This is a genomic window from Motilimonas cestriensis (assembly GCF_021295315.1).
GTDB classification, from domain to species: Bacteria; Pseudomonadota; Gammaproteobacteria; order Enterobacterales; family CBDFNC01; genus Motilimonas; species Motilimonas cestriensis.
In genome coordinates this window covers 57,672-115,342 of the sequence record NZ_JAIMJA010000011.1, presented here as the reverse complement: position 1 = coordinate 115,342, position 57,671 = coordinate 57,672, and the positions used below count along the sequence as shown (strand labels likewise).

61 protein-coding genes (2 of these 61 cut by a window edge) are annotated in these 57,671 nt (G+C 42.5%); 40 read left to right on the top strand and 21 right to left on the bottom strand.

Annotated elements, in window-relative coordinates; genetic code table 11:
• From K6Y31_RS12210 to K6Y31_RS12120, 19 genes are all read right to left on the bottom strand, one after another.
• Positions 1–278, bottom strand: the 5' portion of a protein-coding gene (locus K6Y31_RS12210; RefSeq protein ID WP_233053090.1) for an adenylyl-sulfate kinase. Its footprint begins 238 nt before the window's first position; only the first 278 of its 516 coding nucleotides appear in the window; the start codon lies at positions 276–278; its stop codon lies beyond the left edge, outside the window.
• A 5-nt stretch (positions 279–283) separates the two neighbouring features.
• Positions 284–1,228, bottom strand: a complete 945-nt coding sequence (locus K6Y31_RS12205; RefSeq protein ID WP_233053089.1) for a hypothetical protein — start codon at positions 1,226–1,228, stop codon at positions 284–286.
• A 3-nt stretch (positions 1,229–1,231) separates the two neighbouring features.
• Entirely contained in the window at positions 1,232–3,037 is a 1,806-nt protein-coding gene (locus K6Y31_RS12200; protein WP_233053088.1) for a hypothetical protein, read from the bottom strand.
• Between the two features lie 52 nt (positions 3,038–3,089).
• Complete coding sequence (locus K6Y31_RS12195; protein ID WP_233053087.1) at positions 3,090–4,160, bottom strand: class I SAM-dependent methyltransferase; 1,071 nt, start codon at positions 4,158–4,160, stop codon at positions 3,090–3,092.
• Between the two features lie 23 nt (positions 4,161–4,183).
• Complete coding sequence (locus K6Y31_RS12190) at positions 4,184–4,951, bottom strand: cephalosporin hydroxylase family protein (protein ID WP_233053086.1); 768 nt, start codon at positions 4,949–4,951, stop codon at positions 4,184–4,186.
• A gap of 1 nt (position 4,952) precedes the next feature.
• Complete coding sequence (locus K6Y31_RS12185) at positions 4,953–5,786, bottom strand: NAD-dependent epimerase/dehydratase family protein (RefSeq protein WP_233053085.1); 834 nt, start codon at positions 5,784–5,786, stop codon at positions 4,953–4,955.
• Complete coding sequence (locus tag K6Y31_RS12180; RefSeq protein WP_233053084.1) at positions 5,779–7,005, bottom strand: methyltransferase domain-containing protein; 1,227 nt, start codon at positions 7,003–7,005, stop codon at positions 5,779–5,781. The genes K6Y31_RS12185 and K6Y31_RS12180 overlap by 8 nt, the downstream gene beginning before the upstream one ends.
• On the bottom strand, positions 7,002–7,562 hold the full coding sequence (rfbC, locus tag K6Y31_RS12175; RefSeq protein ID WP_233053083.1) for a dTDP-4-dehydrorhamnose 3,5-epimerase: 561 nt from the start codon (positions 7,560–7,562) through the stop codon (positions 7,002–7,004). Before rfbC ends, K6Y31_RS12180 begins: the two co-directional genes overlap by 4 nt.
• Positions 7,559–8,656, bottom strand: coding sequence for a CDP-glucose 4,6-dehydratase (gene rfbG, locus K6Y31_RS12170; protein ID WP_233053082.1), 1,098 nt, complete (start codon positions 8,654–8,656; stop codon positions 7,559–7,561). The genes rfbC and rfbG overlap by 4 nt, the downstream gene beginning before the upstream one ends.
• The gene (gene rfbF / locus K6Y31_RS12165) at positions 8,617–9,390 is read right to left on the bottom strand and encodes a glucose-1-phosphate cytidylyltransferase (RefSeq protein ID WP_233053081.1); all 774 of its coding nucleotides are present in this window, start codon (positions 9,388–9,390) and stop codon (positions 8,617–8,619) included. The genes rfbG and rfbF overlap by 40 nt, the downstream gene beginning before the upstream one ends.
• Positions 9,387–10,667: a glycosyltransferase family 2 protein gene (locus K6Y31_RS12160; RefSeq protein ID WP_233053080.1), complete on the bottom strand. Its 1,281-nt coding sequence runs from the start codon at positions 10,665–10,667 to the stop codon at positions 9,387–9,389. The genes rfbF and K6Y31_RS12160 overlap by 4 nt, the downstream gene beginning before the upstream one ends.
• Positions 10,664–11,818, bottom strand: a complete 1,155-nt coding sequence (locus K6Y31_RS12155; protein WP_233053079.1) for a glycosyltransferase family 2 protein — start codon at positions 11,816–11,818, stop codon at positions 10,664–10,666. The genes K6Y31_RS12160 and K6Y31_RS12155 overlap by 4 nt, the downstream gene beginning before the upstream one ends.
• An 8-nt stretch (positions 11,819–11,826) precedes the next feature.
• Entirely contained in the window at positions 11,827–12,249 is a 423-nt protein-coding gene (gene tagD, locus K6Y31_RS12150) for a glycerol-3-phosphate cytidylyltransferase (RefSeq protein WP_233053078.1), read from the bottom strand.
• Complete coding sequence (locus K6Y31_RS12145; RefSeq protein WP_233053077.1) at positions 12,243–13,676, bottom strand: CDP-glycerol glycerophosphotransferase family protein; 1,434 nt, start codon at positions 13,674–13,676, stop codon at positions 12,243–12,245. Before K6Y31_RS12145 ends, tagD begins: the two co-directional genes overlap by 7 nt.
• 52 nt (positions 13,677–13,728) lie before the next feature.
• Complete coding sequence (pseF, locus tag K6Y31_RS12140) at positions 13,729–14,424, bottom strand: pseudaminic acid cytidylyltransferase (RefSeq protein WP_233053141.1); 696 nt, start codon at positions 14,422–14,424, stop codon at positions 13,729–13,731.
• Positions 14,420–15,568, bottom strand: a complete 1,149-nt coding sequence (gene pseC, locus K6Y31_RS12135) for a UDP-4-amino-4,6-dideoxy-N-acetyl-beta-L-altrosamine transaminase (RefSeq protein WP_233053076.1) — start codon at positions 15,566–15,568, stop codon at positions 14,420–14,422. Before pseC ends, pseF begins: the two co-directional genes overlap by 5 nt.
• Positions 15,562–16,557: a UDP-N-acetylglucosamine 4,6-dehydratase (inverting) gene (pseB, locus tag K6Y31_RS12130; RefSeq protein ID WP_233053075.1), complete on the bottom strand. Its 996-nt coding sequence runs from the start codon at positions 16,555–16,557 to the stop codon at positions 15,562–15,564. Before pseB ends, pseC begins: the two co-directional genes overlap by 7 nt.
• A gap of 94 nt (positions 16,558–16,651) precedes the next feature.
• Positions 16,652–16,888, bottom strand: coding sequence for a hypothetical protein (locus K6Y31_RS12125; RefSeq protein ID WP_233053074.1), 237 nt, complete (start codon positions 16,886–16,888; stop codon positions 16,652–16,654).
• On the bottom strand, positions 16,885–18,192 hold the full coding sequence (locus tag K6Y31_RS12120) for a motility associated factor glycosyltransferase family protein (RefSeq protein WP_233053073.1): 1,308 nt from the start codon (positions 18,190–18,192) through the stop codon (positions 16,885–16,887). Before K6Y31_RS12120 ends, K6Y31_RS12125 begins: the two co-directional genes overlap by 4 nt.
• Before the next feature lie 204 nt (positions 18,193–18,396).
• On the opposite strand from K6Y31_RS12120, the gene K6Y31_RS12115 reads away from it, so the two are divergent.
• From K6Y31_RS12115 to K6Y31_RS11960, 32 genes are all read left to right on the top strand, one after another.
• Positions 18,397–19,878, top strand: coding sequence for a sigma-54 dependent transcriptional regulator (locus K6Y31_RS12115; RefSeq protein WP_233053072.1), 1,482 nt, complete (start codon positions 18,397–18,399; stop codon positions 19,876–19,878).
• Between the two features lie 162 nt (positions 19,879–20,040).
• Complete coding sequence (locus K6Y31_RS12110; protein WP_233053140.1) at positions 20,041–21,063, top strand: sensor histidine kinase; 1,023 nt, start codon at positions 20,041–20,043, stop codon at positions 21,061–21,063.
• A gap of 4 nt (positions 21,064–21,067) precedes the next feature.
• On the top strand, positions 21,068–22,453 hold the full coding sequence (locus tag K6Y31_RS12105; RefSeq protein ID WP_233053071.1) for a sigma-54-dependent transcriptional regulator: 1,386 nt from the start codon (positions 21,068–21,070) through the stop codon (positions 22,451–22,453).
• Between the two features lie 143 nt (positions 22,454–22,596).
• Complete coding sequence (fliE, locus tag K6Y31_RS12100; RefSeq protein WP_233053070.1) at positions 22,597–22,920, top strand: flagellar hook-basal body complex protein FliE; 324 nt, start codon at positions 22,597–22,599, stop codon at positions 22,918–22,920.
• A 110-nt stretch (positions 22,921–23,030) separates the two neighbouring features.
• Entirely contained in the window at positions 23,031–24,746 is a 1,716-nt protein-coding gene (fliF, locus tag K6Y31_RS12095) for a flagellar basal-body MS-ring/collar protein FliF (RefSeq protein ID WP_233053069.1), read from the top strand.
• Positions 24,739–25,773, top strand: a complete 1,035-nt coding sequence (gene fliG / locus K6Y31_RS12090) for a flagellar motor switch protein FliG (RefSeq protein ID WP_233053068.1) — start codon at positions 24,739–24,741, stop codon at positions 25,771–25,773. Before fliF ends, fliG begins: the two co-directional genes overlap by 8 nt.
• Positions 25,773–26,744, top strand: a complete 972-nt coding sequence (fliH, locus tag K6Y31_RS12085) for a flagellar assembly protein FliH (RefSeq protein WP_233053067.1) — start codon at positions 25,773–25,775, stop codon at positions 26,742–26,744. Before fliG ends, fliH begins: the two co-directional genes overlap by 1 nt.
• Entirely contained in the window at positions 26,728–28,071 is a 1,344-nt protein-coding gene (fliI, locus tag K6Y31_RS12080) for a flagellar protein export ATPase FliI (protein ID WP_233053066.1), read from the top strand. The genes fliH and fliI overlap by 17 nt, the downstream gene beginning before the upstream one ends.
• Before the next feature lie 58 nt (positions 28,072–28,129).
• Complete coding sequence (gene fliJ, locus K6Y31_RS12075; protein WP_233053065.1) at positions 28,130–28,576, top strand: flagellar export protein FliJ; 447 nt, start codon at positions 28,130–28,132, stop codon at positions 28,574–28,576.
• A gap of 97 nt (positions 28,577–28,673) precedes the next feature.
• Entirely contained in the window at positions 28,674–31,139 is a 2,466-nt protein-coding gene (locus tag K6Y31_RS12070) for a flagellar hook-length control protein FliK (RefSeq protein ID WP_233053064.1), read from the top strand.
• A 67-nt stretch (positions 31,140–31,206) separates the two neighbouring features.
• Positions 31,207–31,728, top strand: a complete 522-nt coding sequence (gene fliL, locus K6Y31_RS12065; protein ID WP_233053063.1) for a flagellar basal body-associated protein FliL — start codon at positions 31,207–31,209, stop codon at positions 31,726–31,728.
• Between the two features lie 25 nt (positions 31,729–31,753).
• Positions 31,754–32,818, top strand: a complete 1,065-nt coding sequence (gene fliM / locus K6Y31_RS12060) for a flagellar motor switch protein FliM (protein ID WP_232800393.1) — start codon at positions 31,754–31,756, stop codon at positions 32,816–32,818.
• Positions 32,811–33,197 (top strand): flagellar motor switch protein FliN, encoded by a 387-nt coding sequence (gene fliN / locus K6Y31_RS12055; protein WP_233053062.1) that lies wholly within the window; start codon positions 32,811–32,813, stop codon positions 33,195–33,197. The genes fliM and fliN overlap by 8 nt, the downstream gene beginning before the upstream one ends.
• Complete coding sequence (gene fliO / locus K6Y31_RS12050; RefSeq protein ID WP_233053061.1) at positions 33,197–33,577, top strand: flagellar biosynthetic protein FliO; 381 nt, start codon at positions 33,197–33,199, stop codon at positions 33,575–33,577. The genes fliN and fliO overlap by 1 nt, the downstream gene beginning before the upstream one ends.
• Positions 33,574–34,320, top strand: coding sequence for a flagellar type III secretion system pore protein FliP (fliP, locus tag K6Y31_RS12045; RefSeq protein WP_233053059.1), 747 nt, complete (start codon positions 33,574–33,576; stop codon positions 34,318–34,320). The genes fliO and fliP overlap by 4 nt, the downstream gene beginning before the upstream one ends.
• A gap of 20 nt (positions 34,321–34,340) precedes the next feature.
• Positions 34,341–34,610 carry a flagellar biosynthesis protein FliQ gene (gene fliQ / locus K6Y31_RS12040; RefSeq protein ID WP_233053050.1) on the top strand — a complete coding sequence of 90 codons (270 nt, stop codon included), beginning with the start codon at positions 34,341–34,343 and terminating at the stop codon, positions 34,608–34,610.
• Positions 34,610–35,395, top strand: a complete 786-nt coding sequence (gene fliR / locus K6Y31_RS12035; protein WP_233053047.1) for a flagellar biosynthetic protein FliR — start codon at positions 34,610–34,612, stop codon at positions 35,393–35,395. Before fliQ ends, fliR begins: the two co-directional genes overlap by 1 nt.
• Positions 35,396–35,463: 68 nt before the next feature.
• Positions 35,464–36,594, top strand: a complete 1,131-nt coding sequence (gene flhB / locus K6Y31_RS12030; protein ID WP_233053040.1) for a flagellar biosynthesis protein FlhB — start codon at positions 35,464–35,466, stop codon at positions 36,592–36,594.
• A gap of 118 nt (positions 36,595–36,712) precedes the next feature.
• Positions 36,713–38,815 carry a flagellar biosynthesis protein FlhA gene (flhA, locus tag K6Y31_RS12025; RefSeq protein ID WP_282560169.1) on the top strand — a complete coding sequence of 701 codons (2,103 nt, stop codon included), beginning with the start codon at positions 36,713–36,715 and terminating at the stop codon, positions 38,813–38,815.
• Positions 38,816–38,833: 18 nt separating this feature from the next.
• Entirely contained in the window at positions 38,834–40,252 is a 1,419-nt protein-coding gene (gene flhF, locus K6Y31_RS12020; protein ID WP_233053033.1) for a flagellar biosynthesis GTPase FlhF, read from the top strand.
• Between the two features lie 4 nt (positions 40,253–40,256).
• A complete protein-coding gene (locus tag K6Y31_RS12015) occupies positions 40,257–41,129 on the top strand; it encodes a MinD/ParA family ATP-binding protein (RefSeq protein ID WP_282560171.1) in 873 nt (290 codons plus the stop codon).
• Complete coding sequence (locus tag K6Y31_RS12010; RefSeq protein ID WP_233053032.1) at positions 41,122–41,838, top strand: RNA polymerase sigma factor FliA; 717 nt, start codon at positions 41,122–41,124, stop codon at positions 41,836–41,838. Before K6Y31_RS12015 ends, K6Y31_RS12010 begins: the two co-directional genes overlap by 8 nt.
• A 105-nt stretch (positions 41,839–41,943) precedes the next feature.
• A complete protein-coding gene (gene cheY / locus K6Y31_RS12005) occupies positions 41,944–42,327 on the top strand; it encodes a chemotaxis response regulator CheY (protein WP_232800403.1) in 384 nt (127 codons plus the stop codon).
• 9 nt (positions 42,328–42,336) lie between these two features.
• The gene (locus tag K6Y31_RS12000; protein ID WP_233053029.1) at positions 42,337–43,089 is read left to right on the top strand and encodes a protein phosphatase CheZ; all 753 of its coding nucleotides are present in this window, start codon (positions 42,337–42,339) and stop codon (positions 43,087–43,089) included.
• A gap of 9 nt (positions 43,090–43,098) precedes the next feature.
• Positions 43,099–45,183 carry a chemotaxis protein CheA gene (locus K6Y31_RS11995; RefSeq protein ID WP_233053027.1) on the top strand — a complete coding sequence of 695 codons (2,085 nt, stop codon included), beginning with the start codon at positions 43,099–43,101 and terminating at the stop codon, positions 45,181–45,183.
• A gap of 22 nt (positions 45,184–45,205) precedes the next feature.
• On the top strand, positions 45,206–46,351 hold the full coding sequence (locus K6Y31_RS11990; RefSeq protein ID WP_233053015.1) for a protein-glutamate methylesterase/protein-glutamine glutaminase: 1,146 nt from the start codon (positions 45,206–45,208) through the stop codon (positions 46,349–46,351).
• Positions 46,351–47,103, top strand: a complete 753-nt coding sequence (locus K6Y31_RS11985; protein WP_233053013.1) for a flagellar motor protein — start codon at positions 46,351–46,353, stop codon at positions 47,101–47,103. The genes K6Y31_RS11990 and K6Y31_RS11985 overlap by 1 nt, the downstream gene beginning before the upstream one ends.
• 2 nt (positions 47,104–47,105) lie before the next feature.
• A complete protein-coding gene (locus K6Y31_RS11980; RefSeq protein ID WP_233053007.1) occupies positions 47,106–48,071 on the top strand; it encodes a flagellar motor protein MotB in 966 nt (321 codons plus the stop codon).
• Between the two features lie 4 nt (positions 48,072–48,075).
• Positions 48,076–48,861, top strand: a complete 786-nt coding sequence (locus K6Y31_RS11975) for a ParA family protein (protein WP_233053006.1) — start codon at positions 48,076–48,078, stop codon at positions 48,859–48,861.
• Between the two features lie 54 nt (positions 48,862–48,915).
• A complete protein-coding gene (locus K6Y31_RS11970; RefSeq protein WP_233053005.1) occupies positions 48,916–49,785 on the top strand; it encodes a chemotaxis protein CheW in 870 nt (289 codons plus the stop codon).
• Positions 49,786–49,896: 111 nt separating this feature from the next.
• Positions 49,897–50,385 (top strand): chemotaxis protein CheW, encoded by a 489-nt coding sequence (locus K6Y31_RS11965; RefSeq protein ID WP_232800411.1) that lies wholly within the window; start codon positions 49,897–49,899, stop codon positions 50,383–50,385.
• A gap of 3 nt (positions 50,386–50,388) precedes the next feature.
• Positions 50,389–50,799 (top strand): DUF2802 domain-containing protein, encoded by a 411-nt coding sequence (locus tag K6Y31_RS11960; RefSeq protein WP_233053004.1) that lies wholly within the window; start codon positions 50,389–50,391, stop codon positions 50,797–50,799.
• Between the two features lie 34 nt (positions 50,800–50,833).
• On the opposite strand, the gene K6Y31_RS11955 is transcribed toward K6Y31_RS11960, so the two are convergent.
• Entirely contained in the window at positions 50,834–51,127 is a 294-nt protein-coding gene (locus K6Y31_RS11955; RefSeq protein ID WP_233053003.1) for an EscU/YscU/HrcU family type III secretion system export apparatus switch protein, read from the bottom strand.
• 21 nt (positions 51,128–51,148) lie between these two features.
• On the bottom strand, positions 51,149–51,979 hold the full coding sequence (locus tag K6Y31_RS11950) for a hypothetical protein (protein ID WP_233053002.1): 831 nt from the start codon (positions 51,977–51,979) through the stop codon (positions 51,149–51,151).
• Positions 51,980–52,093: 114 nt separating this feature from the next.
• Between K6Y31_RS11950 and ccmA the strand changes: the two genes are divergently transcribed.
• The 8 genes from ccmA to K6Y31_RS11910 all read left to right on the top strand — a co-directional run.
• On the top strand, positions 52,094–52,747 hold the full coding sequence (ccmA, locus tag K6Y31_RS11945) for a cytochrome c biogenesis heme-transporting ATPase CcmA (RefSeq protein ID WP_233053001.1): 654 nt from the start codon (positions 52,094–52,096) through the stop codon (positions 52,745–52,747).
• Positions 52,747–53,415: a heme exporter protein CcmB gene (gene ccmB, locus K6Y31_RS11940; protein ID WP_233053000.1), complete on the top strand. Its 669-nt coding sequence runs from the start codon at positions 52,747–52,749 to the stop codon at positions 53,413–53,415. Before ccmA ends, ccmB begins: the two co-directional genes overlap by 1 nt.
• Positions 53,416–53,560: 145 nt before the next feature.
• Entirely contained in the window at positions 53,561–54,301 is a 741-nt protein-coding gene (locus K6Y31_RS11935; protein WP_233052999.1) for a heme ABC transporter permease, read from the top strand.
• On the top strand, positions 54,301–54,507 hold the full coding sequence (ccmD, locus tag K6Y31_RS11930; RefSeq protein ID WP_232800418.1) for a heme exporter protein CcmD: 207 nt from the start codon (positions 54,301–54,303) through the stop codon (positions 54,505–54,507). Before K6Y31_RS11935 ends, ccmD begins: the two co-directional genes overlap by 1 nt.
• On the top strand, positions 54,504–54,998 hold the full coding sequence (ccmE, locus tag K6Y31_RS11925) for a cytochrome c maturation protein CcmE (protein WP_233052998.1): 495 nt from the start codon (positions 54,504–54,506) through the stop codon (positions 54,996–54,998). Before ccmD ends, ccmE begins: the two co-directional genes overlap by 4 nt.
• Entirely contained in the window at positions 54,995–56,950 is a 1,956-nt protein-coding gene (locus K6Y31_RS11920) for a heme lyase CcmF/NrfE family subunit (protein WP_233052997.1), read from the top strand. The genes ccmE and K6Y31_RS11920 overlap by 4 nt, the downstream gene beginning before the upstream one ends.
• The gene (locus K6Y31_RS11915) at positions 56,940–57,476 is read left to right on the top strand and encodes a DsbE family thiol:disulfide interchange protein (RefSeq protein WP_233052996.1); all 537 of its coding nucleotides are present in this window, start codon (positions 56,940–56,942) and stop codon (positions 57,474–57,476) included. The genes K6Y31_RS11920 and K6Y31_RS11915 overlap by 11 nt, the downstream gene beginning before the upstream one ends.
• On the top strand, positions 57,476–57,671 hold the 5' portion of the coding sequence (locus tag K6Y31_RS11910; RefSeq protein ID WP_233052995.1) for a cytochrome c-type biogenesis protein. Its footprint extends 263 nt past the window's final position; 196 of the gene's 459 nt are visible here — the first part of the coding sequence; it begins with the start codon at positions 57,476–57,478; the stop codon falls past the right edge of the window. Before K6Y31_RS11915 ends, K6Y31_RS11910 begins: the two co-directional genes overlap by 1 nt.

Here is a 57,671-nt window from a genome sequence, read left to right as displayed (position 1 = left end):
TTTAATTCATTAATGTCTTGGAACATGGATATAGCACAGCAAATAACATGCATGCCTTCTTTATCCAACCAATGGCAAAGCGCCTGTAGCCGCTGTGCACTTTTTCTTCTTCCAGCTAAGCTGTAGTCGCTGGCTTGATTGTCATGCTGAAAAACAGAGCGGATCTTATCGCCATCTAACATGATAGTATGTTTATGTTCGGGTTTTAGCGCATCGTAAAGAGCTTGTCCAATGGTGGATTTTCCTGAGCCAGAAAGCCCGACTAACCAGATAATCATAATTCTTACTCCAATCTATCTAGTACGTCAGATAAAGAAGACCAGTGCCAATAGTCATCTGAAAGTTCATGGACCAATGCAGAGTTCACATCAGGCATTTCATTCAGACAGGTGTGCAATGCGTTTTGGCTTTTAATAAATGTATCGGCTAAAGCTGGGGTTGTACAAAAACCCTCAAAATAAAACTGACCTTTATCATTAACCTTATGATTACCACGGATCCAGATATCTCTGCCCTGTTTTAAAATTTTCTGATAGCAATCGTCAAAATCTTCCTTACTTATATATCGCACACCCAAACCGGTACCAATTTGAGTATCTAACTCTTCATTCAAACTGATTGAGTAGTCAAAAAGGGTGATTTCACCTTTGGCCATGAATTCAAACAGTTGCTCAGCTGTTCTGATTGCATAGAGTAAAGTAATTCCCTTTGCGAATGCACAGCCGAGACTATCGGGGAGCTCGTTGGCCTTAGAGCTGGTTTGGATTTGGTAATCGCCATGCATCTTAGTCGCAAAGAAGTTGAAAAATTCAGATATATCAAAGCCATACCATGCTATTTCTTTGAGGTTGACATTTTTAGGAAAGTAAAAGCCAATATGGCGGCTTATTTGCTGACAAAGCACCATTGCATCGATACAACCGAATAACGTTTGTCCAAGTTCGTAATAGCTATTTTGAGTTAAAGATAGTGCTATCAATTTATTAAAATTAAAAACAATGTCATCTCTATGGTGTACCTGTTGATAGGTTTCGAGTGCTTTAAAGATATCATTTAGACTATAATGCTGGGACATTAGATGATAAGTATATATGTCATTAGAATAGCGACTGTGCATTAACCAATCATAAGCTTGTTGATGAGTACGAGAGTCATAAACCTTACGTGTTTTTGTTGCTTCATTATACGAACCAAATTCAAGGAAGCTGTGAGAGTTACTTTCATTCATATTTTATTCGCCGTTTAATATCTGACCGTATTTTAGAGTGAGGTTAACCAGTAACACAGAAATATCATCGGGAGCGATTGCATAAATATTTAGTGCAGAATCCCCTTTAAGCTGATGATATATTTCTTCAACGTAGGCATGAGAAGTGATAATGACATCTTGATTCATTTCTTTTTTTCTCAAAGATTCAAATGATGAAATTTTTATCCCTTCAATATTCTGCTCGAATTTACTAGGGTTGCTATCACTAATACCTAAAATGCTAGATTTAATTGCTTTAGGTGCATGCGTTAAGTATTGCTTACAGGTTACGCCTGAGCCATACATAATGATGGGTTTTTCTGGCTTTGAAAAAATTAACTTTTTTATATTGAATAATTTTTCTTTTGTGGGCTGATTTGTTGGCTTTTTAGGAGCTGGCGTGAAACTTGAAGATAACCAACGGATACTTTCAGGTAATTCCGTGGTTGTTTTAGCGCTTTCTTTTAGTACATAAGCTAATACTGACTTTCCTTTATCTTGCCACCAGATATCGATAGCAGCTTGGATGTCATAATCTAAATTATAGTCACTTGTTATCAGTTTATAAAAAATATCAAGACAGATTTTGTAATAATAATCGTGTAAAGAAACAGCTCGGCTGTAACTGTCTGCTGCGAGTAAATAGCCAAGAGGCCAGTTTGGAAACTTGGCGCAAAGCGCTTGAAAAGCCATATTGGCTGTACGAGCAGATAAAATATTTAAACAGAGAAAAGGGATTAAAGGTTCCTTTTCGGTGTTTAATGAATAACTAGTCCATTCTAGAGGGGGGCGATTTTGGATGATATGTTCAAGGTGGTTTACAAGGTATTTAATGCTTTCACCTGGATTATGGATGCCCTCACTTCGACAATTTTCGATTATCTTTTGTCGTGAAAAAGGCTGGTTTTTTCCAATAATTTTTTTAATTTCTGAAGTTAAGTTTTCTATAGAAGAATCAGAAAATTGTGCCGGGTTGATTGATAAGGTTTCTGTTAGGTCATCAGGTTTACAAATGATAGACATATTGCCTGTAGCATAGCCAAATAAATGCTGGCTATATGCTCGATGGCAAACCATTACTTCTCCCCTAGAATAATCCTCTATATATGAATCTGCGATACTATAGATAAAGTTAACATACTCCCTTGCTTCAGTGACGATGTCATTAAGCAATTTTGACTCTCTATCTAAGTGATGAGGGCGAAAAATAATGTCGTGTTCAGGAAAACTCTTCAATAAGGAGAATAGTGTTGGTTTTATGAGAGAAGCAACCCAATCTTGTTCTATTTCTAGATATGATAGGTGATAAATTATAGCCTTTTTTTTATCTTGGTTAGCTTCAACAGTATCTATAAACGCGTCTAGTTTAGGCTGACCAAAAGGAATTTCCACTATGCTATTGTGTTGATGACTTCTCAATTGAAGGGGAAAGTCATTGTAATAAGTTTTCGTTGGTTGTTTGATTTGCTCAACAGCACTTAAAATGTAGTCAAAATCAAACCCTCCACCATAGGTTTTTATTGTTTTTTCTAATGGGATGTCAAGACCATGTGGGAGGCCTATTTTTATTGATTCGGGTGGTATAAAGTTGAAGTTTATATAATTTGATTCCTGGATTAAGTATATATCACATTCTAGTTTAGGCTCGAAATCTAATGTGCTTATGGACTGCTGGTTTATGTATATTATATGTGGTTCTATATTTCTTTTATCTCTAATTGAGTTGAATATGGCAGTTATATGATTTTTCGATATTGTAGAAGAAGGTATTATTCCAAGTTTAATCATATTGCCGCCTTTATGATGTTTTTATCTATTAATATGGTTTTATATATATATGTTATATTTTTTCAATATATATAGAGTGGATAGTGCCTTCCTTAATACTGTTGGTTATTTCTTCTAAGTAGTTTGGATTCATAACTAGTACGGTATCGTTGTGTTTACAGTTTTGATAAAAATATTCAGGAGAATTAATCATTAATAATGTCGAAGGTGTATATTTGTTTTGTTTGCTTGGATTGCTATCAATGACTCCAACAATATTGCTAAAGGTTGAAGGTGATAATTCGGATAAATGTTTTAAAAAGAGTACTCCCTTTGTTGCAGCCCCCCAAATCCAGATTCTATCTTCATCTTTTATTTTTTTTATGCTCTCTTTAAATGATGAAGTAAACTGAGACATAAAATAAGGTTTCCATCTATCTTCTTTGTGGAAGTCACACCATTCTCTATCATTTATAGAATTAAGGTTAGCTAGACAATATTGATATTGTCCACCAAAAAAGCTCCCATGAGAGATAGTGTTAGTAAATAATGAAAGTAAAGATTTCTTCGAGAAATAATTAACATGCTCATAAGTAAAATCAAATAGTACTTTATTATCTTCTATCCAGTCAAAAAGTGGCACTTCAATGAATATTAGTGCTGATGAATTAAAAACATTCTTTAGTAATAACAAAAACGAATAAGGAGATTCTATGTGCTCAAGAGTGTGCCTCAGTACAATTATGTCAGCATAAAATCGATCTTTAGATGTGAGGTAACGCTTTTCAATATTTGGGTCGCTTCCTTCATATGAAGCATCAACACCATGATAAATAAAATAGTTATCCTGCTTAACTATTTCTAAAAAAGTCCCTTTCCCACAACCGACTTCAAAAAGTATACTGCCTTCTGGTCTAGCACTTTTAATTATGTTGTAAACTTCATGCATGTGTTGTTGGAAAAATATTGAGCTGCTCTGATCGTTTTGATAATTTTCTTCATAAGAAATGAGTGTTTTATCGAATAATGAATTTCTAACAAAACCAAATGAACCAAAAGATTTAAGCAAAAACTCTCCCTCCTGCCTTATCTGTTGATCTAACTCAGGAGAATTTGGGTTTAGAGGCAAATTTATCTTTTTCATATGAAAGAAACTCTTTTTCAAGGTTATTTTATTCTTCTTAAATATCCGTCATGAGCCACCGATACTTGAATTTTGTTAAAAATATTTTTGTCAATCTTAAAGTTATCATTTAGCTCAAGGTATTTCCTTACAGCTGTCTTTGGATTGTTTCCGATGCTCCAATCTCTGTCTGGATACATATCATTTGGAAGATCTTCAATTATTGTATCAAAAATGATGCAGTAGCTATCTTTTGTAACAAGTGGTGCATAAGTAAATAATTCATCTAATACATGCTGATGTGTGTGGTTACTGTCAAGTATTACGAGAATAGTATTATAATTTTGGGCTATATCTCTTACTTTAGATACGATAGATTTATCTGTGCTCGAGCCTTCTAACATTTCAATCCATGGACTTAATGGATGCTTTAAAATCATAGCCTTGTTATGTGCCCGAATGTCTATATCGATCCCTAAAACTTTTCGCTTTGTCACTTTGGTTCTTGAATTATTTTGTTCCTCCATAAAATCAAAAAGATCTAGTTGAGATAGCAAGGATGCGCTGAAAATTAGAGATCCCCCATGTGCAATACCCGTTTCAATAATTAGGTCTGGCTTTACTTCCCATATTATTTCCTGAAGAGCGACCATATCTTGAGGGTATTGGATGATCGGTCTACCAAACCACGAGAAATTGTACGAATACTTAGCTCTTATCGACTCTTGCATGAAAGATTGGCTAGATAGTATCAGTTTTTCATTGTTGGAATTGTCATTTATTCTGGCTGTAACTTCGTTATCAAAGCTCATTTTATTTCCTTTTCTTGCTTCCAATAATGGTCTTTGGTATTGATTTTGATGTTGATTTATTTAAAATCAAGAGGTCACTTTTATTATATTTTTTTGCTATTTTAATGGCTATATCAGCTATTTTAACTCCTTTTCCAGAGCAAATGTTTACAACGCCATTTTTTCTCCCTATAACATAGTTTACCCATTGCTTTGCTGCTTTATTAACATCTAGATAGTCCCTAACTAAATCTGAATTATTTATTTTTACTTTAATACCTTTCTTAATGTTATCATGTATGTAAGGTATTAGCCTTTGAGAAGCTTCTCCATCACCATACATATAGAATAGTCGACCCCATAAGAAATCTATATCATTCATCCTACACAAGCTAGAAGCTGTTAAGTATAAAGCTGACTTAGTAGATTCGTAAAGATTAACTGGATTTAGCTCTGTATTGGTATATAAGATTGAGTTGTCATTACTGTACTCTAAACATGTACCGACAGCGGCGATTCTTTTTACATTTGAATTTATGGCAGCATTGAACATGTTTAAAGAACCTGTTAAGCAACGAATATTCTCGGGTGAGTTTATATAGTCATCATGTTTTACATACCACGCGAGATGTATTATTGTGTTGACATCCTTACATGCATCTTTCCACCATGACTCATTTTGGGAAAAAATGTCGTCACAATATAATATTTTTTCTAAGTTAGTGGGTATTTGGATTTTTCTTTTCGATTCAGGTCTGATTACCAGTCGTAATTTACAATTTTTATTTTCGAGCTCTTTCAGTACAGCTTTACCAAAAAATCCGGTTGCCCCTGTAAGTAATATAACTTCATTCATATGATTTTAGACTCGGGATCGCAATAGTAAAATTACAATTTTTATATCTCTTGGTAATCGATTCAGCTATTTCACACACTATATTCCACGGTAAAATCAATATTGTTTCAGGAGAATATTGCTCAATATGATTTGGTGACAAAATAGGAATATGGCTCCCTGGTAAAAATTTCCCTTGTTTTGATTTGGCCGCGTCAAAAACTACAGGCAATAAATCGGGTTTTATACCCGCATAATTAAGCAATGTATTGCCCTTAGCCGCCGCGCCGTAAGCTACAACGGTTTTACCTTGTTCTTTTTTTTCTATCAAAAATCGTACCAGATCGTTTTTAATTTTATCGACTTTTGATTGAAAATTTTGATAGCCATCGCGTTGGAAAAGTCGATGAGCTGCTTCTTGATCAATCAGTTGCTGGACTCTTGCTGATGTCTGGTGAGCGCTATCAAGATGACAGGCGTATACTCTTAAGCTGCCGCCATGGGTGTTTAGGGTTTCGACGTCAAATATCCGAAGGTCTACTTTGGCCAAAATTTGTTTTACGGCAAAGAGGGAGAAGTAGGAGAAGTGCTCGTGGTAAATAGTGTCAAATTGAACTTGTTCAAGCAGTGAAAGAAGGTGTGGGAACTCCAACGTAATCACACCGTTAGCTTTTAGTAGCTTATGTAATCCAAGGCTAAAGTCATTAATATCAGGCACATGAGCAAAGACATTGTTTGCTACGATAAGGTCTGCTTGCTGTCCTTTGTTGGCCATTTCTTGCGCCATATTGGCGTTGAAGAAAGCTTGAACTATAGGGATGTTTTTGGCCCTAGCTGCAGAAGCTGTATCAGCAGTTGGTTCAATGCCTAAACAAGGAATATGTGCAGCCACAAAATTTTGTAATAAATAGCCATCGTTCGCAGCAATTTCCACCACGTATGAATCTTGATTGAGATTAAAGCGGCTTGTTATCATCTCGCAATATTGTTTAGCATGACTTAGCCAACTTGATGAGGTACTAGAAAAATAGGCGTAATCATCAACGAATAATTGTTCAGGCACCGTAAAGTCTTGAGTTTGAACTAGCCAACATTGTTCGCACACATTTATTCGCAAGGGAAGGGTAAGTTCGCTTTGATGTAGTTGTTCCTTTGTTAAGTACGCGTTGGATGGTGGAGCGAAGCCAAGATCCAATACAGGGAAAAGGTTGGTACTATGGCAATGGCGGCAATGACTCACAGGCTAACCCCATTAAATGATGGTGAAATGACAGGTAAATTTTGATCGCGTTCAGACAGTTGAGATATCTCAAGTGGCCACTGAATGGCTAATTTGGGGTCATCAATACGAAGCCCGCATTCATGCTTGGGTGAATAGGGCGCGGAGTGACAATAAATCATTTCAACTTCATTACTTAAGGTTTGAAAACCATGGGCAAAACCTTTAGGGATATATAGGCTTTGATGATTCTCCTCAGATAATTCAATACCGAACCATTGTAAATAGGTTGTTGAGGCCGGTCTTAAGTCGACTGCGACATCCCAAATTGCTCCTTTAATGCAAGTAACTAATTTATCTTCGGCATAGGGCGGGATTTGATAATGTAAACCACGAATAGTACCTCGATGCTTGCTGTAGCTGTGATTTATTTGAGCAACGGGTTTTGTCCATCCGATCTCGGTGAGCTCTGCAGCGCAAAAAAGTCGACTGAAGCTACCCCGGCTATCTCCATGATGTTTACGAGTGATGTATTTTAGGCCGTCAATCGAGGTGGAATGGATAGTGAATGCGTTCATACTATCTCCTGGAATGCACGTAAGTCATTGAGGCAAAGGTCTATTGCAGCTTCGCCTTGGCTTAACTTTTGATACCACTCCATTGTATGCTGAATTGCTTGTTCAATATCCCATCTTGGCGATATGCCTAAATGTTGCTTGATTAAATGGGTATCTAGCGTCAATAAATTGGCTTCATGTAACTTGTCTGTTGCATTGACGTATTGAATTCGGCCTTGGGGAAAATATTTTTGCGCCTTTGCTAAAACATGGCCAACGCTAGCTGATTCGCCATTGATCGGGCCTATGTTATAACTATTAGAAAGCTTATCGCCTTGCCAAGCTCGTTCAACGATGAGTAAATAAGCCGATAAAGGCTCAAGAACATGTTGCCACGGTCGCACTGCTTTAGGTGAGCGGATAGTGACGGTCTCTCCCTGCTGCCATGCTTTTATAATATCAGGTATCAGACGATCTTTTGCCCAATCTCCACCACCTATGACATTGCCTGCTCTGGCTGAGATTAGCTTAATATCTTGATTAATAAAAAATGCATCTCGGTAGCTATTGATGACTAGTTCGCTTGCTGCTTTACTGGCACTGTAGGGATCGTGACCGCCCAAGCGGTCTGATTCTCGGTAAGGCCAGCACCATTCTTGATTTGCATAGACCTTATCTGTGGTGATCATTAATGCAATTCGCGTAGTGTGGCAGCCTCTTAGGGCATCGAGCACATTGACTGTTCCCATGACATTGGTGGCATAAGTTGTTTTAGGAGCTTCATAGCTTTCTCTTACTAATGCTTGAGCCGCGAGGTGAATGACGATTTCGGGATCAGAGTGGCTTATCTCTTGTTGCAGCTTATCTGCATCGCGAATATCGCAGATGATTGATTCGCACAACTGTTCACCTTGAACTTGATTAAAGAGTCGAGTATCGCTGCTTGGGGCTAAGCTAATCCCAGTCACTTTTGCGCCTAATTGATTAAGCCATAGCGTTAACCATGTACCCTTAAATCCAGTATGACCTGTGATTAATACTCGCTTGTTATGCCAAAAAGTAGCGTCAGGGAGGTTCATGACCATTTTTTCCAAGGTGCAGTTTGTCGTTGCCATAGATCTTCTAATAGGTTTTTCTCTCTTAAAGTATCCATAGGCTGCCAAAATCCATCATGAGGGAAGGCCATCAACTGTTGGTCCTTGGCTATTTGGGTTAAAGATTCGCCCTCCCAACTAGTCCTATCATCGGATATGTAATCGAGCGCGCCCTTAGAGAGTACAAAAAAACCACCATTGATCATGCCGCCATCACCCCTTGGTTTTTCCGAAAAACCAATAACCTTATCACCATCGCGAGTCAGTGCGCCATAACGACCCGGGGGAGTTACTGCCGTGACTGTGGCCAGTTTGCCGTGTTGATGATGAAAGTCGATTAGTTTTTTGATATTAATATCACTTAACCCATCGCCATAAGTGAAGCAAAAAGATTGTTCGTCTTTAAGATAATCTTGAACGCGCTTAAGACGACCGCCAGTCATTGAATGTTCGCCTGTGTCCACTAAGGTAACCCGCCAAGGCTCTGCGTGATTATGATGTACTTCCATTTTGTTATTGACCATGTCAAACGTGACATCCGACATATGCAAAAAGTAGTTATTAAAATACTCTTTTATGACATAGCCTTTGTAGCCAAGGCAAATAACAAAGTCATTAATGCCATGGTGAGAATACATTTTCATTATATGCCATAAGATGGGCTTACCGCCGATCTCGATCATAGGTTTAGGTTTTAAATGAGATTCTTCGCTTATTCGAGTTCCTAAACCACCCGCTAAGATGACTGCTTTCATGATATCTTCTCTAAAGTAACACCTAATAACTCGCAGGAATGAAAGTTATATTGGTAAAAATATTCAAGAGCATCATCAGCACTGACATAATCGCCTTTTATGCTTTTCCGTGGTGGTGCAACTTTATCTAACCAGTGCAGTTCGGCAAGGGCTTTGGCGGAGATGCTTGGTTCAAAGTGATTCGTCTTTTCTCCGATTGCGTGATAAATTTCATTGCTACATGGTTTTAGTGCATTTTTTTTCATTTCTTCACTATCCGTGTCGATTTGAGTAAAGCTAGACAAAATCTTAATAAAATGATCTTTATTGTGGTTATTCCAATCAGTTACCTGATTCAAATCGAATTCAGCCCATATAGCGAGTTTATTTTTGTTTATTCCTAAATTTTTTATTGGCCCTTCGTTTTCAATGTTTTTTATTAGCATCATATCTCTTGCAATTGTTACATTGTGTCCAATCCAAAAGTTAGTTATAGGGAGTGAAGAGGCATACTCATCAAAATTATGATGGCATGTACTCAAATATTTCTTAATTTCTTCGGCAGATAACTTGGTTTTTTCACCATTGGATGCGCCTTCTAGGTTGATTGTGATCATTAAGCTTTGAGCTATATCAATACATTTTTTTGCATGATTGAGTAACAAAAACATGGATGTGAAATCAGGAGTGCTTGGATAGAATATCTTACCGTGTTTATCAATTATTTTCTTGATAATGCTGTTCTTTGCGCATCCTGAATATAATTTTCCATAACTGTTTTTATCTTTATCGCGTCGATTTATGAATGGTGTTTGTAATGAGAACCTTCGCTCTAACTCGAGAGTGGCATCATAATATTTAGGTTGAGAGGGTTTTACCAATGGATGGTATTCACCAAACAAATGTTCACCAGAAAAAAAAGCGTTTTCAAAATATTCATATTGCCATGTAATAAGGTCTGGGGATTCCTTATCAGCAATTTTATGGAGGGTTTTCAATGCATCTTTTCGAATAATAAATTTTTCACAAAATATGGTTAAATATTTACCATTCGCGCCCTCAATTGCATACTCCCAATGCGAGCACATATCTAAAGGTTTTGAAGGTCTTTTGTAATGAAATCTATCATCATTCTTATAAACCAGATACTCTTCATAGCAAAGCTTGTTAATTCCATTATCTGAAATAATAACCTCAAAATCGTCAAAGTCTTGTTGTTTTATCGATTTTAGGACGTGCTTCAATAATTCAGGTCTATCCCTTGTCGGGATTACTATACTTATGAATGGAGCTTTCATGAATTTACCTTTAGATGTTCAAATAATTCATCTATGTACAGCTCTTTAATGTTGCTGCTGTAGCCCAGTTTTGAAAGGGTTACTGAGATGGAATCAATAAAGCAGGATGCAATAATTATCTTACTTTCACTGTTTATATGGTTATTCAAGTTATCAATACTCACGACCTTTGTCTGTTGTATATAAGTATTGTTTTTATCTCGGTTGCTATCACAAAAAAAAATTTGTTTTTCGTTTTGCGTGCTAAGTAGTGAGAGAAGTCTTTGTCCCGATACGCCTGTGCCATATATGATGATTTTGTTATTGTTTTTTAACTTGCTCTTTAGGTAGTTTTGTACTTCTAAGTAACATTCTTTAACTTGAATGAAGTTGAGTGTTTTGATAAAAAATCTGGCCCTATGATTGTTAAAGTTAACAGAAACAGGTTTTATCAACTGAAGTATCTTACAAAAAAGGCGGCACCGTTCAATAAGGTTATTTTTGCTATATGACTTAGATCTTGTGAAATCTTGCTGAACATAGTTATAGTAACAAAGAGTTGAGCTCTTGATGTGGTTTGATTTACTTAATGCTTTAAGGAAGAAATATGAATCTTCAAAATTTGTGTTGGATGAAAAATCAATCTTTTTTTCTTTTAAGAAACTTGTTTTGTAAATGCTAGACATAGGTGTTAGTCCAATGTCTTTATTCAGCAGGTAATCTAAGCAAATAGCTCCGCTTTCATAATCCTTAGCGTCAAGAGCAGTATTGAAAAGAGTTTTTCCATCGTTATTAACTCGATTGTAGCCAAATGTTAAAATTTCAAGTTTGTCACATGTTTTAAATGGTGAAATTAAATCAGAAATTTTTTTGTCTATATAGTCGTCGGCATCAAGAAAAAGCATTAACTGGCCGCTTGCTTCTTGCATGCCATTGTTTCTTGATTTTGCTGGTCCTATATTTTCTTGGCTAATTAATTTTAAATTAGAATGTTTTTTTACTAGGCTATTAATGATTTTTTCTGTGTTGTCTGTAGATCCATCATTAATGCATATTATTTCAAGTACAACGTTTTTAGCATTTAGTAAAATAGAGTTGATCGCTCTATATATAGTCGATTCGTTATTGTAGCAAGGGATTATTACTGATATTTCAATTGCTTTTTTTTGCATTATATTGCTCATTCCATCGAATTCTTTATTGTATTTAGCAAGGAAATAACCTGCTTTAAGTTGGTCGATGAAATGCCTTCTGTTCTTGGAAGGTAGATCACGTTACAATATGGCTTTAGAAAGTCAAACTTTCCTTTCCAGTCATCACCGATGATGAAGGTATTGACGTTATATTCTTTTATGTTGTCTATTTTTTGTTCCCAACTCGTTTCAGGATATACCTCATCAACATATTGGCAGGCTTCAATTATTTCAGCTCTATGCTCATAAGGAAAGATACTTGATTTACCTTTTTCTGCATTAAACTCATCGGTTGAGACAAAGACTATTAATTTATCGCCATGTTGTTTTGCTCGCTTTAATAATCGTAAATGACCAATATGGAATAAATCAAATGTACCATATGTAATAACAGTTCTTGGTTTTAACATGTCGATTCCAAATGATTAATAGCATCTAATATATTAGTGGTTGCGGGCTTTGATTGGACTAGCTTAGCTTGATTGTGGTGCACTTCTCCTTCAGATAGAGCTTGCTCAAGTGTAGGTAGTAGCTGCTCCATGTTTAATACTATTTGTCCATTGATAAATAAATCATCTGATACGAGTGGTTTACCTCTTATTTTAAGATATTCATCTTTATCATATTGGAAATAGATGATAGGTTTCTTTGCTAACATGTAATCGAAAGATATAGAAGAATAATCTGTAATAAGTGCTTTCGATTCGGCAAGCCAAGGGTATATGTTTTTTCCATTTGGGAAAAAATATATATGCTTGTAGTCGGGTAGTTGCACTATATCATTACTTTCGGAAATCCCTGTTTTATCAGCCATTAATCTGTAGATAAATGGGTGGTATTTTAAAATAAAGCTATATTTGTTTTTGTTACACCAAGAGTTGATTTCTCTGAGATTTAGTGGGGATTCATTGTTGTGACTATCACGAAATGTTGGTGCATAGATGATCAGTTCACCTGTAATGGCTATTATGCTTTCTAATTTTGATAAAGGTTCAGAGTTTATCCAGTTTCGCTCATTCTTACTCTGAAAAAAAACATCATTGCGAGGGTAGCCAAGATCGAGGAATTTTCTGCTCTTAAATATATGACTAAATATATTTTCATTGAACCAAGCTGAGCTTGATATAAAACAAGCATCATCAACTTCTGGATAATGCTGATTTCCTGACAAACTTTTATAAGGTAAGCCATGCCAAAGTTGTATTACGGGAACTTCTTTTCTTAGACTAGTAAAAATGAGTGAATGATATTCGTGATCTATGATAAACGAGCGGGCAAAAAGCATATGAAAATAAGCTTTTATAGGGGAGTGTTCAAAGCTTATTCCTTTTACACTTTCAGGTAAGCTAGATTCTTTGTCTACAATCAATTTCTTTTTTGTAGATTGTTCATCGCTTAAGTAGCAAAGTAACACGTTAGTGTCGACAAAAGATTCAGAATAATAAACTCTTGATATTCTAAGAGGGATTCTTCTCAGAAGTTTAGTACATAAGTTGAAAGTGAATTTTGAAGCAGTTAACAGTCTTGATTTAATGTTTGGGCGATATGACTTTAATACTCCAGTGGCGTCTATTGTGAGGATGTTGCTCTTTTCTACCCCATTTTTATGAAGCTGTTCTGCAACAATGTTCTGAAAAGAGCCCCATGCAACGATGACCTTCCCATTATTAGGTAGTTGATGTGGTGATAAGATATCATGACCTGTTTTTAAGTTATCCACTATACCTAAGACGTTCAATCCATTTCTTTTAAGCTCACTATAAAGTTTTAGTCCCGCTGGATTTGCAGGCGCAACATATAATGTGGTTTCTGATCTTAAATCTATGGTCTTATTCATTTCTTTAGCTAACTTGACAGAATATTATCTAGTGTATTTTATCTAGCAAAATTTACACCAAATGTTCTGATTTGTGCCTAAATAAACCTTCCAGTCGGATCCAATCTTCTAATGTATCGACATCTTGCACCATATATTTAGGTAAATGTACGATTTGTGCTTGTTTATTAAACCCACTGCGTCCTTCCTTAAAACACTCTGGTGTGCCCCAGTAAAATTGTCCCGCATCATGATAGGCTTCTTCTAAATCTTGGCTTCGGCTACCAATATGTTCAGGGAACATCGGCTCTACGCCACCTTCGGGCAGTAAACGAATGGCTCGTTGTATAGGGAAGTCAAAGGTAGTCGCCGAGAAACAAAATTCACAGTTTGGCTCAGCAAGCTTATTGAAACCTTGTTTTAGGTATTCCACTTTGAGTAGTGGCGCGGTTGCATAAATGCAGCACACTTTATCAATCTGATACCCTTGGTCTTCCATAAAGCGAATCGCATGAGCAACCACAGGTGTGGTGCCGGTATAATCATCTGATAATTCAGCGGGGCGCATAAAAGGCACTTCTGCGCCGTATTGTTTGGCAACTTTTGCTATTTCGTTGTCGTCGGTTGAGACGATAATTTTATCGAACAGGCCTGATGCTTTAGCAATTTCGATGGAGTAGGCGATAATAGGTTTACCACAAAATGCTTTAATATTTTTCTGTGGGATCCGTATACTGCCCCCACGCGCTGGAATTACACAAAGATTAATCATCGGCTAACAACTCCAGCAATGTTGCCACTACAAAATCTTGTTGCGCCTCGGTGAGATCCACATACAAGGGCAAAGAAAAAGAGGTTTGACTCAATGTTTCGGTATTAGGGTAGTTGATTGGATCAAAACCAAGGCCCTGATAGTAGGGCTGACGGGCAATGTTGATGTAGTGCAATTGCACTATGATCCCCGCTTTACGCATACCATCAAATACGTGTTTACGTTTGTTGGCAGCAATTTGGATCGGAAACAAATGATGAGCACTTTCGCCAATTGGATCATTAGTTAATCGGCCAATACTTTTTGGTAAAACTTTTTGGTATCTATTTGCAATGGCTTTTCTACGGGCAATAAATTCAGGCAAGCGTTGCATTTGCGAGCAGCCAAGGGCTGCTTGTAAATCTGTCATGCGGTAATTAAAGCCAAGTAGTTGCTGCTCGTAGTACCAATCACCATGAATCTCGTTGACACAGTCTGTCTTGGTAATGCCATGGCTGGAGTACATGCGCAGTTTTTTGGCTATCTCTGGACATTGGGTTAATGCCATGCCGCCTTCACCACAGGTAATATTTTTCACCGGATGAAAGCTAAATATGGTGATGTCACTGTATTGGCCATGACCTATGGGTTTATCTTGATAACATGCCCCCAATGCATGGCTGGCATCTTCAATGATTTTAAAGCCATATTGTTGAGATAGCTGGTATAAACTTGCCAAATCACATGGTTGACCAGCGTAGTGGACCGGAATAATGATCTTGGGTAATTGATTAATTTGTTTCGCGCTGGCTAATTTTGTGGCGAGCGCTTTCATATCCATATTACCGCTGCTAAGTTCAACATCGACAAAGTCGACTTTGGCGCCGCAATACAGTGCGCAATTGGCCGAGGCAACAAAGCTAAAAGGGCTAGTCCAAACAATATCACCTTGGTTTAAGCCAAGACTTAAGCAGGCTATGTGTAGCGCAGATGTTCCCGAATTAACCGCGATGGCGTGGTTAGCTTGGCAGAAGCTCGCGACAGCCCGCTCAAACTCAGGCACCTTCGGCCCTTGCGTCAGGTTCGTTGATGTTAATACGGCAACGACGGCATCAATATCAGCTTGGGTGATTTGTTGCTTACCGTAAGGAATAGTTAACATGCGTTATTGAGCTCAAGTAGTTGTTCAACTGTTAAAAAGTCACTATTGTTCGATGAGTTGTACTCAAATCCAGGTGTGACTAATTGGCCTTGTTCATTTAAGTTGTTTTTATCAAATGTGTTAGAGCGGCTGTTAAAGGTAATTGAAGGTGCGATGACAAAATGATCTTCAAACTCATAGGTATGATAAGAGTCATCGGCTGGGCACATCACTTCATGTAATTTTTCGCCGGGACGGATCCCGATAATTTTTTGTTCAAGATGAGGTGCCATGGCTTTAGCTAAGTCAGTGATTTTAACCGATGGGATCTTGGGGACAAACAATTCACCGCCTTTCATGCGATAAAAACTCTTAATGACGAATGCAATTCCTTGATCTAAGGTTAGCCAAAATCTTGTCATTTCTGGGTGGGTGATAGGTAAATGATCACTCTGGTTATCAAGCAATTTATGAAAAAATGGCACCACAGAGCCCCGTGAGCCAACCACATTGCCATAGCGCACCACCGAAAAATAGCTATCGTGGCCACCGGCCATATTATTGGCGGCGACAAATAACTTGTCGGATGCTAACTTGGTAGCACCATAGAGGTTGACAGGGTTTGCCGCCTTATCGGTTGATAGCGCGATCACTTTTTTAACATTGTTATCTAGTGCAGCATTAATGACGTTTTCTGCGCCATTGATATTGGTCTTAATGCATTCCATCGGATTGTATTCGGCAGCGGGAACTTGTTTTAAAGCTGCAGCATGGATCACAAAATCAACCTTGTTCATGGCGCGATTTAGTCTTTCGCTGTCCCTGACGTCACCAATAAAATAACGCATACAAGGAGCGTTAAACTCTTGCTGCATTTCAAACTGTTTTAATTCATCGCGAGAAAAAATGATGATTTTCTTGGGAGTATATTGGGCAAGTAAAGTGCGAACAAAGTGTTTGCCAAAAGAGCCGGTGCCGCCAGTGATAAGTATGCTTTTATTATTAAACATGTATTACCCAAATATGTTGTCTCTTTAAGGAGCTAAATTATTCTGTCCGTTACCACCAATGGGCAGTAGACAGAGAATAGCAATAATGATGCCACTATTTTTCAAAAAATGGTGTCAGCTCGTATTCTATGATATCGGCCAAGTATAACCAGTCATTAGTTATTCTTGCTTGGTTCATTACTTGGATGATGTTGTTGAACAATGTTAATTGCTCTTCTGCTAAGGTTGGGGCGATCTGTTGCATCGCTATTAGCACCTTATTCAATTCAACGTTACTTTGGGCTACTTTCCCCTGCCGCATGGCTTTGGCTGCTTCGTATCGAATAGTCATATCTTCTCTGCAAAATCCTTGGCGAAGGGGGCTCCATCGATATGAGCACCCACTAAGCTGGTATTAAAAAAATGAACGCTAGGATGGGCTTCAATATAACGCTCAAGTTCACGTAAGTAGCCTCTGAAGTTGGCATGAGTAGGAATGGGTTCGTTATTACCATTTAGCACAAAGGTATTGGCACTGTTGATCCCCGCTGGCATTAAGGTATTGTTTTCCCAAAAGGCGTGAGTGCGCTCATTGACATAGCCAAAATCAGCACCGAGGAAATACAGCTCACTAACTCCCATTTTTACCGCTAGATCTGTTGCTGCATGTAACACACTGCCGCCACTAAACAAGCTTGCTCGAGGCAGTTGTTGCTTTATTTCGTCAAAGAGAGTTGAGTCTGAGTAGGCGCAATATCGCTTGCCAGGCCAATGTAATAAATCAGTCGTAGCCATGCGTGGAAAATAGACTAAACGGCTGTTTGAAAAGTGCGTTAAATCATATTGTTGAAAATGATGCTTGTAGTCAGGATCGATATACACCACGTAATCAGGAACGAGGTCCAATGAGTTAAATACGGGAATGGTCACATCTGCCGCTATCACTAGCGGCCTATTTTCACGTTTATAAATGGCTTTTAATGTTTCGTAGTGATGCTCTAAACTTGGTCCTGCGGCAATGATAAGCGCTTTGCTCCCATTGGCTTGATCAAACAGTGATGCAACATCATGATCTTTACTGATAACAGCACTATTCGCTAGCACCTGACAATTAATGGCGTCAAAATTACCTAGATGCTTTTGTTGTACAAATTCATGATCTAATTCTAACCAAAGTCGGTCACGCAATTTTATGGCTTCATTTGCAGCAAGTTGTAATTCAGCTGGTGCGACAACAAACGGGCTGTATACATCTTTTAGGCTGTTCATATCATGTAATATGACTCTAGGATCACTTAGCCATGGCTGATCAAAATAGCTTAATACCACAGAAAACACGGCATAATTAAGCACACAAACATGAAGTTGTAATAGCGTATCACGCTGTAATAGATGGGTTTGAATATCGCCTAATGCAGGACCATATAGAAAAACGTGTTTGGCATCATCAGGTAGTTCCTCACATTGAACTTGCGCTTCATGCTTTCTGTCATAAGCGCCAGTTAGCTGTATATTATTGATGATCAGTGTATCGGCTTTTGCTTTTAGCAGTGTCGCAGTAAGTGTTTGATATGGCTGAGCTTGCTCAATGTTACGAGCTATTTCTGGCCAACGCTGCTTTATAAAATGTAGGTTTCGGTTAAAAAACAAATCCACATGAAAGTCCGATAAATAAAAATGAGTTTGTAATAGATTGTTACCTAAATCAATTTATTAGGTATTTATTATTTTTATGGGCGTCAAATTTGTGACTAATGTTCGGTTCTTAACTTGTAGTCTGATTCAGATCCTCTAGAATGGAGGCGTCAATAAACCGCCTTTAGTCAATTTTCCAGCGGTTTGAGTTTATGAGGATATCCAATGGCCGCACCTTTATCTGTGTTGATTATCGACAGTAACGAAGAGAACCAACGGTTACTGCAAACGATTTTATCCTTTATTGGGGAGGAGTCTGAGCATTTAGCCGATTTGGATCAAGTTGAAATCATTACTCGATATAAAGGCGTCCTTTTGGGTGAGATACCGCCGTCAAAAGCTCTTGAAATTGTCCAGCAGCATCCACAGTTACCCTTTGTTGGGGTGTGCGAAAGCCTTGATTTAGATGCAGCAAATTATTTAGGTCGGTTAAGTCAGCCATTTAGTTACGATCAACTGACGCGCTTGCTGCATCAGTGCCAGTCTTATTTGAGTCAAATCGGTGAGCTTAAAGATCAAAGCCAAAACTCGTATTTATTAAAAATGCTGGTGGGCAAGGGCGATGCCATTCAAGAGGTGCGCCATTTAATTGAGCAGGTAGCGGGCACTGCGGCCAGTGTGTTGATTTTAGGTGAGTCAGGTACCGGTAAAGAGGTGGTTGCTCGCGCGGTCCATGAAATGTCAGATCGTAAAAATGGCCCTTTTGTACCGGTTAACTGTGGCGCTATCCCACCAGACCTGCTGGAAAGTGAGTTGTTTGGCCATGAAAAAGGCGCATTTACTGGCGCTTTTGCGGCGCGCAAGGGGCGCTTTGAATTAGCTGAAGGCGGCACCTTATTTCTGGATGAAATTGGTGACATGCCAATGCCGATGCAAGTGAAGCTGCTGCGAGTATTACAAGAGCGTACCTTTGAACGTGTTGGCGGCGCTAAATCGTTACATGCTAATGTGCGAGTCATCGCGGCGACGCATCAAGGCCTTGAAGACATGATTGCACAAGGGCGATTCCGTGAAGATTTATTCTATCGCCTTAATGTGTTCCCGATTGAAACACCTGCTTTACGTGAGCGTGAAGATGATGTGCCTTTATTGCTACAAGAGTTATTGGCCCGCCATGAAACCATGCACAACGCCACACTGCGTTTTACGCAACGCGCCATTGAATCTTTAATGCTACATTCTTGGCCGGGTAATGTACGTGAGTTATCAAATTTGGTTGAGCGCTTGTTGATACTGCACCCGAACAAGATTGTGGATGTGGCAGAGCTGCCCGCTAAATATCGCCACCTGGAAACCGAAGATGCAACCATGGAGTTGCCCAGTGCATTCGCTGAGCGTGAAGCTTTGCTAAGTATTTTTAACGATGACTACGGTAACGAAAAGCAGGCGAACACGAAAACAGCACAAGAGCCAACCGAAGATGAGTTTGATTTGCTGAGCGAAGGGTTTCAAAGTAGTGCTGCCTCGGCGTTGCCTGAAGAAGGTGTCAATTTGAAAGATATGTTGGCAGAGTTTGAAGTGGATATGATCCGCCAAGCGCTTGACCAGCAAGGAGGCGTGGTTGCTCGCGCCGCTGAGCAATTAGGTATGCGACGTACCACCTTAGTTGAAAAAATGAAGAAATACAGCCTTTCTTCAAAAGAGTAACAGTTGTTTTACGGCTTCATTTATTGTCTATCTGACTAAAATATAACAGTTTAAAATTCTGGCACGAAACTAGCATTATCAAGCTATAAGTTTATAAGCGCCAGGGTTTTGACTGTGATAGAAACGACATTAGCGAAAGAAGAATTTGCCGGTGAGCTTGCCATGTTAAGGGCACAACATTGCTCCTTGGCTAACGTATTCGATTTACTGCCCTCTGGCGTGATCTTGCTCGACAATAATGGTCTGGTGACTCAAGCTAATCCAGTTGCCATTGACTTGTTAGGTGACCCTCTGGTTGGTGAGTTTTGGTTTAATATCATTCGCCGTGCTTTTGCGCCTCAAGCTGATGATGGCCATGAAGTATCTTTGGTCAATGGACGTAAAATTCAACTGTCTATTTCTCCTCTCGAAGGTTTTTCTGGGCAGTTGATTTCCTTAACCGACCTTACTCAAACCCGTGAACTGCAAGATAAAATGGCGCAGATGAAGCGCTTATCAGCCCTTGGTAATATGGTGGCCTCGTTAGCGCACCAAATCCGCACCCCGTTATCAGCGGCCATGTTGTATGCCGCTAACTTAGGCAGTGCCAGCTTGCCTGAAACGTCTCGTGTCAATTTTCAGAAAAAGCTAATGAGCCGCCTGCAAGACTTAGAAACCCAAGTGACTGATATGTTGTTATTTGCCCGCAGCGGTGAAAAGCAAGTTGTCGCAGACATTTCAATTCAAAGTTTATTACAAGAAGTGAAGCAAGGCTGTGATGCGATGATGGAGCGAGCCAATGCTAGCTTAAGCATTGCGTTACCTGACCCAGATCTTTATCTACTCGCCAATAAAAATGCCTTGGCTAGCGCTATCGGAAACTTGATCCATAATGCGTTGCAAGCCTGTGGCAGCGGCGCAAAAATTCATTTGCGTGCCAGTTGTAATGCTGACTCACAAGTGGAAATCAGCGTGTTAGATAATGGTCCAGGTATCGCGCCAGAGCAACTCCCCGAAATTGTTCAGCCCTTCTATACCACTAAACCGCAGGGCACGGGGTTAGGGCTAGCCGTGGTGCAATCGGTAGCAAAAGCCCATGAAGGTGAAATGAAAGTGACGTCAGTGGTGGGGCAGGGCAGTTGCTTTACTTTATGTTTACCCTTACATGCAATCGCCAGTGTGCCAGCGCAAGTAGTAGGAGGATAACCTTATGTCTACAGCACAAATTTTAGTGGTTGAAGATGATGCAGGCTTACGTGAAGCGTTAGTCGATACCTTATTGTTAGCCAGTTACGAATGTACCGAAGCCGATAGTGGAGAGGCGGCATTAGTGCAGCTAAGCCGTCGTAAATTTGACTTGGTCATTAGTGATATACAAATGGGCGGCATGTCGGGTTTAACCTTGTTACAAAATATTAAAGCCAAGTATGCAGAAGTTCCGGTGTTGCTGATGACGGCCTATGCCACCATTGATGATGCCGTTAAAGCCATGCGCGAAGGCGCGATTGATTATTTGGCTAAGCCTTTTGCTCCTGAAGTACTACTAAATCAAGTTAGCCGTTATGCGCCAGCGCAAAAATGTGAAAAATGCACGCCCGTGTATGGCGATCCGAGTACCGAAGCGCTATTAAACCTTGCCGCTAAGGTTGCCAAAAGCGATGCATCGGTAATGGTGACTGGCCCAAGCGGCGCGGGTAAGGAAATCATGGCTCGCTATATTCATGATATGTCACCACGCGCTGAACAGCCTTTTGTGGCGATAAACTGCGCAGCAATCCCAGAAAATATGCTGGAAGCGACCCTGTTTGGTTACGAAAAAGGGGCATTTACTGGCGCAGTGCAAGCGTGCCCGGGTAAGTTTGAACAAGCGCAAGGTGGCACTATCTTACTCGATGAAATCACCGAGATGGCGCAAAGTCTACAATCTAAGTTGCTGCGCGTGCTGCAAGAAAAAGAGGTCGAGCGTTTAGGTGGTCGTAAAACAGTGAAACTAGACGTTCGGGTTTTAGCCACCAGTAACCGAGATTTAAAACAAGCGGTTAAAGATGGGTTATTCCGTGAAGATCTTTACTATCGATTGAACGTGTTCCCATTGCAATGGTTACCTCTATGTCAACGTCCAGGTGATATTATTCCTTTGACGGAGCATTTGTTACAGCGCCATGCCAACTCAGAGCGAACACCGAAAATTTTAGACGCAGCGGCGCACCGTCTTACCCATTATCCTTGGCCGGGTAATGTTCGCGAATTGGAAAACGTGGTGCAACGCGCCTTGATATTATCTGGTGGTACCGATATAGATATTGACCACTTGATATTAGAAGACGAATTGAGCGCAGCAGGTCAAGCCGGCGAGCAGCAAAGTCCATTTAGCTCAACAGCATTTATCGCACAAAATAATAGTGATACTGGCTCTACGGCCATCGTCGAGGAAAAACTGGGCGATGAACTAAAACAGCAAGAACATCTTATTATTCTTGATGCCTTAAAAGCCTGTGATGGGAAACGGAAAGATGTAGCTGAAAAGCTCGGGATTAGCCCGCGAACACTGCGTTACAAATTGGCTCGAATGAAAGAAATGGGAATGGCTATATAATTAATAACTAGCTGATTTAAAATAACAAAAAAGACGGCGAGGCCGTCTTTTTTATTTTGGCCTGAAAATTGCTTTTATTAATATAACGACAGGCCGAACAGGGCTTTAGTCAACAATTTGACAGGCATATTACAGAGGTCAGTATGAATATTTCAGATACATCATCCCTTTTCAATGAAATGCAAGCCTTATCCGTTCAAGCAAAAGGTTTAGAGTCGCAACTCCCCGCTACCCAGTCTGCACAAGGGGACTTCTCACAACTTCTGAAACAGGCTATCGACAATGTAAATGGCTTACAGCAGAATACAGGTGAGTTACGAAACCGCTTTGAGATGGGTGACCGCGATGTCAGCTTGGGCGATGTTATGATTGCTGCCAGTAAATCCAGCGTTGCTTTTGAAGCAACGGTACAAGTGCGTAATAAGATGGTTGAGGCATATAAAGACATCATGAGTATGCCAGTGTAGCCAAGCATTATTTAAGTGACTGAAGTAAAGTTAATACAAGTGCGTAACAAGATGGTTGAAGCGTATTATAAAAAATCATGAGTATGCCAGTGTAGTAAGGAATCATTTAAGTGGCTGAAGCAAATCAAAATACAGACTTAATGGTAGGCGGCGGTAGCACAGCCATGAGTCAAACTGATCAACTCGAGCAAGGCGAGCAAAAAAGCTCTCCTTTGGCGATGCTCGGTAATGTTGACGTATTGCGTCAAGTCACCATTATTATTGGTCTGGCTATTGTTTTAGCTATTGTGGTTATTTTATGGTTCTGGGGTAAAGCACCTGACTACCGTCCATTAGGTAATTTTCAAACAGAGCAACTGATCACTACCCTCGATTTTTTAGATCAAGAAAAAATCCCATATCAGCTAGAAGGCAACACTATTTTAGTGGTGGCTGAAGATTATCAACAAATTAAGTTACGCTTGACGCGAAACGGGGTCGGCCCGGTTGATGAAAAAGGCGATGAGATTTTAATGCAAGACATGGGCTTTGGCGTCAGCCAACGTCTTGAAAGTGAACGCTTGAAACTAAGTCGAGAGCGTCAGCTAGCCCTTGCTATTCAAGCCATGAGAAATGTGCAAAAAGCGCAAGTGTTACTTGCAGTTCCAAAAGAAAATGTATTTACGCGTCGTGAACAAAAAGCCAGTGCAACGGTAGTATTGACGGTTAGCCGCGCCGATAGCCTGACCCAAGAAGAAGTGGATTCCATTGTCGACATGGTATCGTCAGCAGTACAAAACCTTGAACCATCTCGTGTTACCGTTACCGACCAACGTGGTCGCTTGCTCAATTCAGGTAGCCAAGACCCGTTAGCGGCTAAAAGCCGTAAAGAATTTGAATTAGAGCGCAAACGGGAAGAGGAATACAAAAATAAAATCGACTCAATTTTAATTCCAGTGGTCGGTTTCGATAACTATACCGCAGAAGTTGATGTGACTATGGACTTCACTGCGGTAGAGCAAACCCAGAAACGCTATAACCCCGATATACCTGCATTGCGTAGTGAGATGACCGTTGAAAACTCAACCGTAGGCGGTGATGGTGCTGATGTTCCGGGGGCGTTAACCAACCAGCCGCCGATGGATGCAAATATTCCTCAAGACGCGACAGGGGGGAATGGCGGAGGCGCACCGGGCAGTAGCCATAAAGAAGCCACCCGAAACTATGAGTTAGACACGACCATTAGTCATTCTCGTCAACAAAGTGGCTTTGTGCGTCGTCTAACTGTGTCGGTTGCTGTTGATTATCAAACTGAAGCCGGCGCTGAAGGTGCAGTCACTCGCGTGCCAAGAACCCAAGAGCAGCTCGCCAGTATTCGTCGCCTATTACAAGGTGGTTTAGGGTTTGATGTGAATCGCGGTGACATTTTAGAAGTGGTGACCGTGCCGTTCAATCGTCCTGAATTGGACAATATCGAGCCACCTCCATTTTGGCAGTCTGATCAGTTTTATCAAATGTTGCGCTTCGGCGGCTCAATGCTGGTTATTTTAATAGTGGTATTTGCCATTATCAGACCTATGCTTAAGAAACTGCTTTACCCTGAGTCGATTGACAAGGAAGATTTTGAAATGGGCGGTGCAGTAGGGTCATTGTCAGGTGATGATGATCTACGGTTAGTCGCTGCAGACTCGGGTGATGAGTTGGATTTTGGTATCAAAGATGGCCATTTCAATTTACCTGATTTGCATAAAGACGAAGATTTAGTGAAAGCGGTTCGGGCGTTGGTGGCCAATGAACCCGATCTTTCAGCCCAAGTAATTAAAGATTGGTTGACCTCTGATGCCTGATGAAAAAAAAGAACCCCAGAAATTTGATATCGCGAGCCTAAGCGGCGTAGAGAAATCAGCTATTTTAATGCTGAGTTTGACCGAAGAAGACGCGGCGCAAATTTTCCGTCATTTAGAGCCTAAGCAAGTACAACGCTTGGGTATGGCCATGGCTTCAATGCAAGATTTCTCGCAAGAGAAAGTGACCGCTGTTCACCGTAGCTTTCTCGAAGATATTCAAAAGTTCACCAACATAGGTATTGGCAGTGAAGACTTTGTGCGTAATGCCCTGACCCAAGCTCTAGGTGAAGACAAAGCGGGTAACTTAGTTGACCAAATTGTTATGGGCAGTGGTGCGCGCGGTTTAGACTCCCTCAAGTGGATGGATGCTCGTCAAGTGGCCAGTATCATTCAAAACGAGCACCCGCAAATTCAAACCATCGTTTTATCTTACTTAGAGCCGGAGCAATCATCTGAGATCATGAGTCAGTTCCCAGAGCGCGTTCGACTCGACTTGATGATGCGGATTGCTAACCTTGAAGAAGTTCAGCCTGCAGCATTGCAAGAGCTAAATGAGATCATGGAGAAACAGTTTGCTGGTCAAGCGGGTGCACAAGCGGCGAAAATGGGCGGCTTGAAAGCAGCGGCCAATATTATGAACTACTTAGACACTAGTATTGAAGGGCCATTAATGGACTCTATTCGCGAGTCGGATGAAGAAATGAGCCAACAAATTCAAGACTTGATGTTTGTATTTGATAACTTAATTGATGTTGATGATCGCGGCATTCAAGCGCTATTGCGTGATGTGGCCCAAGACGTTCTGCAACGTGCCCTTAAAGGTGCCGATGATCAGCTGAAAGAGAAAATTATGCGCAATATGTCCAAACGTGCTGCCGAAATGTTGGCTGATGACTTAGAAGCCATGGGGCCGGTGCGCGTCAGTGAAGTGGAATCAGCGCAGAAAGAGATCCTTTCCATTGCAAGGCGCTTGGCTGACTCGGGTGAAATTATGCTCGGCGGTGGCGGTGGGGATGAATTCCTATAATGTCGCATTCTTCAGAGCACGATAGTAAGCCAGAACTTTGGCAAATTCCAGAGGTAGAAGAGCCCGTTAAGCGCAATACTAACGCCCTTAATATGCCCCCTGATTGGTATCATCAAGAGGTAGAAGAAGAGATTGAAGAGTTGCCTCCGGCGCCACCTTCCCTTGAAGAAATAGAAGCCATACGCCAAGATGCTTACCAAGAAGGATTTGATCAAGGCCGTCTAGCGGGATTTGAACAAGGTGAAGCGCAAGGCAAAGCGGAGGGATTAGTTAAAGGACACACTGAAGGCTTAGCGCAAGGTATTGCTGAAGGCTTAGCGCAAGGCGCGGATGAAATTGCTAAACAATCCGCTATTTGGGCTAAGTTGACGCAAGATTTATGTCAACCCGTTGCTCATTTAGATCAAGAAGTAGAGCAGCAATTGGTCAATTTAGTGCTGCAGCTAACGCAACAGATAGTTAAAACCGAAGTAACCACTAACCCTAAAGTGATCCTCGGCGCTTTAAAGCAAGCCATTGATGTACTTCCTTTTGCGACCCAAACGGCGAAGCTGCATTTTCATCCTGATGATATCGCTATGATTGAAACTGTGTATAGTGCACAAGAGTGTGAAAAACGTGGCTGGCATTTAATTGCTGAGCCAAGTTTACAGCGCGGCGATTGCCAGGTTAAAACGGAATTATCCAGTGTCGATTACCCGTTAGAGATGCGTATAAACCAAGTACTAAAACAGTTTTTGACGCAAAACAATGCACATATGCAGCAAGCTTTAGCGGATGCGCAGCAAGAAGTGCAAGAGATACTGCCTGAGCCACTACCAGAGCGCGATACAAGTCAGGTTAATGAGCAGGAAAATACGGATGAAGTAACCTCTGTTGCCAGTACCGAATCATCGCCCAAGCATGAAAACGTCGAAGAAAATGACGACCCGAATTCATTAACCGAGCCACCCCATGACCCCGCTGGCTAGTCGTTTATCACATTACCAAGCTGTCAATTTAGCGCCTAAGCCTGTTGCTGCCGGAAAATTGACGCGTGTCGTCGGGCTGACACTAGAAGCCATTGGTTGCACCGCGCCTTTGGGTAGCTTGTGTCAAGTAGAAACCATGGAAGGGCTGATTGAGGCCGAAGTTGTAGGCTTTTCCGGCGATAAGCTGTTTTTAATGCCGAGTGAACGTTTGTCTGGTGTTTTACCGGGCGCGCGGGTGATCCCAATGAATGAGACGCAGGGGATCCCCGTTGGTATGGAGTTGCTCGGCCGAGTCATTGACGGTGTGGGTAATCCACTCGATGGTTTGGGCGACATCATGAGCCACGAACGAGCCAAGTACGGCGCCGCTCGCATCAATCCGCTAGCGAGAGACCCAATCCGCCATCCCATGGATGTGGGCGTGCGTGCTATTAACTCTATGATTACCGTGGGTAAAGGCCAGCGTATGGGCCTGTTTGCTGGTTCTGGTGTAGGTAAGAGTGTGCTACTCGGCATGATGACACGCGGCAGCAGTGCCGATGTGGTGGTGGTGGGCTTGATTGGTGAGCGTGGTCGTGAGGTAAAAGAATTTATTGATGATATCTTAGGCGAAGAAGGGCGCGCTCGTGCAGTCGTTATCGCTGCGCCTGCCGATGCGTCACCGTTAATGCGCCTAAAAGGCTGTGAAACCGCGTTGACCGTAGCAGAATATTTTCGCGATCAAGGCTTAAGTGTGCTGCTATTAATGGACTCGTTGACCCGTTTTGCTCAAGCGCAACGTGAAATTGCATTAGCTATTGGCGAGCCGCCAGCCACCAAAGGCTATCCGCCCTCGGTATTTGCTAAGTTACCAGCATTGGTAGAAAGAGCCGGTAACGGCAGCGGCGGGCAAGGTTCGATCACGGCGTTTTTTACCGTATTAACGGAAGGGGATGATTTACAAGATCCCATTGCTGATGCTGCGCGGGCTATTTTAGATGGCCATATTGTACTTGCTCGTGAACTCGCTGATGCAGGGCATTTCCCGGCTATTGATGTTGCTAAATCGATTAGTCGGGTCATGCCTATGGTGACAAGTGATGAGCATCAAATGTTGGCCCGGGCGATTAAGCAAGCTTATTCGCTATATCAAGAAAACAAAGATTTAATCACCATTGGCGCCTACTCCAGGGGCAGTGACCCGCGTATTGATCAAGCCATTAATATTAAGCCAAGGTTGGACCACTTCTTGCAACAACCTATGAAAGAGTCGGTTAATTATGAAAACAGCTTGAGTCAATTGGCTGGATTAGCGCAAGAGTTTGTCAACAGTGGCCAGCAGCGATAATAGTTTGCAGCATTGTTAATCAGCAACGCGTTATTAAGTTGTAAAAGGTGAGATTGATATGTCAGATAAAGCATTGCACTTGGTACTTGAGCAACATATAAAGCATGAACAACAAGCCGCGCAAGAAATGGCACAAGCACAGCAGCAACTTATTGAGTTTCGCCAACAGTTTGCCAACCTGCAAAATTACCGTAATCAATACGTACAACAAATGCATGACAAAGGTGCGGCGGGCTTGTATGCCGATAGCTTTACTTACTATCAAAAATTCATTGTTAAATTAGAAAACGCGATGCAGCAACAGCAACAGGCTTTGCCGCAGGTAATGCATCAAGTGGATGTTAAAAAGCGCAACTGGGTGCAAGTACAAAGTAAGCGCAAGGCGGTTGAATCTCTGCTAGCTAAGCGTAAGCAAGCTGCACAGCACAAGGCGGATAAGCAAGAGCAAAAAATGCTCGATGAATTTTCAAACTTTCAATATTTTCAAAAACACTACTCGCGTTAGTTTTATTATTGGAACGATTATTGCTTTCTTAATGCTTACTGTCGCCTATATTGGCTTTTCGGCAAGTGTTTGCCGCTCGATAATACGGATGTAGCGTATGATGCAATCAGTTCAATCTCAGTTAAATAATGTTTCAGCATCGCAAACGAGTGATTCAGCTGCGTTTGTGGATCAACAAACTGATGCTCACATTGAATTTAAACAAACTTATGAGGCCGCTAAAGCGCGAAAAGCGGAACAAAATGCTGATATTGAAAATGAGCAAGCGGTTAAGCGTAGCAAGCAAGATAAAGAAATTAAGGCGGAAAAAGAGTTTGCGGATAAGCAGGAAATTCATCAGCGCCAAAAGGTTGCCAAGGAACAGGTAACGTCTGACGCTGAGGGTATTGAAAAGCAACCAGTAACAACTGATATTGGCCAAGATTTATTGGCCCAAATCAAGCAGGCAGAGCAACAAGTTCCTCAGGTTACTCATGCTTCCAGCAAAGAGAATACCAAGCCAATCACAGTACTTAATTCAATCAGTCAAGCTTTACAACAAGCTTTACAACCAGATACTAATGATGCAAACAAAGCGACCTTAACGCAGGCAACTAATGATCCCGTTGCTCGTTTGGCAAAAGAAGGGGCATTAGAGGTGTCGACGGGAAAAAATGAAATTGCTCATCCCGATAAACCGATTGCAACGCCTTCTTCTGTTAACCTTAAGGCTGAGCAATCTGATCCAGAACAAACTAAAACCAACTACAGCGAGTCTCTCCTTAATAAACTCAATCTTAAATGGGATGAGCAAGTGGGTGGGTCAGCTGAGAAGTCGCAGTTGACTGAACTAAAAATTAAAACCGAGCAACAAACAATACCAGATAAGAAAGCACTAGCCTCTCAAGAGGCCGCTCTTGAAACCGAAATAGATTCTTTGCTGCTCAGCGAAGAGCAAGTTGAAGCTGCTGAGCAAGAAACCAAAGCAACTGAGCAGAAGGTATCGCAACAGTTAGATGCATTGGTTACTAAAGAAGCTGTCGAACAAGAAACCAAAGTAAGTGAGCAGAAGGTATCGCAACAGTTAGATGCATTGGTTGCTAAAGAAGCTGTCGAACAAGAAACCAAAGCAAGTGAGCAGAAGGTATCGCAACAGTTAGATGCATTGGTTGCTAAAGAAGCTGTCGAACAAGAAACCAAAGCAAGTGAGCAGAAGGTATCGCAACAGTTAGATGCATTGGTAACTAAAGAAGCTGTCGAACAAGAAATCAAAGCAAGTGAGCAGAAGGTATCGCAACAGTTAGCCGCAGAAAACAAACCGACCCAAGAGGCTGAGGCATTAGGGAAGAAACAAGAAGCAGACGAGCTCAACAAACAAAAAAATGCTCATTTAGACGGAGCTGGGCAGCACAAGCAAGATGTAAAAGCGATTGATACCTCATTTTTATCAGGCCGTAATCAAATGAATCATACGAGTGATAATAAAGCACCAATATTGTCTAAAAGTGAGAGTGTTAACGCAGCTAATTCAACATCTAGACCGGTGACAGAAGCGGTTGCCGAAAGCAAAGTTGCGGATGTTGGCTTCGTTGAGTCAGATAAAGAAGCGGATAAGTCTGTCGCAGTTATAAATGCAGGCCTAGCGTCGACAACGGATAAAAGCACAAATGTTACAGTAGAAGGTAAAGGGAATGTTGTTGCAAACGCATCAGCAATGAATGGTGATCCTGATGTTAATACCAAGCGCTCTGATATTAAGCCAAATGAATTTGCCAATATACTTGATTCAACCGTGACCGATAGCAAAGAAAAGCCAGCGTCTTTAGGCGAAAAATTCGAGCCAAATGCAGCTAAGACTCAAGCAAAAGATCAGGCCAGTCAACTCGCTCAGCAAGAGTTAGCGCTGAAAGAAAGCCAGATAAAAGATACAGTCAAAAGCAATCCAAAAGACGTTAATACCGAGCGAGACAATGCCCCTCAGCCGATGAACTTTGTACAACCGACGAGTCAGTCAGCTGCGCCGGTGAGCCAAACTGCGCCAGGGTTGCAACATCACCTGCAACAATTAACCGCTGCGCAAAGCTTGAATGGACAAAGTGCAGCTAATGTAACCGCTCAGCAAGCACAAACCACCAGCCAATTTGAATTAGGACAAAAATTTGAGTTAGCTTCACGCGAAGCGCCAAGTATTATGCGTGAGCGGATCACCATGATGATGAACAAAGGCATAGGTCAGGCTGAAATACGCTTGGATCCTGCTGAACTAGGCAGTATGCATGTTAAACTTTCAATGCAAAATGATCAGTTATCGGTCAGCATTCAAACGGCGCAGCCACAAAGTAAAGAGCTACTTGATCAGCATATGCCTCGATTACGTGAAATGTTAACGCAGCAGGGCATTAACCTAGGCGAAAGCCATGTTAGCCAGCAGCAAAGTGGTTCACAGCAAGGGGGGGAATCTGCTCAAGGGAGTGGGTCAGGGCAACGTCATAGTGGTCAACAATCAAACATAGTTGAGGATTCTATTGCCCCTGGCGTACAAAATTATGTGCAGTCAAACTCAGCAATCGATTTTTATGCTTAGTGAAGCTATGGTCTAAAGCTATTGTTATGCAATAATTAAACTGATTTATTCTTAATGGACTAATGGTATGGCTGACGAAGAAAATGAAAATCTGGAACTGAATGAAAAGAAAGGTGGCAAAGGTAAGTTAATTATTATCATTGTTGCTGTTGTGGTGCTATTAGCGGGCGGTGGCGGTGCCTATTTCTTTTTAGCTGGCTCAGATGACGCCGCTGCCACTGAAGGTGGTAACTCGGAATCGGCGGCACCCAAGGTAGACACCTCAACACTGAAGGCCATTTATGTTGGCATGCCTCGCGCCTTTGTTTTTAACGTGGCGGGTGATGGCCGAGATCGCTTGGTTCAAATCAAAGTTCAATTAATGGTGCGAGGGGTTGATAATGAGAACTTGACCAAACTTCATATACCGTTGATAGAAGGAACCTTGCTAAGTGTGTTTAGTGCGGCGACTGAGGACGAATTACGCAGTGAGTCGGGTAAGAGTGAATTACGTAAAAAGTCACTGCAAGAGGTTCAAAAAGCCATGAATGAGGTGGCCTCTGCGCCAACAGTGGAAGCCGTGTTATTTACAGGTTTTGTATTGCAATAATCCTTAAAGGTGTAATGGATTAATAATGAGCGATCTTTTATCACAAGACGAAATTGATGCCCTGTTACATGGTGTTGACGATGTAGAGGAAGAAGACGAATCCCCCATTGATAATGCCAATGCGGTCAATTTCGACTTCTCGTCGCAAGATCGTATTGTCCGTGGTCGAATGCCAACGCTGGAATTGGTAAACGAACGTTTTGCCCGACATTTACGCATTAGTTTATTTAATATGATGCGCCGCACAGCTGAAGTGTCTATCAATGGCGTGCAAATGCTTAAATTTGGTGAGTATGTCCACACTTTGTTTGTTCCGACTAGTTTAAACATGGTGCGGTTTCGGCCCTTGAAAGGGACTGCATTGATCACCATGGAGGCGCGACTTGTCTTTATTTTGGTTGAAAACTTTTTTGGTGGCGATGGACGCTACCACGCCAAAATAGAAGGGCGGGAATTTACGCCGACCGAGCGCCGGATTATTCAAATGCTGCTGAAAATTGTCTTTGAAGATTATCATGATGCTTGGGCCCCGGTAATGGATGCTGAATTTGAGTATCTAGATTCTGAAGTAAACCCTGCGATGGCTAATATTGTTAGTCCAACTGAAGTGATCGTGGTGAATTCCTTTCATATAGAGCTGGACGGCGGCGGCGGTGACTTCCATATCGCGATGCCTTACTCAATGCTAGAGCCGATCCGTGAATTGCTTGATGCGGGTGTACAAAGTGATAAGGAAGATACCGACTTTAGGTGGAGCAAAGCCCTCAAGGACGAAATTATGGACGTACCTGTTGAGCTTAGCACTAAGCTATTGGAAACCACGTTAAGCCTGCGTGCCATAATGGATTTAAAAGCGGGTGATATTATCCCCATTGAAATGCCAGATACCATGACTGTTTTCATTGAGGATTTACCTACTTATCGCGGTAAGATGGGAAGAACCAAAGACAATTATGCCGTGCGGATCACCGAAAAACTAAAACGGCCTGATTCGGTGAAAACAGAGCTTGAGCTAGTGACCAGACAAGGCAAACGCATTAATAATGATGTTAGCCAATTAGAAGTTTTAGAGGATGAAATAGATGAGTGATGACCAGCAAATGGCCGATGAGTGGGCTGCGGCATTAGAAGAGGCTGAAGGGGGAGCCAAACCCGCTGAGCTTGAAGAATTTGATAGTGATGATAGCCCTTCTATTTCGGCAGAAGAAAAACGCCGACTAGATGCCATTATGGATATTCCCGTTACTATTTCGATGGAAGTGGGGCGCAGTCAAATCAGTATTCGTAATTTACTACAATTGAATCAAGGGTCAGTGGTTGAATTAGATCGCGTAGCGGGTGAGCCATTAGATGTGCTGGTTAATGGTACCTTAATTGCCCACGGTGAAGTGGTTGTGGTAAACGATAAATTTGGTATTCGTTTAACCGATGTTATTAGTCAAACCGAGCGGATCAAGAAACTCAAATAATGAAATTACTGCTACTGTTCTCTAGCTTATTTTTTTCCATGCCGAGTTGGGCGGCTCCAGAGCCGCCCAGTGTCGATGTTATGGCTGTTTTATCGGCTTTAATTTTCGTCATTTTGCTTATTCTTGCGTTAGCGTGGCTATTTAATCAAAGTAAGTTAGGCCGTCACTTTGGCCAGCAAGGGATTAAAGTGATTGCCTCAACTCCGTTAGGGCGAAGAGAGAAGCTACTGGTGGTGCAGCTTGGTGAGCAGCAATATTTGTTAGCGGCGACGGCGCAACAAATTAACCTCATTGATAAATTAGATCAGCCTTGGCAGCCTCAACCCGTTGAATCAGTTAATTTTGCGGAGCAACTCGCTAAAATGATGAAGAAGAAATGAGAAAGATACATCACTGGCTATGGCTAGCGGCTTTATTGTTAATCAGTGGCACCGCCGTCGCACAAACAGGCGCATTACCTGCCTTGACCGTAACCACCGGACCGGATGGTGCGCAAGAATATAGTCTGACATTGCAAGTGTTAGCCTTGATGACGGCAATGAGTTTTTTGCCAGCCATGGTGATCATGATGACGTCATTTACTCGCATTGTGATTGTGATGAGTATTTTGCGTCAAGCATTAGGGCTCCAGCAAACACCATCAAATCAAGTCATAATTGGTATTACTCTATTTATGACTTTTTTTATTATGGCACCCGTCTTTGAGCGGGTAAATAATGAAGCGATTCAGCCCTACCTTGCTGAAGAAATCCCTTTTGCCCAAGCCATAGAGCAAGGTCAAGGGCCATTGAAGGCCTTTATGTTGGCGCAAACGCGGGTGACTGATCTACAAACATTTGTTGAGATGGCCAACATCGATGTGGCAACACCACAAGAGGTACCTATTCATGTATTGATACCTGCTTTTGTCACCAGTGAGCTTAAAACCGCCTTTCAAATTGGCTTTATGGTGTTTATCCCTTTTTTGATTATCGACTTGGTGGTGGCGAGTATCCTAATGGCGATGGGTATGATGATGTTATCGCCTATGATCGTGTCACTACCATTTAAGTTAATGTTATTCGTGCTAGTGGACGGTTGGAACTTGATCATAGGTAGCTTGGCCAGCAGTTTTGGCTTGTAGCCAAAGCATAAGGAGCATTTATGTCACCTGAAGTCTTTGTTGATATTTTTAAGCACGCTTTATGGTTAGTGTTGATATTAGTCTGTGCTTGTATTATTCCTAGCTTGATCATTGGCTTAATTGTATCAGTCTTCCAAGCAGCAACTTCAATAAATGAACAAACCCTGAGTTTTTTACCGCGTTTGATTATCACTATCTTAGCGCTAATGTTTGGTGCTCATTGGGGGTTTAGAATGCTAATGGAGTTCTTTTATAGCATGATTGAACAAATCCCAAGCGTTGTCGGCTAATGAGTTACCCTGCCGATATCGTTATCACTTGGCTATCCAGCTATTTATGGGCGCTATGCCGTATTGCGGCATTGCTGATGGTGATGACAGGCATTGGCGCCAAAACAACACCTAAGCGTATCCGTTTACTGCTTTCTTTAGCCATCACGCTGATGGTTGTTCCCGTTCTACCCGATCCACCGCCTATCCCTTTGTTTTCAGGAGAGAGTGTACTGGTTGTACTACAGCAAATTCTGATTGGTACTGCGGTCGGAACCGTATCGGTTTTTGTTATGCAAACGTTCGTCATCGCCGGACAAGTTATTGCGATGCAAACCAGTTTAGGCTTTGCTTCCATGGCGGATCCGCTCAATGGCCAGACTTCTCCGGTTGTTGGTCAATTTTACTTAATGTTGGTTACGTTGCTGTTTTTTGCCGTGGATGGTCACTTAGTGATGATATACATGATAGTGGAAAGCTTCACGACCTTGCCGATCTCAATGGAAGGTTTATCAGCCTTGCAGTATCAAAAATTAGCGGGCTGGTTAGGCGTTATGTTCACCGCTGCGCTGGCCATGTCTATGTCTTCTATTGTGGCGATGCTGTTGGTGAACTTTTCATTTGGTATTATGACCCGGGCTGCACCGCAGTTAAATATTTTCTCCCTCGGCTTCTCTATCAGTATGCTATTTGGCTTGTTCATTCTCTGGTTAACGATTGGTAATGTTGTTGAGCATTTCGATGCTCAATGGCTGCGTGGCGCCAGTTTAATGTGTGAGTTATTAAATGGCGCTTGCCGACCCTAATACAGTCAATTAATGTCTAAGTTGTTAAATAATGTTTGCTGACCTTAACTCAATGATGGAGCTTTAATATGGCAGAAGCTGACGGCCAGGAAAAAACCGAAGACCCCACGGGGAAAAAGCTCAGTGATGCGCGAAATAAAGGTCAAGTTACTCGCTCGAAGGATCTGGGCACAGCGGCTATTCTGATTATGGCTTCTTTTATCCTGATCATGCTTGGCGACAGCCTTGGCCACGCTTTTATGGTGATGATGACGGACGCATTTACCTTTGAGCGTGAGGCGGTGTTTGATCCTTCACAAATGTTGGTGGTGTTTGCGACTGGGGTTGCAGAAATGGTACTGCCTACGCTAGCAATACTGGTCGCTTTGTTTATTGCGGGAGTGGTCGGCACTATTGCTCTGGGTGGTATGAATTTTAGTACCGAAGCCATGATGCCCAAGTTTAGCAAGATGAGTCCTATGGCTGGTTTAAAGCGTATGTTTGGGACTCAAGGAGTGGTGGAGCTGTTAAAGTCAATCTTGAAAGTCGCCGTTATTGGCTGTGGTGTATGGGGGATATTGCATTTTAGTTTTGCTGATATATTGGTGCTCAGTTCAACTCCATTTCCTTCCAGCGCCGAAGCGGCATTGGACATGCTGCTTTGGATGTTTCTTATTTTATGCATGAGTTTATTGGTTATTGTGGTGGTGGATGTGCCTTATCAAATTTGGCATCAAAAAGAGCAATTAAAAATGACCAAGCAGGAAGTGAAAGATGAGCATAAAGACCAAGATGGTAAGCCGGAAGTAAAAGGGCGAATTCGGCGCTTACAAATGGAAGCGGCGCAGCGACGTATGATGGGAGAAGTCCCTGATGCGGATGTTATTGTAACAAACCCAACTCATTACTCTGTAGCCATAAAATACGACCCAAGTAAAGGGGGGGCCCCCATGGTCGTCGCGAAAGGGGTTGATCAAATTGCCCTTAAAATTCGAGAAATTGCGCGAGAGTATGAAGTGCCAGTAATGAGTTCACCACAACTATGCCGGGCTATTTATCACACTACCGAGCTTGATCGCGAAATTCCCCATGAACTGTTTGTTGCAGTGGCACAAATCCTTGCTTATATCTTTCAACTTGAACAGTTTCGCAAAGGGCGCGGTAAGAGGCCAACACCTTTACCTAAAGAGTTTGATATGCCACAAGGGTTTAAATACTAGAAATTTGAACTAAAGCGAACTTTTATGCTTTAAATTGCCTAACTTCTGCCTCAGCTTATTGCATTAGGCGCACTTATTGCATAGTGTTAAAACGTCATTTTTTTGTCGAACTATGTGAATGAATTTAAAGTCAAATTTGGCTGGCTATTGGCAGCAAAGAGATAAACTGCTCAAAGGCGTGGGTGCGCCGGTGATGGTTCTTGCTACCTTAGGCATGGTTATCCTACCTATGCCTGCGTTTTTATTAGATATTTTATTTTCCTTTAACATTGCTTTAGCGCTTATTGTACTTTTGGTGTCGATTTACACTAAACGTCCTCTTGATTTTGCTTCTTTTCCTGCAGTGTTACTGATTGCAACTTTGTTGCGCTTGGCTTTGAATGTCGCCTCGACGCGGGTGGTGTTATTGGAGGGGCATCAAGGCGGGGATGCTGCGGGTAATGTGATCGCGGCGTTTGGCTCGGTGGTGATTGGTGGTAACTACGCCGTTGGTTTAATCGTCTTCTTAATTCTAATGATTATCAACTTTGTGGTGGTGACTAAAGGTGCAGGCCGTATTTCTGAAGTAAGTGCCCGCTTTACCCTTGATGCGATGCCGGGTAAACAGATGGCGATTGATGCTGATTTGAACGCTGGCATGATAGACCAAGAGCAAGCCAGAGTGCGTCGTGAAGAAGTAACGCGTGAAGCTGACTTTTATGGCTCAATGGACGGTGCCAGTAAATTTGTAAAAGGGGATGCAATTGCCGGTATCCTGATCTTATTTATCAACATCATTGGCGGCTTTATTATCGGTATGGCGCAACATGGTTTGAGTTTTGGCGATGCGGCCGAGATCTACACTTTGCTAACTATTGGTGATGGTCTTGTCGCACAAATTCCTTCATTATTGCTCTCAATTGCTGCTGCGATTACCGTGACCCGTGAAAACCGCTCTGAAGACATGGGTGAGCAGGTAATGGGGCAAATGTTCAGTAACCCTAAAGCCTTAATGATCACCGCGGGTATTTTAATTGTGATGGGGTTAGTGCCAGGCATGCCGCACTTTGCGTTTTTGTCTTTGGGGTTAGGTGCTGCGGGCGGTACATATTGGTTAATGAAAAAGCAAAAAGAGCAAGCCGCACAGGCCTTAGTCGCCAGTGAGAAAAACGTGGCTAGCAGTAATCCTGCCAATAAAACTAAAGAGCTAGGATGGGATGATGTGCAACCCGTGGACACTATTGGTTTAGAGGTTGGCTATCGGTTAATTCCATTAGTCGATAAAAGCCAAGGCGGCGAGCTATTAGAGCGAATCAAGGGGGTGCGTAAAAAGTTATCCCAAGAACTGGGCTTTTTGGTTCCGCCGGTTCATATTCGCGATAACTTAGATTTACCGCCCAGTTATTACAGCATCTCCTTGATGGGGGTGACCAGTGGTCAGGCTGAAGTGCTGCACGATAAAGAAATGGCGATAAACCCCGGTCAGGTATTTGGCACGGTGGAAGGCGTGCCAACCATCGAGCCAGCTTTTCAACTTGATGCACTTTGGATCTCACCGAGTCAGCGTGAGCATGCTCAAGCGATGGGGTATACTGTCGTTGATGCTGCAACCGTGGTGGCGACACATTTGAGTCAAATATTGACTAATCATGCGGCGCAATTGTTAGGCCATGAAGAAGTACAGAATTTATTAGACTTATTAGCAAAAAGTCATCCTAAACTTGTAGAAGGGTTAGTGCCTGAAATTTTACCGCTAGGGGTGATTGTTAAAGTGTTGCAAGGGCTATTGAATGAAGGGGTACCAATCCGTGATATTCGAACCATCGTACAAACATTGTCAGATTACGGCGTGAAAAGCCAAGATTCAGAAGTATTGACGGCTGCTTGTCGGATCGCGTTAAAACGTATGATCAGTCAAAATATTGTCGGTGCGGAGCCTGAAATTCCCGTGATTACCTTATCACCAGAGTTGGAGCAAATTTTGCATAACTCAATACAGGCAGGGGGCAGTGATGGTGCAGGCATTGAGCCCGGGCTGGCAGAACGGATCCAACGCGCATTATTTGAAGCATCACAACAGCAAGAGCTTGCAGGTCAGCCAGCTGTTTTGCTAACGTCGGGCGTATTACGTACCACCCTTGCGAAATTTGTTAAAAATACAATCCCTGGATTACAAGTTCTGTCATATCAAGAAGTTCCTGAAGATAAGCAGATTAGAATCGTTAACTCTGTCGGGCAGTAATCGACAGGAGACTGCAGTATGAAAATTAAACGTTTTTTTGCCAAAGATATGCGTGCAGCTCTGGCTGAAGTGAAGGACATTTTAGGGCCGGACGCTGTGATTATGTCCAACAAAAAGGTCACCGGCGGCATTGAAATTGTAGCGGCGGTAGATTACCAATCAGCCACAGAATCGAAAGCGCAACCACGTGATGTAAAAGAAAATCGTGATTTAAAGGAAGACAGTGTTGTTTTATCTAATCGTCCTCGTGCTAACTCAACCCAGGTGAGCAGTGCTGCGATGGAGCAAGCTAAGACGATTAATGCTCGCTCTGGTCAAAACCTAGCGGACTCACTGTCAGCGCTACTAAACAAACAAGGTAGGGCAACCGCAAAACCGGCTCGACCGAGCGCTAAGCCTGCCACTTTGATGGAGCAAAATGACTGGGAGCAGCCAAAGCCACGTCCTGCGCCAACCAGACCTTTGAAGTCCGCGCCAAGTAATAACAGCAAAGATGATAAAATCTTAGACTCCATGCGTGAAGAAATGGCTTCCCTAAGAAAGTTATTAGAGCACCAAGTTTCTGGTTTGATGTGGCAAGAGCTCGAGCGCAAAGAGCCAGTTCGAGCTATGCTGATCAAGTGGTTGAATAAATGTGGCTTTTCAGACGATATTTCGGATCAGTTAGCCAGTTGTATACCGGAAAGTTGTTCACCGGCTGAAGCTAAGCAATACTTATCCCAGCTACTTGAAGATCAAGTCTCTATTGGCGAGAACGAAATTCTTAAATTGGGCGGCGCAGTGGCCTTATTAGGACCAACGGGCGTAGGTAAAACCACAACTATCGCTAAATTAGCGGCGCGTTTTGCCATGGAACACGGTCCTGAGCAAGTGGGCTTGATTACCACGGATACATATCGTATTGGTGCTCATGAACAGCTGGCAACTTACGGCAAGATTTTAGGGTGTTCGGTTCGTGTCGCCAAAGATGCAGATGAGCTATCTGATATTTTGTATCAGATGCGAACCAAGCGATTAGTGTTAATTGATACAGCCGGAATGGGGCAACGAGATGTTCGGTTATCTGAGCAACTGGAAACTTTAATGAAAAACTCGCGCGTACGCATTCGCAGTTTTCTGGTTATCCCGGCTACTTCTCAGCGCCGAGTTGTACAAGAAGCCATCGAACACTTTCGTAGAATACCCTTATCTGGTTGTATTCTCACGAAACTAGATGAAAGTTTGAGTCTAGGTGAAATACTAAGTGTTACAATTAAGCATGCTTTACCCATTTCATATATTACTAATGGTCAAAGGGTGCCTGAAGATATCAAAATAGCCAGTGCCAAATATATGGTGTCCAGCGCGCTAAGTTTAATGGAGCAGGAAATGGCGAAAGACCAACATCAGTGGTATAGCGAAGCAGATGACTGCCACACTTCGGAGTATTATGAATAAATCGATGTTAAATGATCAGGCGAGTGGGCTGCGAATGATGAAAAATAACAAAGTTAAAGTGATTACCGTGACGGGTGGCAAAGGGGGCGTTGGTAAAACGAACGTCACCTTGAATTTAGCCGCCTCTCTCGCTGCTCAAGGCAAACGTGTGTTAGTGCTAGATGCCGACTTAGGGTTGGCCAATGTGGATGTATTACTCGGCCTGCGCGTAACTAAAAACCTTTCCCATGTGTTATCTGGCGAGTGCACCTTAGATGAAGTGATCATTGACGCTCCCCAAGGGATGAAAATTATACCTGCTACGTCAGGTACTAAATCCATGGTGGAATTAACGCCAGCAGAGCACGTTGGCCTAATTCGGGCGTTCAGTGAACTGCAAACGCCAATTGATGTGTTGTTAGTAGACACTGCCGCGGGTATTTCAGACATGGTGCTTAGCTTTGCTCGCGCGGCACAAGATATTGTTGTGGTGGTGTGTGACGAGCCCACGTCAATTACCGATGCTTATGCCTTAATCAAGTTGTTAAATACGCAATATGGCGTGTTTCACTTTAAGATTGTCGCTAATATGGTTCGCAGCTTACGCGAAGGGCAAGAGTTATTTTCTAAATTAACGCGTGTGACCGACCGCTTTTTAGATACGGCCTTAGAGTTAGTCGCCTGTATTCCATTTGATAATAATGTTCGTCAATCGGTACGCAAGCAAAAATTAGTCGTGGAATCATTTCCTAAATCTCCTTCATCACTGGCGTTTAGAGCCTTATCCAGTAAAGCGATAACTTGGCCTGTGCCGAATCAGCCAGGTGGGCATTTAGAGTTTTTCATCGAAAAACTGCTTGATAACACAGCGGCCAAGAGAGAGAAAATTAGTGAGTAAAGTCCATGCCTACACCAGTCAAGTTCAGCCGAATGAACTGGTTGAACGCTATGGAACCTTAGTGCAACGGATTGCACATCACTTGATGGCAAGGCTGCCAGCAAGTGTGCTGGTAGAAGATTTAACTCAAGCGGGCCTGATTGGCTTACTTGAAGCCAGTCGAAATTTTGACGCGAGCAAAGGAGCAAGCTTTGAAACGTTTGCAGGTATTCGTATTCGTGGCGCGATGCTCGATGAGATGCGCCGCGGTGATTGGGTGCCAAGAAGTGTACACAAAAATAGTCGTCTTATTGCCCAAGCCATCGATAGTGTTGAGAAAGAATTAGGCGCTGATGCTAAAGACAGCGATATTGCCAATAAACTACAAGTGAGTGTTGACGATTATCACGCCATGCTCAGAGATGTAAACAGTGGTAAACTAATCGGTATCGAAGACTTGGCCGTAGGCCAAGATTCCTTGCCATCGAGTGAGCTGGATGAAAATTCGCCATTTGAAGGGGTTTTTGAAGAAAAATTTCAGTATGACCTCGCATCTTGTATAAAATCCTTACCCGAACGCGAAGCCCTTGTATTATCTTTATATTATGATGAAGAGCTAAATTTACGTGAAATTGGTGAAGTGTTAAGTGTCAGTGAGTCAAGAGTAAGTCAAATACACAGCCAAGCTATTCACCGGTTAAAAGGGCGAATGCTTGATTGGCAAACTTAGTTCTGTCGATATGATATTAAGTAACTATACTGATTTGTAGTATGTTATAGAACACTTCAGCACAAAGAGTTGAGTACTAACCAACTGCCATTTGAGGAGAATAAGTTGGATAAAAATATGAAGATTCTGATTGTTGATGATTTTTCAACAATGCGAAGAATAATTAAAAACCTATTGCGTGATCTTGGATTCAACAATACCCATGAAGCGGATGATGGTAGCACAGCGTTACCGATGCTGAAGAATGGGGATTTTGAATTTCTTGTTACCGATTGGAATATGCCGGGTATGCAAGGGATTGACTTGCTAAAAGAAGTGCGTAAAGACGAAAGTCTACGTCACCTTCCTGTGCTGATGGTAACGGCTGAAGCCAAACGCGAACAAATTATTGAAGCTGCACAGGCAGGGGTCAATGGCTATATCGTTAAGCCATTTACTGCTGCTACATTGAAAGAAAAGCTCGATAAAATTTTCGAACGACTTCAGTAAGGGGGCGTGATGACAAGCACCAACGAAGCACTGCTTTCGCTTGAGCAAGCACAGCATTTGGTTGAACTACTTGAGCTTGGCGAGGTTGCACAGGCGAATTCTCTGATTTCTGGTGTACTGTCTGATCCTTCTAAGAATGAACTATTTGAACAAGTTGGTTTATTGACGCGTCAATTACATGACTCGCTAATTGATTTTCAAAACGACAATCGCTTATCTGAATTAGCAAATAGTGAAATACCAGATGCGAAAGATAGACTAACTTACGTGATAGAAATGACGGATAAAGCGGCGAACCGAACCATGGATGCTGTGGATGAAAGTTTGCCGTTAGCCGATCGGCTCAATGAGAATATTCAACAGGTCCTACCCGGTTGGAATAGCTTGATGAATCGAGAAATCGAACTGGTTCAGTTTAAGGAGCTTTGTCACAAGTTAGACAAGATCCTTAAGGATTCAGAGCAAGACGCCGATAAGTTAAGGCACTTATTGACTGAAATTTTAATGGCTCAAGATTTTCAAGATTTAACGGGTCAGATGATCCGGCGCGTTATCACTTTAGTTCAGGAAGTGGAAGTGAAATTGGTTGAAATGCTGACGATGTTTGGTGAGATTGAACAAAAGCCAAAACAAAGCGATACCGATTCACCTCGAACATCTGGGATTGAAGCTGAAGGCCCGATAATGAATGCCGAGTCGAGAGATGATGTCGTTTCGGGACAAGATGATGTTGATGACTTGTTATCAAGTTTAGGATTCTAGGAGTAGCGCATGGGCTTTGAGGTCGATGAAGACATTTTACAGGACTTTTTGGTAGAAGCTGCCGAGATACTCGAGCTGCTTTCTGAGCAATTGGTTGACTTGGAAAAGCAGCCTGATGACACCAATTTACTGAATGCCATATTCCGTGGCTTCCATACCGTTAAAGGGGGCGCTGGCTTTCTTTCTCTTACTGAATTGGTAGATTGTTGTCACGGTGCAGAAAACGTGTTTGACACGTTACGTAATGGCGGTCGCCCTGTTAACTCTGAACTAATGGATACTATCCTCGAAGCCTTGGACTGTATTAATGAAATGTTCGCTCAGGTGCAAGCGAGAGAGCCCTTAACGCCCGCTCCTCAGGCAATTCTTGATGCCATGCACAAATTGAGTCAGCCCGCTGGAGCAGAGCCTGTAGCAACCCCTGAGCCGCCTGTGGCCAAAGAACCCGTAGCCGCTCCTAAGCCAGAGCCTGTGGCAACACAGGCAAGCAATGCAGCGGGTGATGCCGGTATAGATGACATCACCGAAGACGAATTTGAACGATTACTCGATGAGTTACATGGCAATTCAAGCCCATCGAAAGCCGCAGCGGCACCCAGTGTCAGCTCGGGCGATATTACTGATGATGAGTTTGAATCCTTATTGGATGAGCTTCATGGTAAAGGGCAGCACAAAATCGCAGCAGCTCCCCCTCCTGCCGATGATAGTGTTATTGACGATGATGAATTCGAGCGTTTACTTGATGAATTACATGGCGCAGGGCAAAGCCCGACTGTAACCAGTACGCCTGAGCCAACTGCTCCTGCAGCGGTACCAGAGGCAGCGCCGGTTGCTGCTACTCCAACAGCTGCTCCAGCCGCGGTTCAGCCTCAAGCACCTGCTGCCGCTGAAAAACCAGCAGCAAGCCGAAATCCACCGCCTCAAGGCGAATCGACAGTACGTGTTGATACACGTACCTTAGACGAAATTATGAATATGGTGGGTGAGCTGGTATTGGTGCGCAATCGCTTAGTGAGTTTAGGTATTAACAGCAGTGATGAAGCGATGGCGAAAGCGGTCGCTAACCTTGATGTTGTTACTGCTGACTTACAAGGCGGGGTAATGAAAACCCGCATGCAGCCGATTAAAAAGGTATTCGGCCGTTTCCCTCGAGTGGTTCGGGATTTGGCGCGAACACTGAAAAAAGACATTAACCTTACCCTGGAAGGTGAGGAAACAGATTTAGATAAAAACCTAGTAGAAGCGCTTGCCGATCCGCTGGTTCACTTAGTGCGTAACGCGGTGGACCACGGTGTAGAAATGCCTGATGTGCGTGAGCAAAATGGCAAACCGAGAATGGGGCAAATCAAATTATCCGCTTCTCAAGAAGGCGATCATATCTTACTTGTTATTCAAGATGATGGCGCTGGGATGGATGCTGAAAAGCTCAAAAGTATCGCTATCAACAAAGGTATTCTAGACCCTGATACTGCGGCAAGAATGTCGAATACCGAGGCCTATAACCTGATTTTTGCACCGGGCTTTTCGACCAAGGTTGAGATTTCTGATATTTCAGGTCGCGGCGTGGGTATGGATGTGGTTAAAACCAGTATCACTCAGCTAAATGGTGCTATTCATATAGATTCAAATTTAGGCACTGGTACGCGTTTAGAAATTAAAGTTCCGCTAACGCTAGCGATTCTGCCAACACTAATGGTATTGGTCGGTAAGCAAACGTTTGCTTTGCCATTGACCAATGTAAATGAAATTTTCCATCTTGATTTACGCAAGACCAATATCGTGGATGGTCAGCTAACCGTTATTGTAAGAGAAAAAGCCATTCCGTTGTTTTACTTACAAGACTGGTTGATCAGAACTGGGGCCGCTCCTAGCCGTAAAAAGCGCGAAGGCTTAGGTCACGTGGTGATAGTGCAACTGGGCATGAAACAAGTTGGTTTCGTAGTCGACAGTTTAATCGGGCAAGAAGAAGTGGTGATTAAGGCCCTTGATGACTTATTACAAGGTACGCCAGGTATGGCGGGTGCCACCATAACCAGTGATGGTGGTATTGCATTAATTCTAGATATCCCAAGTTTATTAAAGCATTACGCATAATGCTTAGAAGTTGAGAAGGTAGATGTCAATAAAGGTATTAGTAGTAGACGATTCGAGCTTCTTTAGAAGACGTGTAAGTGAAATAATCAATCAAGATCCGATGTTAGAGGTAATTGATACCGCTAAAAATGGCCGTGAAGCTGTTGAAATGACTCAGCGGCTTAAACCTGATGTGATTACGATGGACATTGAAATGCCAGTGCTAGATGGTATTTCAGCCGTTCGTGAAATTATGGCGTCTACTCCCACGCCTATTTTGATGTTTTCTTCTTTAACTCATCAAGGAGCAACGGCGACATTAGAAGCCCTTGAGGCTGGCGCTTTAGATTTTTTACCGAAAAAATTTGAAGACATCGCACGTGATAAGGAAGAAGCCATACATACCTTGCAGCAGCGAGTAAAAGCGATTGCAAGGCGTCGTGTCTTTTCGCCTCGAGCAACAACAAACCTTCGCTCCTCGGCATCAGCTAGTTCAGCTGCTGCATCTGAGGCGCTAAGAAAACCAGAACTAAACACCCGAACGGTATCTCCTTCCGTACGCACTACCGCGACCAACGAGGTACGCAGTGCGCCGGTAAAATTCAAGCGTACCGGAAAAAGTTACGATATTTTAACTATAGGTACTTCCACCGGGGGGCCGGTCGCGTTGCAAACGGTGTTAACTGCTTTACCGGCTAACTTTCCGTTGCCTATATTATTGATTCAACATATGCCGGCTACTTTTACTGCTGCATTTGCTGCTAGGCTTAATTCTTTATGTAAAATTAAGGTTAAAGAGGCTCAAGACGGTGATCCCATCGTTAAAGGGCAAGCCTACCTTGCCCCTGGTGGTAAGCAAATGCTGGTTGAAGGCAGAGGGGCCAGCGCGCGTATTCGTATTATTGATGGTAATGATAAAGTTAACTATAAACCTTGTGTTGATATTACGTTTGCATCATTAGCGAAGCTATATCAAAGCAAGGTATTAGCTGTTGTATTAACCGGGATGGGCGCCGATGGCCGCGATGGTGGCAGAATGTTGAAAAACATGGGGGCTACTATTTGGGCACAAGATGAGAAAACGTGTGTGGTGTATGGTATGCCGCAAGCGGTTACAAAAGAAGGGATATCCTCTGAATCACTGCCACTTGATAAAGTGGCTCAGCGCATCATGACGGAATTTTCCTAATGGATATCTTGGGGCTATTTGGTTTATTTTTAGCATTTGCCTCATTGATAGTTGCAGAGTCATTCACGGGCGGTAATCTTTCATTTTTACTTAACCTTGCCGCTTTTGTGATAGTTGTGGGTGGTACGTTAGGAGCCGTTCTTTTCCAGTCTACTGCCGATCAGTTTCGTCATGCGGTAATGATGCTCCCTCAGTTAGTGAATCCCCCTGTTTATCCAATAAAACGTCAAATTCTTGATTTAAAGCAGTGGTCATCGACCGCGAGAGCGCAGGGTTTTTTAGCCTTGGAGTCGACCATTGAAGAAAAGAAAATGGATGACTTCACTAAGAAAGGCCTCACCATGATTATTGATGGGATCGATGCCGTCACGCTACGCAGTGTATTAGAGCAGGAAGTCGATCTTAAGCAAGAATACTATGAGCGTAGTGCCAAGGTATATGAGGCGATGGGCGGCTACAGTCCGACGGTGGGGATCATTGGCGCGGTCATGGGTCTAATTCAAGCCATGTCCCATATTGATGATCCAAGTGTGCTCGGCCGTGGCATTGCGGCTGCTTTTGTAGCAACTATCTACGGTGTCGGCTTTGCTAACTTTATTTTTCTTCCCATTTGCCACAAATTAAGAGCGCTCAACTACAAGCAGGCACTTTATCATGAAATGACCATTGAAGGACTTGTGTCCATTGTTAATGGTGAAAATGCGCTGGTGATAGAGCGTCGGTTAGAGTCTTTTTCTATTGAGAGTCACTAAACATGACTCGGCGAGCTAAAAAAAAACATATTCCAGAACATAACCACACTGAGCGTTGGTTGGTTTCTTACGCTGATTACATGACCTTGATGTTTGCATTATTTGTCGTTCTTTATGCCGCTGCCACGGTTAATGAAGATAAATACAAGGTTGTGATAGAAAACTTTTACTCGGCGACAAAAGAGTTTTCAAAGCATGTCGAGGTGTCAGATAGCGAAGGCATTTTAACCAATGAAGCTGATGAAACAATCGAAGAACAGGGCGCTGGATTATTAGAAGATGCCGGCTCAATTGTTGATGGTGGACAAGACCTCTCGAATTTAGATCGGAACAAATTAGGCGCACCGCTCACCTCCCTTGAAACTGAATTAAACGAAAGCCTGTTAAAAGAGCTAGAAAACGGTCAAGCCAGCGTTACCCTTGATGGAGATTGGCTAACCATTGATATTAGTAGCGGGATTATTTTCCCCAGTGGCAGCGCGCAAATCTCCAACGCATCGACGCAGTTACTCACTCGTATTGCCGACATTTTGTTACCAGTAAGCAACTTTCTAAGAGTGAGGGGTTACACCGATAATCAAAAAATTAATAACGAGGTATTTTCCTCTAATTGGGAGTTATCGGTCGCAAGGGCTACCAGTATATTACGCTTATTGGAGCAAAATGGTATCAATCCAGCCCGTTTAGCGGTTGAGGGTTACGGTGAATATTATCCTATTTTTAGTAATAATGATGCTGCCGGAAGGCGCAAAAATCGCCGAGTGGTGATTGCGTTATCTAAGTATGCTTATGAGCCTCTAAGCACGGAGCTTCCTTCGGCTAACACATCCAGTAATGTCACCACAGAGGCGACGATAGAGCCTATACTTTCAGAAGCAGCGGCCGATACAGATGATGACGGTGAAAGTAAAATCATTGAAGTAGAGCTGCCCAATGGCGGCTTAAGAATAACCACACGACAGGAATAAATATTTGATAGTCTGGACAGTTGCAAATCAAAAGGGTGGGGTTGGCAAAACGACCACAGTTATCTCCCTGGCAGGTTTACTTGCTGAGCGGGGTCACCGCGTTTTGTTAATTGATACGGATCCTCATGCTTCACTGACAAGTTATCTAGGTTACGATTCTGATTTAATTGATGGCACGCTTTATGAACTTTTTCAAACCCATTCACCTGATAAAGCCACGGTGTTGCGATATACCTTGAAAACTCCGTTTGAGGGCTTAGATATTATTCCTGCTAATATGGCTTTGGCAACACTCGATCGGGTGCTTGGCAATCGAGAAGGCATGGGGTTATTCCTAAAGCGAGCATTAGATCAAGTCAAAGATGAGTACGATTATGTATTGATAGATTGTCCGCCGGTATTGGGCGTGATGATGGTGAATGCTTTAGCGGCTTGTAGTCGGATACTGGTTCCTGTGCAAACTGAATTTCTCGCTTTAAAAGGGTTAGAGCGAATGATCCGCACTTTTGATATTATGCAACGTTCGCGGCCACAACCGTTTAAGTATTGTGTCATACCCACTATGTTTGATAAACGCACCAAAGCGTCCCTGAATACCTTACAAGCGATTAAAGATAAACACCCCAAAGATGCGTGGAATTCAGTGATCCCAATCGACACTAAATTTCGTGATGCGAGCTTAAAGCATATCCCGCCTTCTGCTTTTTCACGAAACTGTCGTGGGGTATTTGCGTATGAAACATTACTGAATCATTTACAGCAGTTAGAACATAAAGAACAATCAAAATAGCCCAATTATGAAATGTTTAAGCAGTAAAATCGATAATAGGAATCAGGCTAAATAATGAGTCGTTTACCCAATGAAGACGCGATGGAACGCTATTTTTCGGCGTTACTTGACGAGCCAAAACAGGACGCCAAACCTGCGCCTGTGGCTGAGCCGCGCGTTTCGTTTACTTCTCGCGCTGTAAGTGAAAAGCCAAACAGCGAATTGCCGCTACAAAGTTTACTTAATACTATTTCTCCTGAGCAACTTGAGAGTAAGTTGTTAACACAGCAGGTTATTCCTGAAGAGCAGGGGATTGGTGTTGATTCTTTACTAGAAGAAGTGGACTCACAGTTAACGAGTTTAGTTTCGTTTGGATCAGTGTTACCGAATGAGTTAGTTTTTGCAGAACCAGAACCAGAACCTGAAGCAACTATTGAGACTGAGGTTCAAGTCGAATTAAACGTTGCAGAGGAAGATGCACAATCAACCCAATGGCAGAACATTGAGCCAGAAGATGAATTTCAAGCCTTATTCTTTGAAGTCGCAGGCATATCTTTTGCCGTTATGTTGACTGAGTTAGGCGGGATCCACAAAATTGATAACGTGACCAGTATTTTCGGTAAGCCAGCTTGGTTTTCTGGCATGATGACGCAACGAGAAAAAAAGCTCAATGTAGTTGATACCGCCAAATGGGTGATGACTGATAATGCTCCCGAAGATGTAGATTATAAGTATCTTATTTTACTAGGCGATACGTCTTGGGGGTTAAGCTGCTGCAATTTAATCGGCACAGAAAAGTTAACTAAAGACCAAGTTAAGTGGCGCCACCAAGAAGGAAAGCGTCCTTGGTTAGCGGGTATGGTGAAGAAAAAGATGTGCGCTTTACTTCACGTTAGTGAATTAGTTAAGTTGTTGTCGCGTGGTGTGAATATAGAAGGGACCTAAAAAGCCTTTTTTCAAAGTTTTTGATACAACAAACGAGTTTTTAAACCATTATTATCAGTGTCGTGCTAATTTTATGTTAGAGAGCGATATTCTAGGTTAGAGGGAAAGCGGATGAGTGAACAACGAAATGTAGCCGAAAATGTGTCTGAAGATGAAGTGTTACAATGGGTAACCTTCCAATTAGAGCAAGAAACTTACGGCATTAACGTAATGCAAGTACAAGAAGTATTACGTTATACCGAAATAGCTCCCGTGCCTGGAGCACCTGATTATGTATTAGGTATTATTAATTTGCGTGGCAACGTTGTAACCGTTATCGATACCCGTTCTCGATTTGGCTTGTGCCCATCAGAAGTTAGCGATAATTCACGTATTGTTATCATTGAAGCTGAAAAACAAGTGATCGGTATTATGGTCGATAGTGTGGCGGAAGTGGTTTACTTACGCGCATCAGAAATCGATACTGCCCCTAATGTCGGTACCGAAGAAAGTGCCAAATTTATTCAGGGCGTCAGTAATCGAGACGGCCAATTGCTGATTCTTGTTGATTTAAACAAGTTACTCAGTGATGAAGAGTGGGATGAAATGAGCGCGTTATAAATCATGCTTGACCCATTAATTCAGACGAGCCTAATAGGGCTCGCATTACTGCTGGCGATTATTTCCCTTGTTTTTTCTGTGTTAGTACAAATAAAGCAGGCGAAAAAAATTCAAGCCTTACAGCAATTAACGAAAGAGCTATTAAAATCAAAAGAGTCTTTAAATAAGCAAATTAGAGAGTTGCACTCAGGCTCAATTGGCTTGGGAAAAAAATTTCATCAGTTAAATGAAGGTCTGAAAGAGGCGGTTGAAAAGCAGCAAGAGATTGTTGATACCGCGCCAGACAGTAAGCTTTATACTCGAGCCGTTAAAATGGTCGCCCTTGGCGCTGGTTTAGACGAGCTAATGAATGAATGCGAACTGCCTAAAGCAGAAGCTGAATTATTGATTAGTTTACACGGCAAGTCTCGTTAGTTTACACGCACCTATTAATAACTCTATGTAATAGCTAAATCTCTATATCTACTTGCTCTGAGGGATGGTTCCAATGCTCTGGGAACTTTCCTTGGAGCAAATACGAGAAACTAATTAACTCGGCAATAACCGTATAAAGGGCTTCTGGGATCTCGTCCCCTTGTTCTAAGCTATCTAGCAATGAAAGTAAGTGCTCATCTTGATGCACTATTAGGCCAGCTTCTAGTGCGGCTTGGTTTAACGCATCCGCCTCATCAGCCTGTTTTTTTTGGCTGACTACCGGCGACTTAGATTTATCAATGTATGAAATAGCAATGGATTTTTTCATGCTTACCTCTTATTTATGCAGTTATACGATGATGTTAATGGCTGTTTCATGGTGTGTTTCAGCAAAAAAATCCTCAGTTACCTTACCGAGAAAGCTTTGACAATGACTTTGTATACCGGCTTTGTTTAGTTGCTCGCTGAACAAGCCTTGGTAAGCTTTTATTCTCGCTAAATCCGTTTCGTTAGTCGTGTAAAGTTTTATATCAACTATCGATTCTTCTATTACAGCATGGGCTAACATGTCATGCTCTCCGATAGGTAGCTTAAGTTGAATCTGCCATTTTTTTTTGTTTTTTCCGCTTTTTTTGGGCTGCTTGATTTTTAGTTGCACTGTCTTTAATTGCTGTTGCATCAACCACGGCAGCTGCATTAACCAAACTTGATTGTTGGGGGTATCATGTTGTGATACTTGCATTCCATTTAATACATCTTTCATCGCTTTATCTAAGCTAGGATCTTGCAGCCCTTTTAGTTTAATGGTCAAAGCGAGCCAGCGCAGTGCGAGTTGATTGGCTTTATTTTTCTCAGGGGTGATAAGTTGTTGTAGTAGAGATGTTAATGCTGATGGAGTAGTGGGAAAAAGTTGACTTAGTAAAGCTTGCAATGTCTTTGGCTGACTGTTGACTGGCAGCTTTTTAAGCAAGGTAACCAATTGCGATAAATGCGAAGTCAGTGGCCGGGCTTTTGCCAAGTGAGATAGCTGAGCCATTTGTTTGCTTATTTCTTCTGCTGAACTAGCAGGCAAAGGAGTGGGTGAGCTATTTATTACCCCTTTGCTGTTAAGCTCTTTTTTCTCTACAGCCGGTGAGGGTTGAGAGGGGGGAAGCGTTGAGTCTATCTTTTGAACCATCATCTATCCTGAGGTGAAATGTCGGTAAAACCAAGCTAAAACTGCGAGAACACAGGTTAATACAAGGTATTATCTGTGCTATTATCCGCAGCCAATTATAATCATAGTGCGTAACCCATGCTGGAAGCAAAATCCCTCAGTTGCGTGAGAGAAGACAGGTTACTGTTTGAGGGTTTATCGCTCAAGGTTAAACCTGGTCAAATCATCCAAGTTGAAGGTCCAAATGGAGTGGGCAAAACCAGCTTATTCCGTTTATTAGTTGGACTTATGACACCCTATCATGGCCAAGTATTGTGGCAAGGGGTTCCTATATCTGATGATCGTGAAACCTATCAACAAAATTTGCTCTATTTAGGCCATCAGAGTGGAGTGAAGCCAGAGTTAAGTGCGTTAGAGAACCTTCGCTTCTATCAAAAAATGTTTGAACCAAGCTACCAAGGTGATCTATACAGCGTGTTGGCGCAAGTGGGCTTAGCAGGATTGGAAGACATGCCTGCCGCGCAATTATCTGCAGGGCAGCAAAGACGGGTGGCGTTAGCTAGATTGTGGATTTCAACGGCGCCGCTATGGATTTTGGATGAGCCTTTTACTGCTATAGATAAAAATGGTGTGAAAGTATTAGAGCAACTGTTTGTTAAGCATGCTCAAGATCAAGGGATGATTTTGCTTACTACTCACCAAGATCTCAATTTGCCCGTGGCTGATTTTTCTAAACTAGCGATGATTAAACCATCCCTAGAGGACATGTATGTAGGTGTAGGGGCGGATTAATGATAAATGCTTTTTATCAAGTCATGCGGCGTGAACTTTTAACGGCATTTCGACGTATTGCTGACGTGTTTAACCCGTTGTGGTTTTTTATCATCGTGATCACTTTGTTTCCTCTTGGTGTTGGCCCTGAGCCTCAGTTGCTGCTACGTATTGCTCCCGGCATTATTTGGGTGGCAGCGTTGTTGGCGTCACTACTTTCACTCGAGCGTTTGTTCAAAGATGACTTTAGCGACGGTGGTTTAGAGCAATTAATGCTTAGCCCTTATCCATTATCTTTGTTGGTCACGGCCAAGATCATTGCCCACTGGTTGCTCACGGGTCTGCCGATTATCTTAATATCGCCCCTAATTGCGGTTCTACTTTCACTTGACTTCAATACTTACTGGGCCGTGTTATTCACTTTGCTGATAGGCACTCCTATTTTGAGTTTTATCGGTGCAATAGGCGTTGCGCTGACGGTTGGTTTGAGAAAGGGGGGCGTTATTCTGAGCTTAATTATGCTGCCCTTGTGTATTCCTGTATTGATTTTTTCGACCATGGCGATTGATGCTGCTAACTTTGGCCAGTCATACATTGGTGCCTTAGCTATTATGGGAGCAATGCTCGTCACAGCTATTACCCTTGCACCATTTGCCGTAGCAGCATCGTTACGTGTTAGTGTTAGCTAAATTTTAGTGTTATCCCGTACCCGTTTTAGCTTTACATGGGCGTTGGTTGCAAACAAAGTGTATTTTTTACGACGTTGTATTTATAACATTGTTTTTATGATTAAGTGGGCATGGTTCGCCCGTTAATAAAATAGAGAGTCAATCTATGTGGAAGTGGTTACACCCTTATGCCAAAGCGCAAACTAGCTATGAACTGGCTGGAAAGCTTATACCTTGGTTTACTATCGTTTGCTGCATTTCTTTTGCTGTTGGCTTAGTCTGGGGCTTAGCGTTTGCGCCTGCGGACTATCAGCAAGGCGATAGCTTTCGCATCATTTATATACATGTTCCCGCTGCTATTTTGTCTATGGGTGCCTATACCAGTATGGCCGTGGCGGCATTTATCGGCTTGGTTTGGCAAATTCGCCTTTCAGATATGGCCGTCGCGGCGATGGCTCCCGTAGGCGCAGTGTTTACTTTTATTGCTTTATTTACTGGTGCGGCTTGGGGCAAGCCCATGTGGGGCGCTTGGTGGGTTTGGGATGCTAGATTGACCTCGGAATTGATTTTGTTATTTTTGTATCTGGGTGTGATTGCGTTATATAACGCGTTTTCAGACAAAGTGTTGGCGGGGCGAGCTGCCGGTATTCTGACCTTAGTTGGCGTGATTAATATTCCTATTATTCATTACTCGGTGGAATGGTGGAATACTTTGCATCAAGGTGCTTCCATTACCAAGTTTGATAAGCCATCCATCGCGCTTTCAATGCTTTGGCCGTTGTTAATTATGTTATTAGCATTTGCGACATTTTTTGGTGCCCTAATGTTAATGCGTTTTCGTAATGAAATTTTGCAAAGGGAAAGTCATCGTCCTTGGGTTAAGGCCTTAGTGATGGGAGGTAAGTAATGGAATTTGTAAGTTGGGCTGATTTTTTTGCGATGGGCGGCTATGGCTTCTATGTTTGGTTGTCTTTTGGTGCGACGTTTATCAGCATGCTAGGGATAGTCATTGACACGCGAATGAAGCGGGCACGATTATTTAAACAAGTACGTAATAACATTGAGCGCAACAAGCGTATGCAAGCCGCTCGCAGTATGGAGAATACGTTATGAACCCAAGACGCAAAAAGCGCCTTGCCGTTATTTTGGCGATTGTACTCGGTATAGGCTCAGCAATTGGTTTGGTGTTATATGCCTTATCGCAAAATATTGATCTGTTTTACACACCTTCAGAACTGGTTAAAGGTAAAGGCAAACAGCTTGTTAAACCAGAAGTTGGTCAGCGGTTAAGAATTGGTGGCATGGTTATGCCGGGTTCTGTAGTACGGGACCAAAGCAGTTTAAAGGTGAGCTTCAAACTCTATGATGCGGGTGGCGATTTAGTCACTGTTGAGTTTGATGGTATTTTACCCGATCTATTTCGTGAAGGGCAGGGCATTGTAGCAATGGGCGTTTTAAAAGATGCGACCACAGTCACGGCGTCGGAAGTGTTGGCTAAGCATGATGAGGAGTATATGCCCCCTGAAATTGCTGAATCACTTAAAGGGATGCAACATTTCAAGCCTGAATACACCGAAGAACAGTTAGAAGGCGCCCATAAATGATCCCTGAACTCGGTCAATTTACTTTAATCATTGCTTTCGGCTTAGCTGCTTTGTTGAGTTTTTATCCTCTTTGGGGCGCTTACAAAGGGCATGCAGGGTTAATGAATAGTGCTCGAACCTTAGCTGTATGCCAGTTCTTGTTTGTTGGGCTTTCTTATGCCTGCTTAACCTACGCTTTCATTGTTAATGATTTCTCGGTGGCTTATGTGGCGTCACACTCAAATTCTGAGTTGCCATTGCAGTACCGTATTTCAGCGGTTTGGGGTTCACATGAGGGCTCTTTGTTACTGTGGATGCTGATTTTATCAGGCTGGACCGCCGCTGTTGCATTGCTCAGTAGAAACTTGCCATTAGAGTCAGTGGCACGAGTGTTGGCTGTGATGGGCATGCTTGGCGTTGGTTTCTATCTTTTTGTGATTGTTACCTCCAATCCATTTGAGCGCACTCTACCTTATTTTCCCGTTGATGGACGGGATTTAAACCCGTTGCTACAAGATATCGGCTTAATTTTACATCCGCCGATGCTTTATATGGGGTATGTCGGATTTTCGGTGGCGTTTGCTTTTGCCATTGCATCGTTAATGCAAGGTCGCTTAGATTCAGCGTGGGCACGTTGGTCTCGTCCTTGGACGATGGCGGCATGGGTCTTTTTAACCGCTGGTATTGCCCTTGGCAGTTGGTGGGCTTATTACGAACTCGGCTGGGGCGGTTGGTGGTTTTGGGATCCCGTAGAGAACGCTTCTTTTATGCCTTGGTTAGTGGGGACGGCGCTTATTCATTCTCTGGCAGTATCAGAAAAACGCGGTGTATTTAAAGCGTGGACGGTGCTTCTGGCCATTTCGGCTTTCTCGTTAAGTTTATTGGGGACGTTTTTAGTGCGCTCTGGCGTATTAGTGTCGGTGCACGCATTTGCCAGCGATCCTGAGCGAGGCCTATTCATTCTCGGCTTTTTGATCATGGTGATTGGTGGCTCGCTGCTGTTGTATGCATTTAAAGCCAATGCAGTAAAAAGTCGCGGCAGTTATAGCTTGTTTTCACGTGAGTCATTCTTACTGGGTAACAATATTTTGCTTATCGCAGCATTAATCGTGGTGTTGCTGGGAACATTATTACCTTTGGTTCATAAAGAAATGGGCTTAGGTAGCATTTCTATCGGTGAACCCTTCTTTAACCGCATCTTCACCGTATTAATTGTGCCTTTTATGTTGTTGTTGGGTGTTGGACCTTTAGTTCGCTGGAAGAGGCAAAATCCGGGTGATTTAGCTGGAACGCTGTTGATTGCCATTGTGGCGTCAGTGGTATTAACCGCGTTATACATGATGGCGAGTACGCCTTACTTTACTTGGCTAGCGTTATTGGGGTGCTTCTTGGGAGTCTGGGTGGTGGTGACCTCTTGTCAAGAAACGTGGTTGCGAGCAACTCATCGCCATACTTTTATCACTGGTGTTAGAAAACTCAGTATTAGTCACTGGGCCATGATCACCGGCCATATTGGTTTTGCTGTCATGGTTATCGGTATCACCATGACACAAAATTACAGCATTGAAAAAGATGTGCGCATGGTCCCCGGGGATCAAATTGAATTTGAACATTATCGCTTTACTTTTGAAGGTGTGGATGCACTTAAAGGGCCGAATTTTGACGGTCACACTGGTGTATTGCGGGTGGATAGAGGTGATAAGTACGTTACTACGATGCGTGCAGAGAAGCGTTTTTATCGGGTACAGCGCAATGTAATGACCGAAGCGGCGATTGATGCTGGTTTCACTCGTGACCTATATGCGGCCCTTGGTGAGCAGCTGGATAATGGCGCTTGGGCATTACGTATTTACTACAAACCATTTATTCGTTGGATTTGGTTTGGTGCGCTTATTATGGCATGTGCTGGGGTGCTGATGATGTTAGATAAACGTTATCGATTTAGTGGAAAAGGAGCGAAAGATGGACAATAAACCTCGTCTTTGGCTATTTCTACTGCCCCTGGGGATATTTTTAGCGGCGGTGGTGTTCTTGTTCAAAGGGCTCTATTCTGACCCGTCTAAGTTAGAATCGGCGCTGATTGGTCAGCCTGTGCCAACGTTTACCTTACAAGATCTTTATCAACCAGAAACACGTCACGATGCCTCGATTTTTAAAGGTAAGCCGATGTTACTTAATGTTTGGGCGACTTGGTGCCCAACTTGTTATGCAGAGCATACTTACTTGAACAAGTTGGCTGCTGACGGTGTTTACATTGTAGGTTTGAATTATAAAGACGATAGAGAAAAAGCCATTCGCTGGTTGACGGATTTAGGTAATCCTTATCAAGTGAGCCTATACGATAAAGACGGCATGTTGGGCTTGGACTTAGGCGTATATGGCGCGCCAGAAACTTACTTAATAGACAGCCAAGGCGTGATCCAATATCGCCATGTCGGCGATGTTAACGATCATGTTTGGCAGCAAACCTTACTCCCTATTTTTAAGGATTTGAAGTAATGCGAATGATTACTTTATTGCTGGTTTCATTGCTCAGTGTTCCGGCTTTGGCGGCAATCCAAGTTTATGAGTTTGATAATCCACAACAGGAAGTGCTGTATCAACAATTAACTAAAGAGCTACGTTGTCCAAAATGTCAAAACCAAAATATAGCCGATTCAAATGCGCCATTGGCACAAGATTTACGCCAAAAAG

What these genes read in the sequence shown, in the direction of transcription:
- K6Y31_RS11965 (WP_232800411.1), top strand. Translation starts at nt 49,897, where the DNA reads ATGAGTGAACAACGAAATGTAGCCGAAAATGTGTCTGAAGATGAAGTG.
- ccmE (WP_233052998.1), top strand. Translation starts at nt 54,504, where the DNA reads ATGAACCCAAGACGCAAAAAGCGCCTTGCCGTTATTTTGGCGATTGTA.
- K6Y31_RS11935 (WP_233052999.1), top strand. Translation starts at nt 53,561, where the DNA reads ATGTGGAAGTGGTTACACCCTTATGCCAAAGCGCAAACTAGCTATGAA.
- fliN (WP_233053062.1), top strand. Translation starts at nt 32,811, where the DNA reads ATGAGTGATGACCAGCAAATGGCCGATGAGTGGGCTGCGGCATTAGAA.
- flhB (WP_233053040.1), top strand. Translation starts at nt 35,464, where the DNA reads ATGGCAGAAGCTGACGGCCAGGAAAAAACCGAAGACCCCACGGGGAAA.
- fliL (WP_233053063.1), top strand. Translation starts at nt 31,207, where the DNA reads ATGGCTGACGAAGAAAATGAAAATCTGGAACTGAATGAAAAGAAAGGT.
- K6Y31_RS12110 (WP_233053140.1), top strand. Translation starts at nt 20,041, where the DNA reads ATGTTAAGGGCACAACATTGCTCCTTGGCTAACGTATTCGATTTACTG.
- fliR (WP_233053047.1), top strand. Translation starts at nt 34,610, where the DNA reads ATGAGTTACCCTGCCGATATCGTTATCACTTGGCTATCCAGCTATTTA.
- fliM (WP_232800393.1), top strand. Translation starts at nt 31,754, where the DNA reads ATGAGCGATCTTTTATCACAAGACGAAATTGATGCCCTGTTACATGGT.
- tagD (WP_233053078.1), bottom strand. Translation starts at nt 12,249, where the DNA reads ATGTTAAAACCAAGAACTGTTATTACATATGGTACATTTGATTTATTC.
- fliQ (WP_233053050.1), top strand. Translation starts at nt 34,341, where the DNA reads ATGTCACCTGAAGTCTTTGTTGATATTTTTAAGCACGCTTTATGGTTA.
- flhA (WP_282560169.1), top strand. Translation starts at nt 36,713, where the DNA reads ATGAATTTAAAGTCAAATTTGGCTGGCTATTGGCAGCAAAGAGATAAA.
- K6Y31_RS11960 (WP_233053004.1), top strand. Translation starts at nt 50,389, where the DNA reads ATGCTTGACCCATTAATTCAGACGAGCCTAATAGGGCTCGCATTACTG.
- K6Y31_RS11995 (WP_233053027.1), top strand. Translation starts at nt 43,099, where the DNA reads ATGGGCTTTGAGGTCGATGAAGACATTTTACAGGACTTTTTGGTAGAA.
- K6Y31_RS12145 (WP_233053077.1), bottom strand. Translation starts at nt 13,676, where the DNA reads ATGAATAAGACCATAGATTTAAGATCAGAAACCACATTATATGTTGCG.
- K6Y31_RS11955 (WP_233053003.1), bottom strand. Translation starts at nt 51,127, where the DNA reads ATGAAAAAATCCATTGCTATTTCATACATTGATAAATCTAAGTCGCCG.
- ccmD (WP_232800418.1), top strand. Translation starts at nt 54,301, where the DNA reads ATGGAATTTGTAAGTTGGGCTGATTTTTTTGCGATGGGCGGCTATGGC.
- flhF (WP_233053033.1), top strand. Translation starts at nt 38,834, where the DNA reads ATGAAAATTAAACGTTTTTTTGCCAAAGATATGCGTGCAGCTCTGGCT.
- K6Y31_RS12015 (WP_282560171.1), top strand. Translation starts at nt 40,257, where the DNA reads ATGTTAAATGATCAGGCGAGTGGGCTGCGAATGATGAAAAATAACAAA.
- ccmB (WP_233053000.1), top strand. Translation starts at nt 52,747, where the DNA reads ATGATAAATGCTTTTTATCAAGTCATGCGGCGTGAACTTTTAACGGCA.
- K6Y31_RS11920 (WP_233052997.1), top strand. Translation starts at nt 54,995, where the DNA reads ATGATCCCTGAACTCGGTCAATTTACTTTAATCATTGCTTTCGGCTTA.
- fliP (WP_233053059.1), top strand. Translation starts at nt 33,574, where the DNA reads ATGAGAAAGATACATCACTGGCTATGGCTAGCGGCTTTATTGTTAATC.
- K6Y31_RS11990 (WP_233053015.1), top strand. Translation starts at nt 45,206, where the DNA reads ATGTCAATAAAGGTATTAGTAGTAGACGATTCGAGCTTCTTTAGAAGA.
- pseB (WP_233053075.1), bottom strand. Translation starts at nt 16,557, where the DNA reads ATGTTTAATAATAAAAGCATACTTATCACTGGCGGCACCGGCTCTTTT.
- rfbG (WP_233053082.1), bottom strand. Translation starts at nt 8,656, where the DNA reads ATGGCAACGACAAACTGCACCTTGGAAAAAATGGTCATGAACCTCCCT.
- rfbC (WP_233053083.1), bottom strand. Translation starts at nt 7,562, where the DNA reads ATGAACGCATTCACTATCCATTCCACCTCGATTGACGGCCTAAAATAC.
- K6Y31_RS12070 (WP_233053064.1), top strand. Translation starts at nt 28,674, where the DNA reads ATGATGCAATCAGTTCAATCTCAGTTAAATAATGTTTCAGCATCGCAA.
- K6Y31_RS12195 (WP_233053087.1), bottom strand. Translation starts at nt 4,160, where the DNA reads ATGAAAAAGATAAATTTGCCTCTAAACCCAAATTCTCCTGAGTTAGAT.
- K6Y31_RS12000 (WP_233053029.1), top strand. Translation starts at nt 42,337, where the DNA reads ATGACAAGCACCAACGAAGCACTGCTTTCGCTTGAGCAAGCACAGCAT.
- K6Y31_RS12115 (WP_233053072.1), top strand. Translation starts at nt 18,397, where the DNA reads ATGGCCGCACCTTTATCTGTGTTGATTATCGACAGTAACGAAGAGAAC.
- pseC (WP_233053076.1), bottom strand. Translation starts at nt 15,568, where the DNA reads ATGTTAACTATTCCTTACGGTAAGCAACAAATCACCCAAGCTGATATT.
- K6Y31_RS12190 (WP_233053086.1), bottom strand. Translation starts at nt 4,951, where the DNA reads ATGAGCTTTGATAACGAAGTTACAGCCAGAATAAATGACAATTCCAAC.
- K6Y31_RS11980 (WP_233053007.1), top strand. Translation starts at nt 47,106, where the DNA reads ATGACTCGGCGAGCTAAAAAAAAACATATTCCAGAACATAACCACACT.
- K6Y31_RS11915 (WP_233052996.1), top strand. Translation starts at nt 56,940, where the DNA reads ATGGACAATAAACCTCGTCTTTGGCTATTTCTACTGCCCCTGGGGATA.
- K6Y31_RS12160 (WP_233053080.1), bottom strand. Translation starts at nt 10,667, where the DNA reads ATGAAAGCTCCATTCATAAGTATAGTAATCCCGACAAGGGATAGACCT.
- K6Y31_RS12155 (WP_233053079.1), bottom strand. Translation starts at nt 11,818, where the DNA reads ATGCAAAAAAAAGCAATTGAAATATCAGTAATAATCCCTTGCTACAAT.
- fliJ (WP_233053065.1), top strand. Translation starts at nt 28,130, where the DNA reads ATGTCAGATAAAGCATTGCACTTGGTACTTGAGCAACATATAAAGCAT.
- K6Y31_RS12185 (WP_233053085.1), bottom strand. Translation starts at nt 5,786, where the DNA reads ATGAATGAAGTTATATTACTTACAGGGGCAACCGGATTTTTTGGTAAA.
- ccmA (WP_233053001.1), top strand. Translation starts at nt 52,094, where the DNA reads ATGCTGGAAGCAAAATCCCTCAGTTGCGTGAGAGAAGACAGGTTACTG.
- fliI (WP_233053066.1), top strand. Translation starts at nt 26,728, where the DNA reads ATGACCCCGCTGGCTAGTCGTTTATCACATTACCAAGCTGTCAATTTA.
- K6Y31_RS12205 (WP_233053089.1), bottom strand. Translation starts at nt 1,228, where the DNA reads ATGAATGAAAGTAACTCTCACAGCTTCCTTGAATTTGGTTCGTATAAT.
- rfbF (WP_233053081.1), bottom strand. Translation starts at nt 9,390, where the DNA reads ATGAAAGCAGTCATCTTAGCGGGTGGTTTAGGAACTCGAATAAGCGAA.
- fliH (WP_233053067.1), top strand. Translation starts at nt 25,773, where the DNA reads ATGTCGCATTCTTCAGAGCACGATAGTAAGCCAGAACTTTGGCAAATT.
- K6Y31_RS12200 (WP_233053088.1), bottom strand. Translation starts at nt 3,037, where the DNA reads ATGATTAAACTTGGAATAATACCTTCTTCTACAATATCGAAAAATCAT.
- K6Y31_RS11950 (WP_233053002.1), bottom strand. Translation starts at nt 51,979, where the DNA reads ATGATGGTTCAAAAGATAGACTCAACGCTTCCCCCCTCTCAACCCTCA.
- fliG (WP_233053068.1), top strand. Translation starts at nt 24,739, where the DNA reads ATGCCTGATGAAAAAAAAGAACCCCAGAAATTTGATATCGCGAGCCTA.
- K6Y31_RS12105 (WP_233053071.1), top strand. Translation starts at nt 21,068, where the DNA reads ATGTCTACAGCACAAATTTTAGTGGTTGAAGATGATGCAGGCTTACGT.
- fliO (WP_233053061.1), top strand. Translation starts at nt 33,197, where the DNA reads ATGAAATTACTGCTACTGTTCTCTAGCTTATTTTTTTCCATGCCGAGT.
- K6Y31_RS12125 (WP_233053074.1), bottom strand. Translation starts at nt 16,888, where the DNA reads ATGACTATTCGATACGAAGCAGCCAAAGCCATGCGGCAGGGGAAAGTA.
- K6Y31_RS11985 (WP_233053013.1), top strand. Translation starts at nt 46,351, where the DNA reads ATGGATATCTTGGGGCTATTTGGTTTATTTTTAGCATTTGCCTCATTG.
- K6Y31_RS11970 (WP_233053005.1), top strand. Translation starts at nt 48,916, where the DNA reads ATGAGTCGTTTACCCAATGAAGACGCGATGGAACGCTATTTTTCGGCG.
- fliE (WP_233053070.1), top strand. Translation starts at nt 22,597, where the DNA reads ATGAATATTTCAGATACATCATCCCTTTTCAATGAAATGCAAGCCTTA.